General features: G+C 64.4%; 48 protein-coding genes and 1 tRNA gene (1 of these 49 cut by a window edge). 21 read left to right on the top strand and 28 right to left on the bottom strand.

The features are described 5' to 3' along the window. Nucleotides 1-390, bottom strand: the 5' portion of a protein-coding gene (locus J7E80_RS08895) for a hypothetical protein (RefSeq protein ID WP_215051116.1). The gene continues 60 nt to the left of window position 1, outside the view; only the first 390 of its 450 coding nucleotides appear in the window; its start codon is at nt 388-390; its stop codon lies off the left edge, out of view. Between the two features lie 275 nt (nt 391-665). Here J7E80_RS08895 and J7E80_RS08890 point away from each other — a divergent pair, with 275 nt between their 5' ends. Next, on the top strand, nt 666-1,364 hold the full coding sequence (locus J7E80_RS08890; protein WP_215051115.1) for a hypothetical protein: 699 nt from the start codon (nt 666-668) through the stop codon (nt 1,362-1,364). A 76-nt stretch (nt 1,365-1,440) separates the two neighbouring features. Here J7E80_RS08890 and disA read toward each other — a convergent pair whose 3' ends face one another. Continuing rightward, nucleotides 1,441-2,517 carry a DNA integrity scanning diadenylate cyclase DisA gene (disA, locus tag J7E80_RS08885; RefSeq protein WP_215051114.1) on the bottom strand — a complete coding sequence of 359 codons (1,077 nt, stop codon included), beginning with the start codon at nt 2,515-2,517 and terminating at the stop codon, nt 1,441-1,443. A 391-nt stretch (nt 2,518-2,908) separates the two neighbouring features. Between disA and J7E80_RS08880 the strand changes: the two genes are divergently transcribed. Both J7E80_RS08880 and J7E80_RS08875 read left to right on the top strand, forming a co-directional pair. Then, nucleotides 2,909-4,522 (top strand): peptide chain release factor 3, encoded by a 1,614-nt coding sequence (locus J7E80_RS08880; protein ID WP_215051113.1) that lies wholly within the window; start codon nt 2,909-2,911, stop codon nt 4,520-4,522. A 79-nt stretch (nt 4,523-4,601) separates the two neighbouring features. Then, on the top strand, nt 4,602-5,819 hold the full coding sequence (locus J7E80_RS08875; protein WP_215051112.1) for a beta-ketoacyl synthase: 1,218 nt from the start codon (nt 4,602-4,604) through the stop codon (nt 5,817-5,819). Here the strand turns inward: J7E80_RS08875 and radA are convergent. From radA to J7E80_RS08855, 4 genes are all read right to left on the bottom strand, one after another. Further along, complete coding sequence (gene radA / locus J7E80_RS08870) at nt 5,812-7,185, bottom strand: DNA repair protein RadA (RefSeq protein WP_215051111.1); 1,374 nt, start codon at nt 7,183-7,185, stop codon at nt 5,812-5,814. The two genes, J7E80_RS08875 and radA, sit on opposite strands and share 8 nt — an antisense overlap. Before the next feature lie 103 nt (nt 7,186-7,288). Beyond that, complete coding sequence (locus J7E80_RS08865; protein WP_215051110.1) at nt 7,289-8,413, bottom strand: FUSC family protein; 1,125 nt, start codon at nt 8,411-8,413, stop codon at nt 7,289-7,291. Nucleotides 8,414-8,519: 106 nt separating this feature from the next. Further along, a complete protein-coding gene (locus tag J7E80_RS08860) occupies nt 8,520-9,545 on the bottom strand; it encodes a glycoside hydrolase family 16 protein (RefSeq protein WP_251036659.1) in 1,026 nt (341 codons plus the stop codon). A 400-nt stretch (nt 9,546-9,945) separates the two neighbouring features. Further along, on the bottom strand, nt 9,946-11,355 hold the full coding sequence (locus tag J7E80_RS08855; protein WP_215051108.1) for an aldehyde dehydrogenase family protein: 1,410 nt from the start codon (nt 11,353-11,355) through the stop codon (nt 9,946-9,948). Nucleotides 11,356-11,829: 474 nt separating this feature from the next. Here J7E80_RS08855 and J7E80_RS08850 point away from each other — a divergent pair, with 474 nt between their 5' ends. Beyond that, a complete protein-coding gene (locus J7E80_RS08850; RefSeq protein ID WP_251036658.1) occupies nt 11,830-12,183 on the top strand; it encodes a cysteine hydrolase family protein in 354 nt (117 codons plus the stop codon). A gap of 83 nt (nt 12,184-12,266) precedes the next feature. Here the strand turns inward: J7E80_RS08850 and J7E80_RS08845 are convergent, their stop codons facing one another. The 7 genes from J7E80_RS08845 to J7E80_RS08815 form a co-directional block, all read right to left on the bottom strand. Next, complete coding sequence (locus J7E80_RS08845) at nt 12,267-13,787, bottom strand: NAD-dependent succinate-semialdehyde dehydrogenase (RefSeq protein WP_215051107.1); 1,521 nt, start codon at nt 13,785-13,787, stop codon at nt 12,267-12,269. Nucleotides 13,788-13,856: 69 nt separating this feature from the next. Then, nucleotides 13,857-14,666 (bottom strand): HpcH/HpaI aldolase/citrate lyase family protein, encoded by an 810-nt coding sequence (locus tag J7E80_RS08840; RefSeq protein WP_215051106.1) that lies wholly within the window; start codon nt 14,664-14,666, stop codon nt 13,857-13,859. Then, nucleotides 14,651-15,436, bottom strand: a complete 786-nt coding sequence (hpaH, locus tag J7E80_RS08835; protein ID WP_215051105.1) for a 2-oxo-hept-4-ene-1,7-dioate hydratase — start codon at nt 15,434-15,436, stop codon at nt 14,651-14,653. The genes J7E80_RS08840 and hpaH overlap by 16 nt, the downstream gene beginning before the upstream one ends. 1 nt (nt 15,437) lies before the next feature. Then, on the bottom strand, nt 15,438-16,526 hold the full coding sequence (gene hpaD, locus J7E80_RS08830; protein WP_215051104.1) for a 3,4-dihydroxyphenylacetate 2,3-dioxygenase: 1,089 nt from the start codon (nt 16,524-16,526) through the stop codon (nt 15,438-15,440). A 41-nt stretch (nt 16,527-16,567) separates the two neighbouring features. Further along, nucleotides 16,568-18,109, bottom strand: coding sequence for a 5-carboxymethyl-2-hydroxymuconate semialdehyde dehydrogenase (hpaE, locus tag J7E80_RS08825; protein ID WP_215051103.1), 1,542 nt, complete (start codon nt 18,107-18,109; stop codon nt 16,568-16,570). 59 nt (nt 18,110-18,168) lie between these two features. Next, nucleotides 18,169-18,909 (bottom strand): GntR family transcriptional regulator, encoded by a 741-nt coding sequence (locus tag J7E80_RS08820; protein WP_251036657.1) that lies wholly within the window; start codon nt 18,907-18,909, stop codon nt 18,169-18,171. Beyond that, the gene (locus tag J7E80_RS08815) at nt 18,902-20,374 is read right to left on the bottom strand and encodes a fumarylacetoacetate hydrolase family protein (RefSeq protein WP_215051154.1); all 1,473 of its coding nucleotides are present in this window, start codon (nt 20,372-20,374) and stop codon (nt 18,902-18,904) included. The genes J7E80_RS08820 and J7E80_RS08815 overlap by 8 nt, the downstream gene beginning before the upstream one ends. 222 nt (nt 20,375-20,596) lie before the next feature. Between J7E80_RS08815 and J7E80_RS08810 the strand changes: the two genes are divergently transcribed. Beyond that, nucleotides 20,597-22,597, top strand: coding sequence for an FAD-binding monooxygenase (locus J7E80_RS08810; protein ID WP_311380789.1), 2,001 nt, complete (start codon nt 20,597-20,599; stop codon nt 22,595-22,597). 15 nt (nt 22,598-22,612) lie between these two features. After that, nucleotides 22,613-23,983: an MFS transporter gene (locus J7E80_RS08805; protein WP_215051102.1), complete on the top strand. Its 1,371-nt coding sequence runs from the start codon at nt 22,613-22,615 to the stop codon at nt 23,981-23,983. Nucleotides 23,984-23,992: 9 nt separating this feature from the next. Here the strand turns inward: J7E80_RS08805 and J7E80_RS08800 are convergent, their stop codons facing one another. Together J7E80_RS08800 and J7E80_RS08795 are read right to left on the bottom strand one after the other, a co-directional pair. Then, entirely contained in the window at nt 23,993-24,850 is an 858-nt protein-coding gene (locus tag J7E80_RS08800; protein WP_215051101.1) for a prephenate dehydratase, read from the bottom strand. A 43-nt stretch (nt 24,851-24,893) separates the two neighbouring features. Beyond that, the gene (locus tag J7E80_RS08795; protein ID WP_215051100.1) at nt 24,894-25,502 is read right to left on the bottom strand and encodes a TetR/AcrR family transcriptional regulator; all 609 of its coding nucleotides are present in this window, start codon (nt 25,500-25,502) and stop codon (nt 24,894-24,896) included. A gap of 154 nt (nt 25,503-25,656) precedes the next feature. Here J7E80_RS08795 and J7E80_RS08790 point away from each other — a divergent pair, with 154 nt between their 5' ends. From J7E80_RS08790 to J7E80_RS08780, 3 genes are all read left to right on the top strand, one after another. After that, nucleotides 25,657-26,001: a cupin domain-containing protein gene (locus J7E80_RS08790; protein ID WP_215051099.1), complete on the top strand. Its 345-nt coding sequence runs from the start codon at nt 25,657-25,659 to the stop codon at nt 25,999-26,001. 9 nt (nt 26,002-26,010) lie between these two features. Further along, entirely contained in the window at nt 26,011-27,309 is a 1,299-nt protein-coding gene (locus J7E80_RS08785) for an NAD(P)/FAD-dependent oxidoreductase (protein WP_215051098.1), read from the top strand. Between the two features lie 265 nt (nt 27,310-27,574). Next, complete coding sequence (locus tag J7E80_RS08780) at nt 27,575-29,053, top strand: APC family permease (RefSeq protein ID WP_215051097.1); 1,479 nt, start codon at nt 27,575-27,577, stop codon at nt 29,051-29,053. On the opposite strand, the gene J7E80_RS08775 is transcribed toward J7E80_RS08780, so the two are convergent. The 3 genes from J7E80_RS08775 to J7E80_RS08765 all read right to left on the bottom strand — a co-directional run bounded on the left by J7E80_RS08775 (nt 29,050) and on the right by J7E80_RS08765 (nt 31,624). Beyond that, nucleotides 29,050-29,697, bottom strand: coding sequence for an AmiS/UreI family transporter (locus J7E80_RS08775; protein WP_215051096.1), 648 nt, complete (start codon nt 29,695-29,697; stop codon nt 29,050-29,052). The two genes, J7E80_RS08780 and J7E80_RS08775, sit on opposite strands and share 4 nt — an antisense overlap. A 254-nt stretch (nt 29,698-29,951) precedes the next feature. After that, nucleotides 29,952-30,911 carry a helix-turn-helix domain-containing protein gene (locus J7E80_RS08770; protein WP_215051095.1) on the bottom strand — a complete coding sequence of 320 codons (960 nt, stop codon included), beginning with the start codon at nt 30,909-30,911 and terminating at the stop codon, nt 29,952-29,954. A gap of 122 nt (nt 30,912-31,033) precedes the next feature. Continuing rightward, on the bottom strand, nt 31,034-31,624 hold the full coding sequence (locus J7E80_RS08765; RefSeq protein ID WP_215051094.1) for a TetR/AcrR family transcriptional regulator: 591 nt from the start codon (nt 31,622-31,624) through the stop codon (nt 31,034-31,036). 123 nt (nt 31,625-31,747) lie between these two features. Here J7E80_RS08765 and J7E80_RS08760 point away from each other — a divergent pair, with 123 nt between their 5' ends. Beyond that, nucleotides 31,748-33,661, top strand: coding sequence for a primary-amine oxidase (locus J7E80_RS08760; protein ID WP_215051093.1), 1,914 nt, complete (start codon nt 31,748-31,750; stop codon nt 33,659-33,661). A 27-nt stretch (nt 33,662-33,688) separates the two neighbouring features. Further along, entirely contained in the window at nt 33,689-34,180 is a 492-nt protein-coding gene (locus tag J7E80_RS08755) for a hypothetical protein (protein ID WP_215051092.1), read from the top strand. Between the two features lie 59 nt (nt 34,181-34,239). On the opposite strand, the gene J7E80_RS08750 is transcribed toward J7E80_RS08755, so the two are convergent. Both J7E80_RS08750 and J7E80_RS08745 read right to left on the bottom strand, forming a co-directional pair. Next, complete coding sequence (locus J7E80_RS08750) at nt 34,240-34,659, bottom strand: DUF1761 domain-containing protein (RefSeq protein WP_215051091.1); 420 nt, start codon at nt 34,657-34,659, stop codon at nt 34,240-34,242. A 63-nt stretch (nt 34,660-34,722) separates the two neighbouring features. Further along, nucleotides 34,723-35,274 carry a flavin reductase family protein gene (locus J7E80_RS08745; protein ID WP_215051090.1) on the bottom strand — a complete coding sequence of 184 codons (552 nt, stop codon included), beginning with the start codon at nt 35,272-35,274 and terminating at the stop codon, nt 34,723-34,725. Nucleotides 35,275-35,561: 287 nt separating this feature from the next. On the opposite strand from J7E80_RS08745, the gene pstS reads away from it, so the two are divergent. The 4 genes from pstS to pstB all read left to right on the top strand — a co-directional run bounded on the left by pstS (nt 35,562) and on the right by pstB (nt 39,716). Next, nucleotides 35,562-36,677, top strand: coding sequence for a phosphate ABC transporter substrate-binding protein PstS (gene pstS / locus J7E80_RS08740; RefSeq protein ID WP_215051089.1), 1,116 nt, complete (start codon nt 35,562-35,564; stop codon nt 36,675-36,677). A 119-nt stretch (nt 36,678-36,796) separates the two neighbouring features. After that, the gene (gene pstC, locus J7E80_RS08735) at nt 36,797-37,729 is read left to right on the top strand and encodes a phosphate ABC transporter permease subunit PstC (RefSeq protein WP_215051088.1); all 933 of its coding nucleotides are present in this window, start codon (nt 36,797-36,799) and stop codon (nt 37,727-37,729) included. After that, nucleotides 37,730-38,839, top strand: a complete 1,110-nt coding sequence (gene pstA, locus J7E80_RS08730) for a phosphate ABC transporter permease PstA (RefSeq protein ID WP_215051087.1) — start codon at nt 37,730-37,732, stop codon at nt 38,837-38,839. Between the two features lie 97 nt (nt 38,840-38,936). Next, nucleotides 38,937-39,716 carry a phosphate ABC transporter ATP-binding protein PstB gene (gene pstB, locus J7E80_RS08725; protein WP_215051086.1) on the top strand — a complete coding sequence of 260 codons (780 nt, stop codon included), beginning with the start codon at nt 38,937-38,939 and terminating at the stop codon, nt 39,714-39,716. Between the two features lie 85 nt (nt 39,717-39,801). Here the strand turns inward: pstB and J7E80_RS08720 are convergent, their stop codons facing one another. The 3 genes from J7E80_RS08720 to J7E80_RS08710 all read right to left on the bottom strand — a co-directional run bounded on the left by J7E80_RS08720 (nt 39,802) and on the right by J7E80_RS08710 (nt 42,350). Then, nucleotides 39,802-40,818 (bottom strand): inorganic phosphate transporter, encoded by a 1,017-nt coding sequence (locus tag J7E80_RS08720; RefSeq protein WP_215051085.1) that lies wholly within the window; start codon nt 40,816-40,818, stop codon nt 39,802-39,804. A gap of 1 nt (nt 40,819) precedes the next feature. After that, complete coding sequence (locus J7E80_RS08715; protein WP_215051084.1) at nt 40,820-41,437, bottom strand: DUF47 domain-containing protein; 618 nt, start codon at nt 41,435-41,437, stop codon at nt 40,820-40,822. A 253-nt stretch (nt 41,438-41,690) separates the two neighbouring features. Further along, entirely contained in the window at nt 41,691-42,350 is a 660-nt protein-coding gene (locus J7E80_RS08710; protein ID WP_215051083.1) for a hypothetical protein, read from the bottom strand. Between the two features lie 222 nt (nt 42,351-42,572). Between J7E80_RS08710 and J7E80_RS08705 the strand changes: the two genes are divergently transcribed. From J7E80_RS08705 to J7E80_RS08695, 3 genes are all read left to right on the top strand, one after another. Further along, a tRNA-Lys gene (locus J7E80_RS08705) sits at nt 42,573-42,645 on the top strand. Nucleotides 42,646-42,776: 131 nt separating this feature from the next. Next, nucleotides 42,777-43,787 carry a LacI family DNA-binding transcriptional regulator gene (locus tag J7E80_RS08700; protein WP_215051082.1) on the top strand — a complete coding sequence of 337 codons (1,011 nt, stop codon included), beginning with the start codon at nt 42,777-42,779 and terminating at the stop codon, nt 43,785-43,787. A gap of 85 nt (nt 43,788-43,872) precedes the next feature. Then, nucleotides 43,873-44,898 carry a LacI family DNA-binding transcriptional regulator gene (locus J7E80_RS08695; RefSeq protein ID WP_251036655.1) on the top strand — a complete coding sequence of 342 codons (1,026 nt, stop codon included), beginning with the start codon at nt 43,873-43,875 and terminating at the stop codon, nt 44,896-44,898. Nucleotides 44,899-45,003: 105 nt separating this feature from the next. On the opposite strand, the gene J7E80_RS08690 is transcribed toward J7E80_RS08695, so the two are convergent. The 5 genes from J7E80_RS08690 to J7E80_RS08670 form a co-directional block, all read right to left on the bottom strand. Continuing rightward, nucleotides 45,004-46,476, bottom strand: a complete 1,473-nt coding sequence (locus J7E80_RS08690) for a family 43 glycosylhydrolase (protein ID WP_215051081.1) — start codon at nt 46,474-46,476, stop codon at nt 45,004-45,006. A gap of 241 nt (nt 46,477-46,717) precedes the next feature. After that, a complete protein-coding gene (yjfF, locus tag J7E80_RS08685) occupies nt 46,718-47,734 on the bottom strand; it encodes a galactofuranose ABC transporter, permease protein YjfF (RefSeq protein ID WP_215051080.1) in 1,017 nt (338 codons plus the stop codon). Next, nucleotides 47,734-48,777 (bottom strand): ABC transporter permease, encoded by a 1,044-nt coding sequence (locus J7E80_RS08680; protein ID WP_215051079.1) that lies wholly within the window; start codon nt 48,775-48,777, stop codon nt 47,734-47,736. The genes yjfF and J7E80_RS08680 overlap by 1 nt, the downstream gene beginning before the upstream one ends. Continuing rightward, on the bottom strand, nt 48,774-50,300 hold the full coding sequence (locus tag J7E80_RS08675; protein ID WP_215051078.1) for a sugar ABC transporter ATP-binding protein: 1,527 nt from the start codon (nt 50,298-50,300) through the stop codon (nt 48,774-48,776). Before J7E80_RS08675 ends, J7E80_RS08680 begins: the two co-directional genes overlap by 4 nt. Before the next feature lie 96 nt (nt 50,301-50,396). Continuing rightward, a complete protein-coding gene (locus tag J7E80_RS08670; protein ID WP_215051077.1) occupies nt 50,397-51,371 on the bottom strand; it encodes an ABC transporter substrate-binding protein in 975 nt (324 codons plus the stop codon). A 432-nt stretch (nt 51,372-51,803) separates the two neighbouring features. Between J7E80_RS08670 and J7E80_RS08665 the strand changes: the two genes are divergently transcribed. From J7E80_RS08665 to J7E80_RS08655, 3 genes are all read left to right on the top strand, one after another. Then, nucleotides 51,804-54,344 (top strand): alpha-L-arabinofuranosidase C-terminal domain-containing protein, encoded by a 2,541-nt coding sequence (locus tag J7E80_RS08665; RefSeq protein ID WP_215051076.1) that lies wholly within the window; start codon nt 51,804-51,806, stop codon nt 54,342-54,344. 212 nt (nt 54,345-54,556) lie between these two features. Further along, the gene (locus tag J7E80_RS08660) at nt 54,557-56,797 is read left to right on the top strand and encodes an immunoglobulin-like domain-containing protein (RefSeq protein ID WP_215051075.1); all 2,241 of its coding nucleotides are present in this window, start codon (nt 54,557-54,559) and stop codon (nt 56,795-56,797) included. 368 nt (nt 56,798-57,165) lie between these two features. Next, a partial coding sequence (locus J7E80_RS08655) for a hypothetical protein (protein ID WP_215051074.1) occupies nt 57,166-57,373 on the top strand: 208 nt, incomplete at its 3' end.

The following is a 57,373-nucleotide window of genomic DNA, read 5'->3' as shown; positions in this document are numbered from 1 at the left end:
ATGGCCGTGGATGGTCTCTCCGCCCCGCATGTTCGCAGGCGGCACGGCCAGGGTAACCACGAAGCTGTCACCTTCCGGATCCACGGATCGTATGGTCAGGCTTCGGGTTCCCTCGGGAATGGAGGGCGCAAAGTACTGCAGCTGCCTGGAGCCAACCGTCGCAACCTGGTCCAGCACGTACTCGGTGCCGAAGTGATCCTGGACGATGATCTCCGGGGTATGAGTTTCGGTTCCGTTGGATGATGCCAAGTGCAGGTTGACCACGATACCGGTGTTCCAGACCTCCACGGCGAGGACTGTGAACTTCGTTCCGTGGCTCTCATGCTTTCCAAAAGTCAGCGGCAGCAGGACGCGTTCTAGGTGACCGCCAGACACATGATTTACCATCATTGGTCCTCATTCCTACTCGTCCCGGTAAGTGGTAACCGGAATTCAATTTTAGTAAGGGTGCTGACAGTTGTCACGGGAAATTGCGCAACGAATTGGGCATGGTTGTTTCCGGTTCCCGGCGTGGTGGGGCACCGGAAACCCCGGCATTCTCTAGCCTAGAAACACGGGCAGGTGGGGCAATCCGGGTGTTCAGGAACGCCCGTCCGGGCGACGGGCGGTCGCGCAGAATCAACGCCCACAGCAGCATCAGTAGAAACAATGGGGACGAAGAAGCAGTGAAGACATCGGCAGGAAAAACATCGGCAAGCAAGGCGGCGGGCAGGAGTTCAGGACGAGGCGCTGCCAATCCGGCGACGCGGGCGGCCCGCAAGCCAAGCCCGGCCGTCTACCGCCGCCGTCGGCTGTTCGCCGGGGGAGCGCTGCTGCTCGTGGTGGGCCTGACGGCCGGCGGCGTTGCCACGGTGTCCGGGACCTTGGCTGACAAGACGCAGCAGACGTCCTCCACAGGGGGCGGGACACCTCAGCCCAGCGGCGGCCAGACGGCGGCCGCGCCTTCCGTGAGCCCGTCCGCCACGCCATCGGCCTCGCCCACGTGCGACCAGAAACTCGTGACAGTCACCGCCGGCACGAACAAGACGTCCTACGCCCCGGAGGAAAAGCCGCTGCTCACCCTGAAGGTCTCCAACGGAGGGAAGCTGCCGTGCAAGGTAAATATCGGCACGTCACAGATGGAGTTCCTTGTCACCAGCGGTTCGGACCGGATTTTCTCGTCCAAGGACTGCCAGGCTTCCGGCGACGATCTGGTCAAGACGATCGCGCCGGGCAAGAGCGAAACAGCGAACTTCCCCTGGCCGCGGAACCGCTCCGTGCAGGGCTGTGAGGAGGTCAGGGACGCTGCCGGCGCCGGATACTACGTGTTCATCGCCAAGCTCGGCCCCAAGGTGAGCCCGCCGGCCGTCTTCCAGCTAAGCTGACCCCCAAGTACCATCGATTGCTCCATAACTGCCCTTATGGGCGCTCAAAACGGCATCTATGGAGCAGTCGATGGGGTTAGAGGAACCGGTCCAGCAGGCTGGCTTCGGCCATCCGGCTGAGGCCCTCGCGGACCGTGCGGGCGCGCTGGTCGCCGATGCCGTCCACGGTCATGAGGTCGTCGATGGTGGCGGCCATCAGGTGCTGCAGCCCGCCAAAGTGGTCCACGAGCCGGTCCGCCACGGCCTTGGGAACGGCCTTGAGCCCGGACAGCAGGCGGTATCCGCGGGGCTGGACCACGGCGTCGAGCGTTTCCACGCCGCCCGCAAAGCCAATGATTCCGGCGATCTTGCTGAGGTCGATCAGCTCCGTGGGGCCAAGCGTGAGGAGCGCGTTGACTGCGCCGTCGATGTCCTCCGGAGTGGCATTGGGGCCGGCGTAGTCGCGGATGATGATGTCGCTGCCGGGGCCGCGGCCCACGGTGAGCTCGTCCAGCTGGAGGGACAGCAGCCTGCCGTCTTCGCCGAGTTCCAGGACGTACTGGGAGATCTCCTCGGAGATGCGGCGCACCATCTCCTGGCGCTGCAGGGTCACCGCCACGTCCCGGACCGTGACCATGGCCTCGATCTCCAGGGCGGACAGCGAACTGGTGACCTGGTCGAGTCGGGACCGGTAGCGTTCCAGGGTTGCGAGGGCCTGGTTGGCGCGGGCCAGGACCTTCTCCGAGCCCTCCAGCACATGCCGCAGGCCGTTCACGTAGAGGGCGATGATCTGCATGGACTGGCTCACCGAAATCACCGGGACACCGGTCTGGATGGCCACCCGCTCGGCCGTCCTGTGGCGGGTGCCGGATTCCTGAGTCTCGATGCTCGAGTCCGGCACGAGTTGCACGGCAGCCCGGAGGATGTTGCCGGCGTCCTTGTCGCAGATGATGGCGCCGTCCATCTTTGCCAGTTCCCGAAGCCGGGTGGGCGAAAAGTCGATGCCGATGTCGAAGCCGCCGGAGCAGATGGATTCGATGGTCCGGTCCGAACCCAGGACGATCAGGGCGCCTGTCCGGCCACGGAGAATGCGTTCCAGGCCGTCGCGGAGGGCGGTTCCGGGGGCCACCCTGCCCAGAGTCGCCTTGAGTGAATCTTCAGGGCTCCGGGCCATAGATTTTCCCTTCAAAGGTGCAGGCCGGGCCTGCAGGTATGCCGGTTGTCAGGAGTCCGCCGGCAGGATCAAAAGTACTCGGTTTCCCGCTTGCACCATCCTAGACGTAGATTACCCCAGCAACCGCACGGATAAGCCTTAAAATGCCCCATTTGAGACCTGCCGCGACGGCTTCCGGAGTGCGTCCGACGGCGGCCGGCGAGTGGGCGTTTTGGCCCACTTTCGGCGTGACTTCCACCGCTGCGATAAACTTGAACCCTTGGCTGGCGCGCCCTGCCGCCGCCCGCCGTCCAGATTCCGCCGTCCAGCCACAACGAACGGTTCCAGGAATCCGGGTTACAAAGTCTTCCCACACCCAGGGTCCTCCGCGGATCCCAGCGAAAGTAGCACCGTGTCCCAAGAAGTCCTCAGCCCCGCCCGAGTCCACGAGATTCACAAGCAGGCCGCCCGGCGCCGGACCTTCGCTGTCATCTCCCACCCGGACGCCGGCAAATCCACGCTGACCGAGGCACTGGCGCTGCATGCCAAGGTGATCGGCACGGCCGGTGCGTCCAGCGGCAAGTCCAACCGCAAGGAGACGGTGTCCGACTGGATGCAGATGGAAAAGGACCGCGGCATCTCCATCAGTTCCGCGGCGCTCCAGTTTTCCTACCGCGACACCGTGATCAACCTGCTGGACACCCCGGGGCACGCGGACTTCTCGGAAGACACCTACCGCGTGCTGGCCGCCGTCGACTGCGCAGTGATGCTGGTGGATGCCGCCAAGGGCCTGGAAACACAGACCATGAAGCTGTTCGAAGTCTGCAAGCAGCGGAACCTGCCCATCATCACGGTCATCAACAAGTGGGACCGCCCCGGCCTGGACGCGCTGGCGCTCATGGACGAGATCACCGAGCGCACCGGTCTGCAGCCCATGCCGCTGACCTGGGCCGTGGGCATCTCCGGTGACTTCCGCGGCGTGTGGGACCTGCGCAATGACAGGTTCGCCCGGTTCCAGCGGAACAACGCGGGTGCCAACATCGCGCTCACCGAATACTTCACTCCGGAGGAAGCTGCCGAGAGCCAGGGCGGCAACTGGACGGACGCCGTCGACGAAGCCGGGCTTGTCATCGAATCGAACCTTGAGTTCAACGTGGAGAGCTTCCACGCCGGCAAGGCGACGCCCATCCTGTTCAGCTCCGCCGCCCTGAACTACGGCGTCAAGGAGATTCTGGACGCCCTGGTGGACTTCGCTCCGCCCGCTGCGCCGCGTCCGGATGTGGATGGCCAGCCCCGCCCTGTGGAGTCGCCGTTCGCCGGGTTCGTCTTCAAGGTCCAGGCCGGCATGAACAAGGCCCACCGCGACCATGTTGCCTTCATCCGCGTCTGCTCGGGCGTGTTTGAGCGCGGCATGGTGGTCACGCAGACACGCACCGGCAAGTCCTTTGCCACCAAGTACGCCCAGCAGGTGTTCGGCCGGGAACGTGAGGTCATTGACGAAGCCTTCCCCGGCGACGTCGTGGGCCTGGTCAACGCCTCATCACTGCGCGTCGGGGACAGCCTCTTCCTTGAGGAGCCGGTGGAGTTCCCCGCCATTCCGCTCTTCGCCCCCGAGCACTTCCAGGTGGCGCGCTCCAAGGACCCCAGCCGGTTCAAGCAGTTCCGCCGCGGCATCGAGCAGCTCGAGCACGAGGGCGTCATCCAGGTGCTGCGCTCCGACGTCCGCGGGGACCAGGCACCGGTGCTCGCCGCCGTCGGCCCCATGCAGTTCGAAGTCGTGGAGGACCGCATGGCGCACGACTTCAGCGCGCCCATGCGCCTTGAACGGCTTCCGTATTCCATGGCCAGGATTTCGACGGCGGATGCCATGCCGGCGCTGGCCAACGTGCCCGGGGCCGAGGTGCTGCTGCGGTCCGACGGCGAGTACCTCGCCCTGTTCAACGACGTGTGGGCCCTGCGCCGCATCGAGAAGAACCATCCTGACCTCACTCTGGTGCCGATCGGAACGCACAATCCGGCAAAGTAGCCACGGCCGCAATCCGGTGCCGTTCTGATCCGAATACTCAATGGAACTTTCGCTCCGGTTCCAGGAAGCAAGGTGTGTCATGTCTGCAGTTTTTCCCAGGACCGTGGTGACCGGCATGGGCACGCTGAATCCGCTCGGGTCCACAGTTGACGAAACCTGGACGGCAATGTTGTCCGGGAGGTCGGGCATCGCTGCGCTCGACGAGGAGTGGGCGCAGCCCCTTCCCGTGCGCATCGCGGGACGGGTCACGGCTGACCTCGCGTCACTGCTGACCACCCGCGAGTTCAAGAGGATGGACCGCTGCGGACAGCTTGCGCTGGTTGCGGCCCGGGAAGCCTGGGCGCAGGCCGGAACCCCCGACGTCGACCCCGAACGGCTAGCCGTGGTCATCGGTTCGGGCTACGGGGGACTGGACACCACGCTCGCCCAGACCCGGGAGCTGGACACCCACGGACCGCGCAAGGTCTCCCCGCACACTCTGACGCGCATCATGGTCAACGGCCCGTCCGCCTGGGTCTCCATTGACGTGGGCGCCCGCGGCGGCGCCCGCACCCCCGTCAGTGCCTGCGCGTCCGGGGCAGAAGCGATTGCCCAGGGGGTCGAGATGATCCGGTCCGGAGCGGCCGACGTCGTTATCGCCGGCGGTGTTGACGCCTGCATCAACGACCTGATGATCAGCGGCTTCGCGCAGATCCGCGCCCTTTCCACCCGCAACGACGATCCGCAGGGCGCCTCCCGTCCCTTCGACCGCGACCGTGACGGTTTCGTTCTCGCCGAGGGCGCCGGAATCGTGGTGCTTGAGAGCGAAGACTACGCCCGGGCGCGGGGTGCCGGGATCCTCGGTGCGGTTGCCGGAGGAGCGGTGACGTCAGACGCCAACGACATCGTGGCCGCAGATCCGGACATGCAGCGCCGCGTCATGGAGAAGGCACTCGCGTCCGCCGGACTCCGCGGCGCGGATATCGGCTTCGTTCATGCCCACGCGACCTCCACGCCGGTGGGCGACCGCCTCGAGGCGCAGGCCATCAAGGCCATGATCGGAGAGGGAGTGCCCGTGACCTCCACGAAGTCCCTCACCGGTCACCTGCTCGGCGGCGCCGGCGCTCTCGGCGCCATCGCCGCGCTCCAGGCCCTGCGCACCGGAAACCTCCCCGGGACGTACAACATCGGCACCCTCGACCCCGACGTGGACCTCAAGATTCCGACTGAAACCGTGCACGGCAGCACCGCGACGGCGGGACTCGTCAACGCGTTCGGCTTCGGCGGTCACAGCGTGGCCCTGGTGGTTACTAGCTGATCAGCAGGCTCAGCGCCTCGGCAAGGTGGCCGACCTCCCGCACCGAGAAGCCGGACGGGATGGGGCCCGGGCCGTTGTGGCTGGACGGAACCACGGCGTGCGTGAAGCCCAGCCGGTGCGCCTCCTGGATGCGCTGGTTGATGCCCGGAACCGGCCGCACCTCGCCGGCCAGCCCCACCTCGCCAAAGGCGATCAGCCGCTGCGGCAGCGGCTTCTTGGCCTTGGCGGACGCAACGGCGAGGGCAACGGCAAGGTCGGTGGCAGGCTCGCTGAGCTTAACGCCGCCCACCGTGGCCACATAGGAATCGTCCTTGTGCAGCAGGCAGCCCGCGCGCTGCTGAAGCACGGCCAGCAGCATGGCCACGCGGGAGCTGTCCAGACCGCTCGTCGCCCGCCGGGGCTGCGAGTTCGGACTTTCCGCGAGCAGCGACTGTACTTCGGCCAGCAGCGGGCGCCGGCCCTCCATGGTCACGGTGATGCAGGTGCCAGACACAGGATCCTTGGTGCGTGTGACGAACAGCCCGCTCGGATCAGCCAGGCCTAGGATGCCGTCCTCGTTGAGGTCAAAGCAGCCCACATCGTCAGTGGGCCCGTACCTGTTCTTCACCGCACGGAGCAGCCGGAGCCGTGAATGGCGCTCGCCCTCGAACTGGCACACCACATCCACCAGATGCTCGAGCAGCCGCGGACCGGCAATGGAGCCGTCCTTGGTCACGTGTCCCACCAGCAGGGTGGTCATGTTGCGGCGCTTGGCGGCAGCAATGATCGAGGCAGCCACTTCGCGCACCTGGGAGACGCCGCCCGAGCTGCCCTCAACGTCCGCGCTGCTCAGCGTCTGGACCGAGTCCACCACGAGCAGCTTTGGTTCCACCTTTTCCACCTGGCCCAGGGCCTGGCCAAGGTCCGTTTCCGCCGACAGATAGAGAGTGTCCGCGATGGCGTCGATGCGCTCCGCGCGCAGCTTCACCTGGGCCGCCGATTCCTCACCGGTGACGTACAGGACGCTTTGGCCTGTCCGGGCGAACTTTGCCGCCACGTCCAGCAGCAGCGTGGACTTGCCCACGCCGGGTTCCCCTGCCAGCAGGATCACGGCGCCGGGCACCACCCCGCCGCCAAGAACGCGGTCCAGCTCGTCCACGCCCGTGGGCAGGAAAGCCGCCGTGGTGGCGTCCACCTCGGCGATGGGGCGCGCCGCCTCCAAAACTGTTGTGGCCGCCGTCGTACGCGCTACCGTGGTGCCGGTTTCCTCCACGGTGCCCCATGCCTGGCACTCACCGCAGCGCCCCACCCACTTGACCGTAGTCCAGCCGCATTCAGCGCACTTATAGCCCGGAGCCTTGGCGGCCCGGGAAGTCTTTGTAGCCATTGCTCCACACTATCCGCCGGGTCTGACATTCCAGTTCCCCCGGTTTAGCTCCCAGCCCGCCCCTAACTTCATCAAGCCCAGCCGGCGGCCCGGTTATTACGGGTCACAACGGGGGCAGGATGTCCCGGGCCTCGCGGGAATCGATGCCGGTCGCTTCCAGCAAATCCACCATCAGCGGCCGGAAGAGCATGACCACGGTCTCGCCCTCCAGCCGCTCCACCTTCAGCATCCGTGGGTGCAGCCGGCCGGCGATCTCGCTCAGGTCGGCCCGGGCCGTCCGCAGGTGGGTGCGGCGGACGCCGTCGTGCACTTCCGCCAGCCCCAGCGAGAGCTCATCGATGGCCGCCGCCGTGTCCTGCAGGACCTCGGCGATGTTTTCGATGGCTTCGTCGGACAAGGCGGCATGGTTGATGGCGCTGGTCAGCCGGCGTGCGAAGACGCGGCTGTTACGTAGGGCGAGGTCGATGAAGTCCAGTGATTGTTCGAGCCGGTCCAGCTCGTCCCGGTGTCTGCGGTAGGCCGGCGCCAGGGTGGCCACCTCGCCCGATGCCCGGAGGGACTGCCGCATGCCGTCCACGAGCGGCTGGCAGTTCCGGCCGCGCACCAGGGCATGCCATGCCTGGGTGGAATCGCTTTCAATCAGTGCCGAGGAACATTCACGGAGGACTTCGGCCAGCTCGTGCAGCAGCTTCCGGACGTCCTTCCGCGGTTCACGCCGCGGATCCTTGGGCATCAGGATGGTGACCAGCAGCGCGAAAATCCCCCCGACCACCGCATCGATGCTGCGGGTGAACGGACCGCCGGGCGGTGCCGGCAGCAGCACCACGAGGAGTGACTGCAGCCCCAGCTGTGTGGTGAAGATGGTGCCGCTGTCCAGGAAGCGGGCCAGCAGGATGGAAAACAGAAGCACGACGGCGGCCTGCCAGATTCCGGCGCCCAGCCAGTGGAGCAGCAGGTCACCCACGGCAATGCCGATGGTGCAGCCCAGCCCCACTTCGATCACCCGCCGCAGCCGCGGATCACGCGAAAACCCCAGCGCAATGAGGGATGAGGTCGCGGCGAACAAGGGACCGGAGTGCCCCAGGACGTACTCCGCGAACGCGTAGGCGCCCACCGCGCAGACCGTCATCTGGATGGCAGGGATCAATGAATTTCGGCTCCGCACCATGCCTGTGCGGATCCTTCCGCGCAGGAACCGTCTGCTTGCGGAGAGTCCTGTCTGGGCCATGGCTTCAGTCTATTGCCGGAGCTGCCGCGCATTTTCCACGGACGCGAAAGGGTGCCGGCACCCTTTCGGGAGCCGGCACCCTTGGTTACCGCTGTTGAGGGGTGGCCTACTTGTAAACGCGCACCCAGTCGACGTCCATCTGAGAGGGTGTTGTGGCGGTGCCGCTGGGGAACCAGTCCAGCTGGATCGTCTGGTGCATGGAGACGTTGGAGATGTTCGCAGGGGTCGTATCCTCGTACCACTTCACGCCGTCGATGTAGCCGGTGATCTTCGTCGGGGACCACTCCACGGCGTAGTTGTGCCACTGCCGGGTGTCGATCACGTTCTTGGCGTACGTGTGGACCTTGCCGTTGCCGCGGCAGGCGATGTGGTTGAAGAAACTCATCCGTCCCGGGCCGTTGTTGCCCTCGGCGTAGTCAATTTCCCAGCATTTGCCGCTGTAGGCGTCAGCGGAGTTGTCCGGCCAGAGGATCAGCACCGGGTGGTACTGCGGGTCGTTGTGGGCGACCTTCATGCGGGTCTCCCACTTGCCGTACTTCTGCCGCGCGAACTTGGCTGACATGCCGCCGGTCTTACCCGCCGCGTCGCCCTTGATGGTCAGCGTCCCGCCGCCGACCGTGACGGCATCGCGGGAACGCAGGCCCTTGCCGGCATGGCCTTTGCCGTTGTAGACGCTCCACTTGGCGGGATCCGGCGCCCCCGCGTTCGAGAATTCGTCGCCGGCAACCGTGGGTCCCCAGCCGAGCGTGGTCGCTGCCTGCTTGCCGCTGGTGGCTGTGGCTCCTGCAGTGTTTGCCAGGGGCGCCGCCTTGGGCTGGACCACAACCGGTGCCTTGCTCGGCACCGGCTTCGGGGCCGGTGCCGGCGTGGCAGCCGGTGCCTGGACTGCAGCGGCCGGGACGATCTTGGAGGCCGGGGCCGCAGCTTTAGACGCCGCGGCTTTGGCTGCAGGGGCTGCGGCCTTGGGAGCCGCGGCCGCCGCCGAGGCTTTGCCGGTGGTGGCCGGCGTCGCGCTGGCGGAAGTCTTCGGGCCTGCGGCCTCCGGGGCCGGTGCCCCCTCGGTTGCGGCAGCGCATCCTGTTAGGGACAGGGCGCCGACGGTAATCGCTGTGGCTAGTTTCTTCTTGAACAACAGAACCCCTCCGGGGCGTAGACAGGCGCACACGACAGTCACTTCAAAGTGATGCCGCATGCCGGAAAGTTTTCGTTCAGCCCCCTCGCGGGGGACCCGAGCAGCTTGGTGCATCTGAGCCCAGCGTTCGGGCATCCAGGGCCCATTTTTCGGGCCGGATCCTCAGGTCAGTCGCCAACGTTACCGATTCGTAATATCAGCCGCAAGCCGGGGAGAGCTGAAGAAAGCCGTGCCTCCGCTGCCAAATCACCCCGCCCGCATACCGCGTGACCAGCTTAAACGCCTGGTGAGACACGCCATGCGCGCAGAATCTTCCGTGATTAAGGTCGCATTTTTTCGTACAGAAAGAGCCGCCGTCACATACAGCGACGGCGGCTCTTCACGTACGTAATGTGACGTCTTAGCCGTTGATCACCTGAGGCACGCCGAGGGCTTTGAGGCCTTCCACGCCGAATTCCAGGCCGTAGCCGGACTGCTTCGCGCCGCCGAACGGAACGCGGGGGTCCACCGCGCCGTGCTTGTTGATCCAGACTGTGCCGGCTTGGATGCGGGCGGCGACTTCGCGGGCTGCCGCAGGGTCGGAGGACCATACTGAGGCGCCGAGCCCGACTTCGAGGGCGTTGGCATGGGCGACTGCCTCGTCCACGGTGCTGTAGCGGATGATGGGCAATGCGGGGCCAAACTGTTCCTCGGCGACCAGCGGGTTGTCGTTGTCGATGTCGGCCACGAGGGTGGTGGGGTAGAAGTAGCCGGGCTGGTCCGGGTCCGGGTCCCCGCCGAGCAGGATCCGGGCGCCGGAGACCCGGGCTGCTTCAACCAGCTGGGCGACGATGTCGTACTGGGCCTTGTTCTGCAGCGGGCCCAGGACGTTGTTCTCGTCGAGTCCGTTGCCCATCGGCATGGTCTTGGCAACGTTGGTGAGTTCGTCGCAGACGGCGTCGTAGATGTCGTCGTGGACATAAAGGCGCTTCAGCGCGGCGCAGGTCTGGCCGGTGTTGATGAAGGCGCCCCAGAACAGGCCTTCGGCGATGGCTTTGGGGTCGGCGTCGGGCAGCACGATGCCGGCGTCGTTTCCGCCCAGTTCCAGGGTGAGGCGCTTGACCGTGTCCGCGGAGGATTTGATGATTGCCCGCCCGGCGGCGGTGGAGCCAGTGAACATGATTTTCCCGACGGCGGGGTGTTCGGCCAGCCGGGCGCCCACCTCCCGGTCGCCGGAGATGATGTTGAGGACGCCTCCGGGCAGTTCTTCATTGAGCACTTTAACCAAGGCGAGGACGGAGAGCGGCGTCATCTTGGAGGGTTTGACCACCACAGTATTGCCCATCCGAAGGGCGGGGGCGATCTGCCAGATGGTGATCATCATGGGCCAGTTCCAAGGGCCGATGGCGCCGACGACGCCGATGGGCTTGTAGTGCAGTTCGGCGTAGGTCTCGCCGTCGTCCACCACGGTCTCGGGCTTGAGCTCGGTGGTGGCGGTGGTGCGGAGCCATGCAGCGCAGGCGCCGACTTCGAACCGGGCATTGGGGCCGTTCAGCGGTTTGCCCTGCTCCCGGGAGAGAAGGCGGGCGAGTTCTTCGGCGGAGCGTTCGACGGCGTCGGCTGCCTTGAGGAGCGCGGCGGACCGGGCGTCGTGGCCGAGGGCTGCCCACGCCGGCTGGGCGGCCTGGGCGGCACCGACAGCCAGTTCCAGGTCTTCGAGGGTGTGAACGGGGGCTTCGCCTACCGGATCGCCTGTTGCCGGGTCGAGGACGGTCCGCGTAGGGCCGGACGTGGGGGTAATGGACGCGAGCAGCGCATCGTAGGTTTCCAAGATTCACTCCACTTCGAGTAGGCAAGGGCGCTAGCCGAATGGCATAGCGGGTTGCTTTCAAGTGTGGATAACTGTTGCCGAAATCTCTTGTCATTTCGCGCAGGACCCTTGACGCAGGGAGCACAGAGTGGACAGCTGGAGTAGTCAGCCCGAGGGCGTTCGCCGGAGTCGGACGTCGAAGTGGCGTCTGTATTCCGTTGGGGTGGTGAAAAGGGTTGTTGCGAAGTTCTGCCGGAGCGTCACAGCGCTGCCGAAGCCGCAGTCAGCTGCAACCTGATCAATGGACAAGTTGATCAAAGTACCCGCCGCACCAGGAGTCCCTGCCGATGATCACGCGAGCTGTCGACGCCGCGGGGGCCGCCGGAATCCCCATTGTGGCCATACAACACAGCGCAGGTGAAGGCGCCCCGGTCTTTGCACCGGCACACCGGAATTCGAGCTTCACCCCGACATCGAACGCCGCAGAACCGATGCATGGAAGGGCGTCGTCAAGCAGTACGGCTGCGCCAGCACGACATCGACACCGTCACCCTCGTCGGCTACATGACCAACAACTGCGTCCTCGCTTCTGCCGTTGAAGCGGAATTCCTCGGCTTCAAGACCGAAGTTCTCTCAGACGCCACGGGGGCCATCAACCTCGCCGACGACGCAGGTTTCGCCGACGCAAAGACAGTGCACACAACCCTGCTCACACTGTTGAACTCAAACTGGGCCGCCGTCAGCACCACCAATGCGTGGACCGATGCCCTTGAAACTCAGCAGGCTCTGGAAACGAGCGATCTTGGCAGTTCCGCGATAGCCGGGATGGCGCATCTGACCCGGGCATAACCGGCTGCCTCGGCTCGTCCATTGGTGGTCCGAGGTAACCGGTTATGCCCGTGCTTTCAATCGGCTGCCGCACCCGCGCTTCGTCAGGCGGTGTAGGGGTCCGCGATGCCGATGTACTGCGTGGTGGTGTATTCGGCGATGCCCTCGGAGCCGCCTTCGCGGCCGAGTCCGGACTGCTTGACCCCGCCGAAGGGGGCGGCTGCATTGGAGATGACCCCGGCGTTGAAGCCCACCATGCCGAATTCGATCTGTTCCGCGACGCGCAGGAGGCGGTTGAAGTCGCGGCTGTAGAGGTAGGAAGCGAGGCCGTATTCGCTGGCATTGGCCAGGCGGATGGCGTCCTCCTCCGTGGCGAAGGTGGTGACCGGAGCGACGGGCCCGAAGATTTCACGCCTCAGGATCTCGGCGCCGTTGGGCACGTTGCTCAGGACGGTGGGCTGGTAGAAGTAGCCGGCGCCAGGAACGGGTGCGCCGCCGGTGACGGCGGTGGCTCCGGCGTCGACGGCGGCGGTCACCAGGGCGTGGACGTCCTCGCGCGCGCCGTCGTCGATGAGCGGACCTACATGGGTGGCTGGTTCGGTGCCGCGGCCGGTGGTTAGGGCGCCCATGGCGGCGGCGAATTTGGCGGTGAACTCGGCGGCGACGGATTCGTGGACGAGGAAGCGGTTCGCGGCGGTGCAGGCCTCGCCCATGTTCCGCATCTTGGCGGCCATGGCCCCCTCGACTGCCTTGTCCAGGTCGGCGTCCTCGAACACGATGAACGGGGCGTTGCCGCCGAGTTCCATGGACGTGCGCAGTACGTTCTGCGCGGCGTCGGCCATGAGCCGCTTGCCCACAGGGGTGGAGCCGGTGAAAGAGACCTTCCGCAGCCGCGGATCGGCCAGCAGCGGCCCGGAGATGCCTGAGGCGCTGGAGGAGGACACCACGTTCAGCACGCCCGCGGGCAGCCCTGCCTCCAGCATGGTCTGAGCGAACAGTTGGGCCGTCAGCGGGGTGAGTTTCGCCGGTTTCAGGACCATGGTGCAGCCGGCTGCGACGGCGGGGGCGACCTTGCGGGTGGCCATGGCCAGCGGGAAGTTCCACGGCGTGATGAGCAGGCAGGGGCCCACCGGCTTGTGCTGGACCAGGATCTTGTTCTTGCCCTCGGGGGTGGTGAGGTAGCGGCCGTAATCGCGGACCGTCTCTTCGGAGAACCAGCGCAGGAACTCGGCGCCGTAGCTGACCTCGCCGCGGGCTTCGGCCAGGGGCTTGCCCATTTCCAGGGTCATCAGGAGCGCGAAGTCCTCGGCCCGTTCCGTCACCAGATCGAACGCGCGGCGCAGGATTTCTGCCCGTTCGCGCGGGGCGGTGCGTGCCCAGGAGGCCTGGGCTGCATCGGCTGCGTCGAGCGCGGCGAGGGCGTCCTCGCTTGTGGCCGAGGCCAGTGTGGCAAGTATCTCCCCCGTGGCGGGGTCGTGGACATCGAACGTGCCGCCGTCGGACGCGTCCCGCCAATGCCCGCCGATCAGCAGGCCGGTGGGCACGGAGGCGAGGAGGGCGGCTTCACGCTCGGGGGTGACGGCAGCCGGTGAGATGGCAGGGGAGATGACGGGAGAAGAGGTCATGCTGGGGCTCCTCAAGAAGGGGTATGGGGGTTCCACGGGGTTTCGACAGGCTCAACCAGCGGTATCAGGTCAGTAGCTGGCGGTGGCGTCGCCGTCGGACGGGTGGACGTACTTGGCGGCGAGGGCTTCGGAGCCCCTCGCCAGCAGGGCGACGTCGGCCCCCACCAGGAGGAACTTGGCGCCGCTGGCAAGGTAGTGGTGAGCCGTGTCGGGGTTGAAGGCGTTGACGCCGGCGGGTTTGCCCGCTTTGTTGGCGGCAGCGAGGCAGCGTTCGACGGCCGCGCGCACCTCGGCGTGTTCCTGCTGGCCCAGCAGTCCCATGGAGGCGGCAAGGTCGGAGGGCCCCAGGAAGACGGCGTCCACACCGTCCACCTTCAGAATGTCCTCCACCGCGTCCACGGCCGCCGTCGATTCAATCTGCACGGTGACGCTGATCGTCTCCCCGGCCCGGGCAAGGTAGTCCGGGACCCGGTTCCAGCGGGCGGCCCGGGCCAGGGCTGAGCCCACCCCGCGGACACCTTGGGGCGGGTAGCGGGTGGCGGCCACTGCAGCCTCCGCCTCAGCCACCGAATTGACCATGGGGAGCAGCAGATTCTGCACGCCCAGGTCCAGGTACTGCTTGATCACCACGGTGTCGTTCACCGGCGGCCGGACCACGGCGTGGACGGGGTAGCCGTGGACCGCCTGCAGCTGGGCGAGGATCGATTCGAGCCCGTTGGGGCTGTGCTCGGCGTCCACCAGGAGCCAGTCCAGGCCGGATCCGGCGCAGAGTTCGGCCACCAGTGGGCTGCCGGAGCACACCCACATCCCGGCCAGCGGGCGGTCCGTCGCGGCCAGGGCATCCCGGAACGTCTTGTCCGGCTCTATTCGAAGCGGCATGTCACAGCTCCCAGCGGTCCGTAGTCTGCGTGGACGGTATCGCCCTTGTACACCCAGAGGGGCCGCGTGAAGGAGCCGGCCAGGATGATGTCGCCGGCCTTCATGCTGTCCCCGTGGGCAGCAATTTTGTTGGCCAGCCAGTGCACGCCGTTCGCCGGGTGGTCAAGGACGCCCGCCGCCACCCCGGTTTCCTCCACGGTCTGGTTCTTGTAGAGGATGGCCGAGACCCAGCGGAGGTCGACGGCGTCCGGCTTCACCGGCCGGCCGCCCACCACCATGGCACCCATGGCCGCGTTGTCCGCAATGGTGTCCACGATGGTCCGGCCCTCCATCTCGATTCGGGAATCGAGGATCTCAAGGGCCGGAACCACGTAGTCCGTGGCTTTCAGGACATCGAAGATGGTGCAGCCGGGGCCTTTTAGCCCGTCCTTCAGGACAAACGCCAGCTCCACCTCCACCCGCGGGTGGGTGTACCTGTCCCATTCCACCGAGCAACCCGTTTCCAGCACCATGTCATCGAAGATGGCACCGTAATCCGGTTCCGTGATACCGGTGGCGGCCTGCATGGCCTTCGACGTCAGGCCGATTTTCCGCCCCACCAGGGTCCGGCCGGCGTCCTCATTGCGGCGACGCCACAGCTGCTGCACCGCGTAGGAGTCCTCCACGGTCATCTCCGGATAGCGTGCAGTCAGGCGGGGGACGGGCGTGCGGCTGCGGCCGGCCTCCACGAGTTCGTCGGCGATTGCCTCGATTGTCTTCGGGTCAAGCACCTTAGACCTGCGCTCCCAGCTTGAAGCCCACTGTGTCGGTGCCTGCAGCAGAGTCGTCCTTGCGCGTGTAGGAGAAGCCGTCGGCTCCCACGGTCACGGCCATCTCGCTCTTTTCCTCGCGCTCGATGACCGGCTGCGGGTTTCCGTCCAGGTCCAGGACGAGTGAGGCTTCCGTGTACCAGGAGGGGACCACGGGGTTGCCCCACCAGTCGCGGCGCTGGTTGTCGTGGACGTCCCAGGTCACTACCGGGTTGTCGGGATCGCCGGTGTAGTAGTCCTGGGTGTAGATCTCGATGCGGTGGCCGTCCGGATCCAGGATGTACAGGTAGAACGCGTTGGACACGCCGTGCCGGCCGGGGCCGCGTTCGATCCGGTCCGAGATGCGCAGGGCGCCCATCTTGTCGCAGATCTGGATGATGTTGTGCTTCTCGTGCGTGGCGAACGCGACATGGTGCATGCGCGGCCCGTTGCCGCCGGTCAGGGCGGTGTCGTGGACCGTCTGCTTGCGGTGCATCCAGACAGCGTAGGACACGCCGTCGGAGTCCTGGATGTCCTCGGAGACACGGAAACCGAGGTCCTCGAGGTACTTGCGGCCGCGCGGGACGTCCGGGGTGACCTGGTTGAAATGGTCCAGTCGTACCAGCTCGCCGGCGGAGTAGAGGTCGTAGCGCTGGGTGAGGCGCTCGACGTGCTCGGTCTCGTAGAAGAACTCGTAGGGGAAGCCCAGCGGGTCCTCGACCCGGACGGAATCGCCGATGCCCTTGGTGAAGCCTTCCTTGCGGCGCTCGGTCCGGCAGCCCAGCTCCTTGTAGTAGGCCTCGGCGGCGTCCACCTCTGCGGGGGACTTCACCCGGTAGGCGAAGGCTGCGACAGCGGCGATGGGTCCCTTGCGCAGGACCAGGTTGTGGTGGATGAACTCCTCGAGGGAGCGCAGGTAGATGGTGTTTTCGTCTTCCTCGGTGACGTGCAGGCCGAGGACGTCCACGTAGAACTCGCGTGACTTGGCGAGGTCGGTGACAACGATCTCCATGTAGGCGCAGCGGACGATGTCCGGGGCGGGAACGGTGGGGGTGGGAACGAAGTTGGTCATGGGATTCTCTCTTCTTTGAAAGTAGGTACTGGGAAAAGGGCTTAACCCTCGTTGGCAGCAGAGGCTTCGATGCTGCCGAACTTCGGGGTGTGGACAGAGCCGAGCGTGATGTGCACGGCCTGCTGGTCGGTGTAGAAATCGATGGAGCGGTAGCCGCCCTCGTGGCCCAGGCCGGAGGCCTTGACGCCGCCGAACGGGGTGCGGAGGTCGCGGACATTGTGGCTGTTCAGCCACACCATGCCGGCCTCGACGTTCTGCGAGAAGTTGTGCGCCCGGGTCAGGTTCTGGGTCCAGATGTAGGCGGCAAGGCCATACTTAGTGTTGTTCGCCAGGGTGAGGGCCTCGTCGTCGTTGTGGAACGGGGTGATGGCGACGACGGGACCGAAGATCTCCTCCTGGAAGATCCGCGCGTCCGGGGCGACGTCGGCGAAGACGGTGGGGGCGATGTAGTTGCCTTCGGGCAGGTGCTCCGGCCGTCCGCCGCCGGCCAGCAGCCGGCCTTCGGACTTGCCGATCTCCACGTAGGAGGCCACCTTCTCGTAGTGCTCCGGGTGGACGAGGGCGCCGACCTGCGTCTTCGGATCGTGCGGGTCCCCGACCACGATATTCTTGGCGCGGGCGGCGTATTTCTCGCAGAACTCGTCGTAGATGGCGCGCTCGACGAGGATGCGGGAGCCTGCGGTGCAGCGTTCGCCGTTCAGGGAGAAAACGCCGAACAGGGCCGAGTCGATCGCGGCGTCCAGGTCTGCATCGGCAAAGACGACGCAGGGGGACTTGCCGCCGAGCTCCATGGAGAGGCCCTTGAGGTTGGCGGCGGCGTTGCGGAAGATGGTCTGGCCGGTGGTGGTTTCGCCGGTGAAGGAGATCAGCGGGACGTCCGGGTGCTTGACCAGGGCGTCGCCGGCTTCCTCGCCGAGTCCGTTGACCAGGTTGAAGACGCCGTCCGGCAGGCCCGCCTCCTTGAAGATGGTCGCCCACAGCGATGCCGAGAGCGGGGTGAACTCGGCAGGCTTGAGCACCACGGTGTTGCCGGTGGCCAAGGCAGGGGCGAGCTTCCAGGATTCCAGCATGAATGGGGTGTTCCACGGGGTGATGAGTCCGGCCACGCCGATCGGCTTGCGGTTCACGTAGTTGATCTGCGAGCCAGGGACCTTCATGGCGTCGTCGAACTGGGCCACGATCAGGTCGGCGAAGAAGCGGAAGTTCTCGGCCGCACGCAGGGCCTGTCCCTTCGCCTGGGTGATGGGCAGGCCGGTGTCGAAGGTTTCCAGCTCGGCGAGGCGGGCTTCCTGTGCCTCGACGGCGTCTGCGATCCGGTTGAGGACGCGGGCGCGCTCCCGCGGCTTCATCTTCGGCCAGGGGCCGTTGACGAAGGCCTCGCGGGCGGCGGCAACGGCGAGGTCGATGTCCTCTTTCTGGCCGGCTGCAGCGGTGGCGTAGTTCTGGTTGGAGACCGGATCGAGCACGTCGAAGGTCTTGCCTCCCACCGAATCAACGAATTCGCCGTCGATGTAGTGCTGAATGTGGGTGGGCAGGTTCTCGGGAACGTAGTGCTTGGTGGTTTCCGGAGCAGTGAACGTCATTGTTGTTTTCCTTACTGTCTAGAGCAACGCGGGGTCAGTTACAGCCCAATTCCGGGCCGTTATTCGGCGCTAAGTGACCCCACGTTGGTTTGGGAGAGGTAGGCTTCCAGGGTGGCGGAGCGGTGCAGCCGTGCGGCCTTTTCGATCTCCTCGGCGTCGGCTCCGGTTTCGATGAGCTTCAGGAGGGCCTCGTGCTCGTCCACGGATTCGTGGGCGCGGCCGGGCACGAAGCGGAACGTGGAGGACCGCAGGGAGGCCAGCCGGTTCCAGCCGCGGTGGACCAAATCAAGGATGTGCGGGTTGGGGCAGTGTTCAAAGAGGACGCTGTGGAAGTCCTGGTTCAACTGGGTGAAGCGGACTGGATCGAAATGTTCCAGGCATTCCCGCATCTCCTCGTTCACCGCCCGGGCCCGGGCGATGTCCGTTTCACCGATCAGCGGTGCGGAAAGCGCGGTGGCCGCTCCTTCCACGATGCTCAGCGTCTGCATGGTGTAGAGGTATTCGGTGGGATCGATCCCGGCCACGGTGGCTCCGACATTACGCTCGAACTTCACCAGGCCCTCAGCCTCGAGGCGGCGGATGGCTTCCCGGACGGGGACCACGCTGAACCCGAGGTCCTTGGCGATGGTGCCCAGGACCAGCCGGTAGCCGGGGGTGTAGGTGCCCTCCACGATCCGAGCCTTCACCGCCTGGTAGGCCTGCTCGGACTTGCTGCCGGCCGTGGTGGACGCGGTGCCGGCACTGGTGCCGGTACCTGCGGTAATGGGGGTGGGGCCGGCGGCCGTTGCCGTTTCAGTCATTGACTTTGCCTGCTTCCCATTCGTTGTACCTGGCCCGCCATTCGGCGTTCAGGGGGTAGAGCCCGTCGACGCTGTGGCCCTGCTCCACCATTTCGGCGATGAAGGTTTCTTCGCGCTCTTGGACGATCGAATCGTCGGCCACTTCCTCGGCCAGCGCCGGCGGGATCACCAGGATGCCGTCCGCATCGGCCACAATGATGTCTCCGGGCTGCACGGTGGTGCCGCCGCAGGCAATGGTGATGTCCGTGTCCCAAGGGATGTGTCGGCGGCCCAGCACGGCAGGGTGCGGGTTGGCGTAGTAGGTGGGCAGCTCCATGGCAGCCACCGTGGAGAAGTCGCGGACCCCGCCGTCGGTAATGATGGCGGCGGCGCCGCGCACCTGGGCGCGCAGGGCCAGGATGTCACCGATAGTGCCGGTGCCCTTCTCGCCGCGGGCTTCCATGACCAGGATCTCGCCCTCGTTGACCGAATCGATGGCACGTTTCTGGGCGTTGAAGCCGCCGCCGTGGGTCTTGAAGAGATCCTCACGGTTGGGAACGTAGCGCAGCGTCCGGGCCAGCCCCACAACCCGCTTCTCGGGCCGGGTGGAGGTGAGGCCGTCGATGCTGACGTTGTTGAGGCCGCGCTTGCGCAGCTGCGAGGACAGCGTGGCAGTGCAGACGCTCTCCAGTTTGGCTTTCAGCTCTGGGCTCAGTGCGGAAGCGGCATCGGCGGCCGGCAGGCCTGCCGCCGCGCGTGAACCATAAGCCTCCTCCCGCTGCAGGTCATCAACCTTGGGCCGGGCACCAAAGTCTGCAAACGGCGTCGTACCCTCCTCCACCCGGGTCACCAAGCGCCCGGTGGTCAGGGTCCCGTCCAAGGTGCCGACCTCGACCTCCAGCACGTCACCCGGTGCGGCGACTGAGGCGCCTGCGGGGGTGCCGGTGAGGATGATGTCACCCTCCTCGAGGCTGAGCAGTTGCGACAGGTCCGCCACCAGGCGGGCGAACGGGAAGAGCAGGTCTTGAGTGGTGTCGTCCTGGACAAGTTCACGGTTGTGCCAGGTGCGGATGCGCAGTTTGGCGGGGTCGACGGCGTCTGCCGGGATCAGCGCCGGGCCCACCGGAGTGAACCCGTCGCCGCCCTTGGACCGGAGGTTGGAACCCTTGTCCGCATAGCGGAGGTCGTACACACCGAGGTCGTTGCTCGCGGTAATCGCTGCTACGTGGCTCCAGGCGTCCTCGATGCTGACGCGCCGGGCGGCCTTGCCGATGACCAGGGCGATCTCGCCCTCGTAGCCCAGAAGTTCGCACCCGGCCGGACGTTCCACGGTGTTGCCGGACACAGTCAGCGATGACGAGGGCTTGAGGAAGTAGGACGGCTGGGCGGGAGTACGTCCCCGCTGCGCTGCACGGCTGGGGTAGTTGATGTGCACTGCGATCACCTTGCGTGCCGCTGCCAGGGTGTCCCCGTTGACCTGCTCCAAAGCTGTCTCCTCATCAAGTACGAAATCGTATACGATCACTATTACCCATCCGCCGGCGTCCGTCAACCCCAAATTCCAGCCAATCTGAGCCCCTTGTCCTCCGCGACACCTGTGGCGTACAGTGTTGGACCAAAGGCCACGGATTCGAATATAGAAACTCGAATTCTTATATAGAACACGATTATCGTGATCAACAGCCACACAGCGAAGTGAGGAAAGCCCGTGCAGTTCCACCACCACGGTTACGTATCCGGAGACCCTCGGGTCCAGCCAGCAGCCGGCGTCGGCATCGATCGTCCCGCAGAGCTTCCGGACGAGGTCGATGTGCTGATTGTCGGCACCGGGCCAGCCGGCATGCTTGCCGCCGCGCAATTGTCCCAGTTCCCAGGTGTCACCACGCGCATCGTGGAGCGCCGCGCCGGGAGGCTCGCCATCGGCCAGGCCGACGGCATCCAGGCCCGGAGCGTCGAGACCTTCCAGGCCTTCGGCTTCGCCGAGCGGATCATCGCCGAGGCGTACCGGATCACCGAAATGGCGTTCTGGAAGCCGGACCCGGCGGACCCCTCGCGCATCATCCGGACCGCCCGCGCCGTCGATGACCCCGCTGGCGTCAGCGAGTTCCCCCACCTCATCGTTAACCAGGCGCGTGTGCTGGACTACTTCGCGGAGTTCATGGCCAACTCTCCCACACGCATGTCACCCGACTACGGCTTGGAGTTCCGGTCCCTGAGCGTCGCGGACGAGGGCGAGTACCCCGTCACCGTGACCCTGCTCCACACCTCCGGCCCCCACGAAGGGCACGAGCGCATCGTCCGTGCCAAGTACGTTATCGGCGCCGACGGCGCACGCAGCAAGGTGCGCGAGTCGATCGGCTGCACGCTCGCCGGAGACCAGGCCAACCACGCCTGGGGTGTCATGGATGCCCTCGCGGTCACGGACTTTCCCGACATCCGCACCAAATGCGCCATCCAGTCCGGTACAGGCGGCAGCATCCTGCTGATCCCGCGCGAAGGCGGCCATCTCTTCCGCATGTATGTTGACCTCGGTGAGGTGGACCCGCATGACAAGGGCGCCGTGCGCAGCACCACCATCGAGGAAATCATCCACAAGGCCAACGAGATCCTCCACCCCTACACCCTCGACGTCCGCAACATCGCCTGGCACAGCGTGTATGAGGTGGGCCACCGGCTCACGGACCGGTTCGACGACGTCCTGCCGGAGCAGCGCGGCACCCGCACACCGCGGGTCTTCATCACCGGCGACGCATGCCACACGCACAGCGCCAAAGCCGGCCAGGGCATGAACGTCTCCATGCAGGACGGCTTCAACCTGGCCTGGAAGCTCGGCCACGTCCTCGAGGGCCGCAGCCCGCAGTCCCTGCTGTCCACCTACTCCGCAGAGCGGCAGGTGGTCGCGAAGAACCTCATCGACTTCGACAAAGAGTGGTCCACCCTCATGGCCAAGAAGCCCGAGGAATTCGAAGACCCCTCGGAACTGGAGGACTTCTACGTCCGCACCGCCGAGTTCCCGGCCGGGTTCATGACCGAGTATTCGCCGTCCATACTGGTGGCTGCCCCTGAACACCAGCACCTGGCAACCGGCTTCACTATCGGCAAACGCTTCAAGTCCGCGCCCGTGGTACGCGTAGGCGACACCAACCCCATGCACCTCGGCCACCACGCAACGGCCGACGGCCGCTGGCGCATCTATGTCTTCGCCGACCCGGCAACACCCCAAACCCCGCAAGCCGGAACCGCTTCGCCCACCGAACAGTTCGCCGAGTGGATCGCCAACTCCCCGGAATCGCCGCTCGCCGCCACCCCCGAGGGCGCCGACCCCGACGCATGGTTCGACGTGAAGGTGATCTACCAGCAGGACCACACGAGTATCGACATAAACGCCGTTCCCGCAGTGTTCAAACCAAAGGTCGGACCGTTCCAGCTCACGGACTACGAGAAGGTCTACGCTACAGATCCCGCCTCGGACATCTTCGACCTGCGCGGCCTGGACCGCGGCGGCGTCGTGGTGGTCGTGCGGCCCGACCAATACGTGGCAAACGTCCTGCCTCTCACGGCAACCGCCGAACTCGCCGCGTTCTTTACACCCCTCCTGCCGGACCGGAAGCCGGAGAAGCTTCCATCCGCAGCGCTGCCTGCCGGACTCACCGCACACTCAGCCAAGACACACTCGGCCACGACACCGTCAGCCCTGGTCAACAACTAAAACAATGGAGTTTTGATGTCATCGTTTCAGACCACGCATGCACCCCCGGTCCGCCAGCGCATGAGCCAGGCGGACCGCAGGGTGGTTGCCGGCACCATGATCGGCACCACGATCGAATGGTACGACTTCTTCATCTTTGCCCAAGCGGCCGGCGTCGTCTTTGCCAGCCTCTACTTTCAGCCCCTGGATGCAGACAGCCCCGGACTCGCACAGCTGGTCTCATGGGCAACCATCGGTGTGAGCTTCTTCTTCCGGCCCCTGGGCGCGGTGATCGCAGGACGGCTCGGTGACCGGGTGGGGCGCAAGGCCATGCTCGTCTTCACCCTGGTCATGATGGGGGCGTCCACCGCCTTGATCGGACTCCTCCCGACGTATGCCCAGATCGGGGTCTGGGCTCCCATCCTGCTGATGGGCCTGCGGATCCTGCAGGGCTTCTCGGCCGGCGGGGAGTGGGGCGGTGCCGCGCTGATGGCAGTGGAGCATGCACCTCGCGACAAGCGTGGCTTCTGGGGAGCCTACCCGCAGATCGGCGTGCCCGTTGGCATGGTCATTGCAACCCTGGTGCTGTTCCTCCTCCGGCTCTCCATGTCGCCGGAGCAGTTCCTTGAATGGGGCTGGCGGGTTCCCTTCCTGCTGTCAGTCGCCCTCATTGTGGTCGGTTACTTCATCCGTGCCGCCGTTTCCGAGAGCCCCGTGTTCAAGCAGATGGTGGAGCGCAAGCGGGAGTCAGCCACGCCGCTGACGCAGTTGCTCCGGACGAACAAAAAGCAGGTCCTGCTGGCGGCGGTCATTTTCATCGGCAATAACGCTGCCGGATACCTCGTTATCGCGTTCCTGTCGTCATACGCGCAGAAAACCCTGAAGATGGAAGCATCCCCGGTGCTGCTGGCCACCCTCCTCGCCTCGTTCGGGTGGCTCATTTTCACCCTCCTTGGCGGCGCCCTTTCCGACAGGATCGGCCGTGTGCGGACCTTCCAGGCTGGCTACATCCTCATATTCGCCTGGATGATTCCCCTGTTTCTGCTCGTGGACACCCGCAATATCTGGGCGTACGGGTTGGGTATTTTCGTCCTGACCGTCGGTCTGGGGCTCTCCTACGGACCCATGTCCGCAATGTACGCGGAGATGTTCCCGGCCAGCGTCCGCTATTCGGGAATCGGAATCGGCTACGCCTTGGGTTCCATCCTCGGCGGGGCTTTCGCGCCGCTCATCGCCGAGGCGCTGCTCAAGGAGACCGGCTGGTCCGGCTCTATAGGGATCTACATCATGGCTCTCTGCGTCATCTCGTTCATTGGGGCCTCCCTCGTGAAGGAAACGAAGGGTGTTCCGTTGGAAGCCGGCGATTCCACGAAAACCCCCGAGGTGGAGCATTCCCCGTCTGTGTGAGCCGGACGGTCAGCTGGTGGCTGCCTGATCGGTCCTGTACTGGGCGGCGGCGTAGACACCAAGGATTCGCACCTCGGTGGTGAAGAAGTCCAGCTCCTCGAGCGCAAGCTTCAGCGGCAGGTCCTCCGGGTGTCCTTCGACGTCGGCCATGAACATGGTGGCGGCAAACTCGTTGCCCACCATGTAGCTTTCCAGCCGGGTCATGTTCACTCCGTTCGTCGCGAAGCCGCCCAGCGCCTTGTAGAGGGCGGACGGGACGTTGCGGACGCGGAAAACAAAACTGGTAACCGCCGGTCCGGGCAGATTGTCCCGGGCCGGCAGTTCCTTTTCCCTGGCCAGGACCACAAAACGGGTGGTGTTGGACGGGTCATCCTCAACCCGCGAGGCCAGCACTTCGAGGCCATAGATCTGGGCGGCCAGCGGGGGAGCGAGGGACAGCTTCCTGGGATCGTTCCACTCGCGCACTTCACGGGCGGACCCTGCCGTATCGCCGGCAATGACCGGGCGGAGGCCGGCGGCGCGGATCAGCTTCCGGCACTGCCCCAGGGCATGGATGTGGCTGTGGACCTCGGTGGCGGCCTCGATGGTGCTGCCCGGGATGCCCAGCAGGTCAAAGTGGATGGGTAGGAAGTACTCGCCCACGATCTGCAGCTTTGACTGCGGCAACAGGGCATGGATATCAGCCACGCGTCCGGCGATGGAGTTCTCGATGGGGATCATGGCCAGGTCCGCCTCGCCGCTGGAAACCAGTTCGAAAGCGTCCTCGAAGCTGGCGCAGGGCACGCTGTCCAGCTCGGGGAACATCTGTTTGCACGCGATATTGGAGTTGGCGCCCGGTTCACCCTGGTACGCAATTTTCTGGGCCATGATCCGTATGTTTTCACGCCATGTGCCCAGCCGCCCAACCAGTTCAGGATTGTTGGCCTGCTGGGTGGCCGTCCGCATCCCGGCGGAGGATAAGAACTTGGTGCACTTCCTCCAGGGCTGCCGCGATCTCCTCCCGCTCCACGCCTGCCAGAAACTGGAGCACCAGGCCGTCCAGAGCGGCAAAGAGTGACCGGGCGAGGACCCGGACGTTACCCTGGGCGCCAAAACCCTCCAGTCCCTCTGCCAGGGCACTGACGTATTTTTCATAGAGATCGGCAATGGGCGCGGCCAGTTCCGGCCGTCGCCGCGATTCCAGGATCATCTCGTACTGGAACACCTGAAGCTCAGGGTCCTCGAGGAGCAGTCCCAGCAATGCCTGAGTGAAAGTGCTTTCCCCCGTGGCGGCCTCCCGCAGCCGGGATACAGCAATTGACTGGTCGGAGGCCCATTGCAAAGCGGCGGTGATGAGCGCATCGCGTGACCCGAAGTGATGCGCCACCAGCGTGTTGTTCACCCCCGCGGAGTCCGCGACAGCCCTGTAGGTGAGTCCGCGGAGGCCTTTATGGGCCACCACATCGACGGCTGCCCGGAGCAGGGCTTCCCTTCCCGTTCCGTACTTCGAGGATCCGGCGCGGGCGGGAGCAGGGGTCATGTGTTGAGTCTAGCCAGTTCCGGCCGTTCTTTCGCCGGCCGTTGACTTAAAACTAAGCACTTGCTTAGATTGTGCTGTGGGTGATGCCCATCACATGGCGCCCCCCTTTTATCCACTGGCCGGAATCGCCGGCCGTCACCCTCTGGAGCCACACATGTCACCAACCTCTGCCTTTTCCACCTCGTCGTCGCTGGACCCCGAAAAGAATGAGCCCTTCGAACTCGGAAAGGTCCAATGGGTCCGCCGATTCGGGGAGGGCGACCGGCTGGCGCTGGCGTGCGGCTACTGGCACGTGGACCCTACCGATGCACCGGAACCCTTTGACCTGCTGATGGAGGCCGACGAGACGATCCATATCCTCGAGGGCCATCTCCGGATCGACGTCGAGGGCGGCGAATCCTACGACCTTTCCGCGGGAAGTTCGGCCTCCTTCAATAAGGGAGCCCAAACCCAATGGGCCGTGCTGGCACCCACAACCGAGTTCTTCGTCTACTCCTAGGTGGCGGAAATGGAACGCGAAACGTTTGACGTCATTGTGGTGGGTGCAGGGTTCGCCGGCCTGACAGCAGCACGGGAACTCACCCGCCAGGGGTTCTCCGTTCACATCGTGGAAGCCCGGGAGCGGATCGGCGGCCGCACCTGGCTGGACCACCGGCTGGGCCGGGACCTTGAAATCGGCGGCACCTGGGTGCACTGGACCCAGCCGTACGTCTGGGCGGAGTTGAAGCGCTACGGACTGGGCACCACGCCCAGCCCGGAGCCGGAACGGGCGTTCTGGTGGGCGGACGGCGGCCGTCATGAGGGTGGGCCAGACGAGTTGCTTGCGCTCATCGGCCAGACCAACGGTGAGTTCGTTCAGGAGTCCCGCAAGTATTTTCCGGAGCCCTTCAGGCCCCTGACCCGCGACGACTTCAAGGCCATCGACGATGTGTCGGTCCAGGACCGGATCCGCGACCAGTTTCCGTCCGGCCCGCAGCGGGACATCCTCGAGTCATTCTGGACACTGAACTTCAATGGTTCGCTGGAAAACGCGGCCCTGACCCAGGCTCTTCGCTGGGTAGCGCTGACCAACGGTGACTGGGCCGTCAACTTCGAAGCTTGCGCCACGTTCAAAATCGTCGGCGGAACAGCCGCCCTGGCTGCCGCAATCCTGGCGGACTCCAAGGCCAGCATCGAGCATGGCTTTACCGTGGAAACCATCTCGGACGACTCAGGCTTCGTTGATATCCGCAGTTCGGACGGCCGGACTGTCCGGGCCAGGACCGCGATTGTCACGGTTCCGCTGCATGCCCTGAAAGCGGTGGCCTTCGAGCCGCCCCTGCCGACTGCAAAGGCCGAAGGCTCACGCCTGGGCCAGGTCGCCAAGGGTGCCAAGGTCTGGTTCAGGCTCCGCGGCGAACATGCGCCTTTTGTGGCGCTCGGTGGCGCTGACTGGCCCCTTAATTTCTTCCAGGTCGAGTACACGCTCGACGGCGACACGATCGCCGTCGGGTTTGGTCCTGACGCGTCAAGGATCGGCGTTGAGGATCCGGCCGCCGTCCAGGCGCAGCTCGAACGCCTGGTGCCCGGAGCGGAGGTGGTGGCGGTGGCCAGCCACAACTGGGTGGACGACCCGCTGTCTGGGGAAACCTGGCCCATGCACCGCACCGGATTTCTTTCGACCTACCTCTCTGCGATGCAGGCGGCCCACGGGCGGGTCCTGTTTGCCGGCTCGGATATCGCCAACGGCTGGGGAGGATTTATTGACGGGGCAATTGAGAGCGGCATGGAAGCCGCCCTTGATGCCGCGTCGCTGCTGGCGGGCTGAGCCCTCGGTCCTGTAAAACCCTGTCCTGCCCTGCCCCTGTCCCATAGGGCCCTTGTCCCATAGAGCCCTTGCTCCTGTACCGTGCCGCAGCCGTTGGACGATTGCGCTGAGGTACAACAACTGATCGCTGCTGGACAAAGTGATTCAGAGCCTTCCTGCCATGCTGGATTTCACGATGCGCTGCGCCAGTAAGCCGGCCCTGCGCCTGCTTGCTCCAAGACAGCATCACTTCCTCCCAAAGCTCATGACCGTTAAGAAGGATCCAATGAGTATTTCGAATTCCGAATCCCGGACCACTGAGGCTACGCCCGCCAAGGAGCATTCAACCGCGCTCCGCGCCGGCAGCATCGGCGTGCTGGGAATCCTGTTCTTTGTTCTTTCCGCCCAGGCGCCGCTGACGGGAATCGCCGGCGCTTCCCCCTTGGCGGCAGCACTCGGCAACGGCGCCGGCGCTCCGGGCGCCTACCTGATCGTAGGCATCGTCATCGTGATCTTCGCGGTGGGCTTTGTAGCCATGAGCCGGAAGATCCAGGCCAATGGCGCCTTCTACGCCTACGTGACGGCCGCCTTCGGCAGGAGGACTGGGGCAGGCGCCGCCTGGCTGGCCCTGCTGGCCTACAACACTGTTCAGGCCGCCATGTACGGACTGTACGGAGCAGCCTTCTCCGGCCTGCTGGCCTCCGTTGGCCTGGACGTGCCCTGGTGGCTGCTGGCCCTGGTCACCATGGCCGGGGTGCAGGTGCTCGGGTCCCTGAACATCGAACTCGGGGCCCGCGTGCTGGCTTTCCTGGTGGGGCTGGAAGTCGCTGTACTGCTGCTGTTCGGCTTCACAGTGCTGTTCCGCGGCGGTGGGCCGGAGGGCCTCAGCATCGCGGCGTCCTTCTCACCGGAAGCCATCGCCAGCGGCGCTCCGGGAGTGGCCATCATGTTCGCGGTGGCCTCCATGTTCGGCTTCGAATCCACCGCCATCTATTCGGCTGAGGCCAAGGACGCCCATCGCACCGTGGCGCGGGCAACCTACCTGTCCGTCGGCGTGATTGCGGTGTTCTTCTCTTTCATTTCCTGGATGCTTGTCAGCTACTACGGCCCGTCCCACGTCATTGATGCGGCCGGCGCCGCCCTTGAATCAGGGGACTCCACCACCTTTGTCCTGGGACCCATGGTGAAGCTCTTCGGCCCCTGGGCAGGCACCGTCACCGGCATCCTGCTGGTCACCTCACTTCTGGCCGGCATCATCGCCTTCCACAACGGCATTAACCGCTACCTGCATTCGCTGGCGCTGCGCGGTTCCATGCCCGCCATCGTGGCCCGGACCAACCGGCATCGCGCGCCGGCCGTGGCGGCCTGGATCCAGACGGCCGCCGCCGTCGTACTGGTTGCCCCTTTCGCCGTCCTGGGCATGGATCCCGTCTTGAGCCTCTTCTCCTGGTTCAGTAGCCTGGCTGTGGCGGCACTCCTGGTGCTGTACATTCTCTGCTCAGTCGCCGTCGTCGGCTTCTTCCGCCGTGAGCGACCAGACGGTCAGCTCTGGCAGACACTCATTGCGCCAGTGCTCGCTGCCCTGCTGCTGGCGTGGGTTCTGTTCCTGGTGGTCAGCAACTTCACCTCGCTCATTGGCGGCAGCGCCGAGACGGCCGTTGCCCTGCTGGTGGCGGTCCCGGTGGTCTCTGTCATCGGGGTGGCTGTCGAAGCGTTGACTGAGCGCCGGCAGAGGGTTGCCGCGCTGGAGCGCATCGTCACCTAGCGTGCAGCCTCCCTGGCTGGACCGGGGAGCGAACCGGTGTTGGCCCGGCGGGGATCAGGAAATCCGCGGCGGGCCAACATGCCGGCCAGCACCAAAAGGGCAGCCACGAGGGCCGCTTCCAGCGCCGCCGCATCCGTCCTGTAGGGCCAGAGCCCGGTGATTCCAAGGAACGCCGGAACAGTGGCAGTTACCTGGCTCGTGAGTACAAGGGCCCACCCGGTGAAGGGGTTGACGCGCTCCAGCCCCAAGGCCATGGATGCGAAGAAAAGCATCCACAGCACGGACCAGCACAACCACAGGACTGCCAGCAGCGGATCGTCGAGGAACCACGCCGCTGCGAGCAGCAGTCCGATGACTCCCACCATGCCGCAGAACCACCCCAGCCCCTTGGAACCCAGGGTCAGCAGGACGTCCAGTCCCACGTAAACGTACGTCAGGCCGAACAGGAACATTCCGGTGCTGGCCAACAGCAATTGCGCTCCGCCGTCCGCCGTTCCGCCCAGGTAGGCGATGCCCAGTGCCAGCTGGATGCTGCCGATGACGAGGCTGATAGCGGCCGAGTCCCGGCGAGGAACGCACCCCAGCAGTGCCAGGCCGTTGATCAGCAGCGCTGCCCCCGAGAGCAGCAGACAGATGTAAGCCATCAGTTGACTGCCTGAGCTGGGCGTTGCGAAATCCCTGGGCGTCGTGCAATCCCTGGGGGTTGCGAAACCGGGGGACCAAAGCTATTTGTCGCGGCCGATTCTCGGCCGCTTTTCGCGATATGAAATATTTCTCCCACGACATGGAATGTTAGTGGACGGGGATTGCGACGTCGGGAGTCCGCCAGTCACAATCCGCTGGTAGGAGATTAAGGCCCTGCGAAGATTAAGCCCCATGGAGACTAAGGCCGCGGAGATCAGGCGCCGCGGCGCCAGTCCCGGGGCGAAACCCCGAAGGCGTCACGGAACGTGCGGCTGAAGTGTGCAGCGTCAAGGAAGCCCCAGCCCGCAGCTACCGCACCCACGGACTTGCCGGCATGCAGGGGATCCCGCAGTTCGCGCCGGGCGCCCTCCAGACGCTGGCTCCTGATCCAGCTGGCCACCGTTGTTCCGGACTCGTGGAAGACGTTGTGCAGGTGACGTGTCGAAATGAAGTGCGCCGCGGCAATGCTGGCCGGCGACAGCATGGGGTCGGACAGGTTGGCCTCGATGTATTCGCGCACGGAAACCGCCAGCAGCGCCTGCGGCTTCATCCGGTCCGGGACGATGTCCATCTCTGCGTGCAGCATGGTGGACACCAGGTCCAGGGCGTTGGTGGCCAGCCTCGAGCCGCTGGGGCCGCTGAGTACCTCCAGGTTTTCGGACAGTTGCCGGATGAACTGCCCCACGATCCCGCTGAGTCCGGCGCTGCCTGCCATCCTGACTGCCGCAAGCTGGCCGACGTAGTCACTGGGCAGGGATAGGGCATCGCACGGGAACATCACCACCATCATCCGAGCCTCCTCCTCGAAGGCAAGGGTGTAGGGGCGGTTGGTGTCGTAAATGGCCAGGTCGCCGGGCCGGAGCAGGGCCTCCCGGTTGTCCTGGATCAGGAGGCCGGTCCCTTCCAGCTGGAGGTTGAGCTTGAAGTATCGTTCCCCGGCTTGGGCAATCAGTGCCGGGGTCCGGTGGACCTCGTGGGAGGTGGCGGTAACCTCGACGACGGACATGCGGTCAAGCACCCGCGACCGCATCTGCCCGCGGAAGCCGTCCACGTCTGCTGTCCGGGCCGCGAGCGGCACAAAGGATTCCGCGACGAGGTGCTTCCAGTGGTCGAACGAAACGGCAACGCTGGAGGTGAGCTCCTGGCTGGCGGGCCGGACTGTAGCTGCTGGCATGGATGTTCCTGACGACGGTGGCCATCTGACGGCGGTTCCCCGGTGACTGTGTCCTGAAACACAGTGATCTCAGGTTAACGCCGGATGACGCCTTTTTTCAACAGGCGTCGAAAAAAGTTCGGCTACCGGGTCAGCAGCGCCAGGAAGGCCTCTAACTGCTCGGCCAACCCGAGATCAGCCTGTCCGTGCGGCGCCAGTGCTGCCGCAATCTGGGCGCCCAACAGCATGTTCAGCAAGTGTCCGGCAACGGTGCTGTCGTCGACGGCGGAACTCACGTCCCCGCTCTTCCTCGCCTGCGCAAGGTACTCCAGGATTGCGGCGTGCCATTGCTCCATGGAGTCCCGGTGGATGGCCGCTTTGCCGGGGTCATTGATGGCCTTCTGCCAAAACGGAATAACGATGCGCGCCTCGTTGATCCGCTCCTCGTCCAGGGGCAGCACCTCGACGCAAAATGCCCTCAGGGCAGCGATCCCCGCCTTGCCCGCGGTGACCTCCGCGATGCGCTCGTTGGTCCTGTTGAAGACGTGGCTGAACGCGAAAGTCAACAGTGTGTCCTTGGTGGGGAAGTAGGGCTTGAGGGCGCCGTTAGCGAACCCTGCTTCCGTGGCGATCTCGCGCATGGTGGCACCCTCGATGCCGAGCCGCGCGATAATTCGCCAGGTCGCGTCAACCAGCTCCAGCCGGCGCTCGTCGTGATCAACAATCTTTGGCACGCAACTGCTCCCCAATACATATTTCCGGCGCAAGCCTCTTGTGACACATCTTACAAACGCTTATTCTCTACAAGTATAGAAAATAAAACCCGACCCGCCAAGGGTCCCGGACAGAAGGCAACCATGACGCCCTTACTCGCAGATGTAGCCACCCCATACCGCTTGGCAACGAGCACGGAAATCTCGGACGTGCAGAGCATCCTTCGCTCCGCTGGCCTCCTTGGCCAGGAGAAGCGCATCGCGTATCTCGGCCTGCTGGATCCCGACCGGAATGCGGGGACGGAAGCAAACCGCAGGTTCAGGATCTTCATCCACGACGTTTTTGGAGCAGCACCCTTGGACGTCACCGTCTCGACATCCACGCGGGAGGTGATTGCCGCCGTCGAACTGGACACCGCGGTCACCGGGGAGCTTCCCGTCCTGGGGGAGGAGTTCGCAGTGGTGGAGGAACTTCTTGCGAGCGACGAGCGGTGGCTCAAGGCGCTCGCCGCCCGGAATCTCGACGTCGCCAAAGTCCGTGTTGCCCCACTGTCCGCCGGCGTCTTCGAGTACGCGGAGGAGAAAGGCCGCCGGATCCTCCGCGGCCTGGCATTCGTGCAGGAGTTCCCCGAGGACAGCGCCTGGGCGCATCCCGTGGACGGGCTCGTGGCCTACGTGGACGTGGTCAAGAAAGAAGTCACGCAGGTGCTCGACACCGGCCTCGTCCCGGTCCCGGCCGAACACGGCAACTACACAGACCCCGAGCTGACTGGTCCGCTCCGCACAACGCAAAAGCCCATCAGCATCACCCAGCCCGAAGGTCCCAGCTTCACCGTCACCGGCGGAAACCGGGTGGAATGGGAAAACTGGAGCCTCGACGTCGGATTCGACGTCCGCGAGGGAGTGATACTGCACAACATCGGCTTCCGGGACGGGGACCGGCTGCGCCCCATCATCAACCGGGCATCGATCGCCGAAATGGTCGTCCCATACGGCGATCCGTCGCCCATCCGGTCCTGGCAGAACTACTTCGACACCGGCGAATACCTTGTGGGCCAGTACGCCAACTCCCTCGAACTGGGCTGCGACTGCCTGGGCGACATCACGTACCTCAGCCCGGTCATCAGCGATGCCTTCGGCAACCCCCGCGAAATCCGCAACGGCATCTGCATGCACGAGGAGGACTGGGGCATCCTCGCCAAGCACAGCGACCTCTGGTCGGGAATCAACTACACCCGCCGGAACCGCCGCCTGGTCATCTCCTTCTTCACCACCATCGGCAACTACGATTACGGCTTCTACTGGTACCTCTACCTCGACGGCACCATCGAATTCGAGGCGAAGGCCACCGGCGTCGTGTTCACCAGCGCCTTCCCCGAAGGCGGTTCGGACAACATTTCCCAGCTGGCACCCGGCCTCGGAGCGCCCTACCACCAGCATCTGTTCAGCGCCCGCCTGGACATGGCCATCGACGGCTTCACCAACAGGGTTGAGGAAGAGGACGTCGTCCGGCAGCCAATGGGTGAGGGCAACGAGCGGGGCAATGCCTTTTCCCGGAAGAGGACACTGCTGGCCCGCGAGTCGGAGGCGGTCCGTGAGGCTGACGCCCGCAACGGCCGGACCTGGATCATCTCCAACCCGGAGTCGAAGAACCGCCTGGGCGAACCTGTCGGTTACAAGCTCCACTCCGAAGGCCAGCCGACTCTCCTCGCGGACCCCGATTCGTCCATCGCCAGGCGTGCGGCGTTTGCTACCAAGGACCTGTGGGTCACCCGGTTCGCGGAAGACGAGCGGTACCCCACCGGGGACTTCGTCAACCAGCACTCCGGCGGCGCAGGCCTGCCTGCCTACATCGCCCAGGACCGCGACATCGACGGCCAGGACATCGTGGTGTGGCATACCTTCGGGCTGACCCACTTCCCTCGGCCGGAAGACTGGCCGATCATGCCCGTGGACACCGTGGGGTTCAAGCTGCGGCCCGAGGGGTTCTTCGACCGCAGCCCGGTGCTGGATGTCCCCGCTTCTGCCCAGGCCGCAGGAGGCCACTGCCATGGCTGACCGGACTGCCCTGTCGCCCCTTCACCCATGAGTTCCCCGGCAAGGCTCCACTCCCGGGCCTGCGCCGCGGTAACGGCGGCTTCCTGCTTCGCCCACCTGTGGTTGGCGGTCGGAAACCACCACGCCGCCTGGCTCAACGCACTGATGGTCGCCATGGTTGCCGTGTGCCTGCCGTGCGCCGTGCACATCTGGCGCCACAGCCGCGTCGCCGCGCTTCAGCGGGTCATGGCCTCAGCCGTGACGATGACGGCGGTCCATGCATTCGTGCTGTTGGCGGCCGGCCGCTCCACACACAGCCATGGAGCGCCGGCCGCGGGCGGCCTGGCAGAGTCTGCGGGCGCCCTGGCAGAGTCTGCGGGCGGCACGGGGGAGTCCGACGCCGTCGTCCTGCTGTTGGTCATTGCGTTGGAAATGACGACGGCGTTCCTCGCCGCAACGCTGGTGGCCCGGCTGCGGACCCGCGGCCAGCGCGAACGTACACTTCCAGCCCTGCGGCACGAGGCGCGAACTGGCACATAATGCCCGCAAAATGGAGATTTGCGGGCATTAGCTGCACGTTGGCGCTTCGAACTTCGCGATTAGATGCCGAACAGGCCGATAACGAGGGCCATGACCAGATAGGTCACGAGTTCATGGGAACAGTTCAGCAGGGTGAGTCCGGCTGGCCGGCCCTCAAATGCATCGTGCGTGATGAAGCGGGCCGCAGTGAATCCGGCCCAGAGGATGACGGCGGTAATCATTGAGTTCGCCAGGAAGCCGCCCCCATAAAACTCCTGGGCGATGGCTACTGAACCGGCAAGAACCAGAGCGCTGACGAAGCTGACGACGAGTGTGATCAGAATCGGCCGCACGGCATCCTTTCCTTCACCGCTCGGCGTGACTTTGGCGGTGCGCATCCAGTAGTTGCCAAAGACCTTGGGCGTGTACCAGAGTGAGCCGACGACCATGGTGGACAGCGTGGCCACCAAGACAGCCCAGATGTTGATTTCAGGAACCATTTCCTACTCCTCAATCAGTGTTTGTTGACCCACTTCGAAGTCTAGGGCGCAGTCGCCCGGCAGCTACGGCGCCAAGCGGTGGTAGCCGGAGCCAAAATGGATCAGCGGGTCCGCGGCTTCTCCGGGCGCAGCATCGCTGCCCATGGCCAGGACCTCACCCACGACGATCAGGTGCGTGGCGGCCGGATGGATGGCAACGGTCCGCAGTTCGAAGTAGGCGAGCGCGCCGTCGAGGATCGCCGATCCTGTGGCCGGACCGCGGCGGTAGGGGACCTGAGTAAGCAATCCATGCAGCGGCGTCGCCGGGCTGGCCAGCCAGTTCGCTGCCCCCTGATGCTTGCCGGACAGCAGGCTCAAGGCCCAGGTGCCCGCTTCCTCCACTGCCTGGCCGATGCGTGATTCCGCATAGAGGCTGACCAGCATCGTCGGCGGATCATAGGAGACGGAGAGGAAACCGCTCACGGTCGCTGCATAGTCGCGGTTGCGCAGGGACGTGGAGACAACGGCGACGCCGGCGGCGATGTCACCGCTCAGCCGGCGGTACAGCTCGATGTCGGCGTCCGACGGCGGCCCACCGTCCAGGCGGTGGGCGTCCAGGTTTCCGGGGGTCTCCATAGGGCACATCGTGCCATACTGAGCCTTCGCTGAAGCCTGGACACTGAACGCCTGCCAATGCGAACCCCGATGACTGTGCCGCCTACGACTGCGGGGCCGTCAATGCAATGGGGACCCTGCATCTGTAAACCAATATGCCGCCGTCGTTAATCTTCCGTTCATCTTGGACCCCAACACTCTTTACCTGGGGCCCATAAATTGAGTCAAGGTACAAAACGTACGCATTCCACTGTCCGGACGCCTCCGGTCCGGGTCGCATCAAAAACCCTGGAAGGGGTACAAACCTAGTGAAGGCACTCCGCTTCGGCCGCCACGCGGCTATCGCTGTCATCGCCGCTGGCGCACTCACGCTTACCGCCTGTGGGTCAGATAACGTCACGAATTCCCCGACCGGCGCCCAGGCCACCGGCACCAAGGTCACCGGAACCCTCACCGGAATCGGATCCACAGCTCAGGCTGCCGCCATGGACGTGTGGAAGACCAACTTCGCCACCGCGAACCAGGGTGCCACCATCCAGTACTCACCGGATGGTTCCGGTGCAGGCCGCAAGGCTATCCTGGACGGCTCCGCCCAGTTCGCCGGATCCGATGCTTTCCTGAAGGATGAGGAAGTCGCCAAGTCCAAGGAACTGTGCGGCACTGAGGGGGCCATTGACATCCCCGTCTACATCTCGCCGATCGCCATCGCGTTCAACGTGCCGGACGTCACTGAGCTCAACCTTGATGCGCCCACGGCTGCCAAGATTTTCCGCGGCGAGATCGCCAAGTGGAACGACCCCGCAATTGCTGCCCTGAACCCGGACGCCAAGCTTCCGGACCTGAAGGTCACCCCTGTGAGCCGCTCTGACGATTCCGGCACCACCAAGAACTTCACCGAGTACCTGGCCGATGCCGCTCCCGAGATCTGGAAGGACAAGGCCGACGGCATCTGGCCGGCCTCGCTCAAGGGCGAGAACGCCAAGGGCACGTCCGGCGTCGTCAAGACCGTCAGCGACACCCCGGGTGCCGTGACTTACGCCGATGACTCCGCTGTTGGCGGCAAGCTGGGCATCGCCCAGATCAAGGTCGGTTCCGAGTTCGTCAAGATCTCCCCGGAAGCCGCTGCCAAGGCTGTGGACGCCGGCAAGCCGGTCGAAGGCCGCGCCGAGAATGACAGCGCCATCAAGCTCGACCGCACCACCACCGAGTCTGGCGCGTACCCGATCGTCCTGGTTTCGTACCACATCGTCTGCTCCACCTATGACAAGCAGGAAACCGTAGACCTGGTCAAGGCCTTCGAGAAGTACGTCGTTTCCGAAGAGGGCCAGAAGGCTGCCGCAGAGTCAGCCAAATCGGCTCCGCTGTCCGCTGCCCTGACGGAGAAGGCCACCAAGGCCATCGAGTCCATCAAGGTCAAGTCGTAAAGTTGTACTGATCGCTGAGGTTCCCCGTTCTGCCTTCGGGCGGAGCGGGGAACTAGGCGTGTAAAGAGCATTCTCGTCATGTTCCGCAATTCCGCACCATCAACACCGAAGGGCCAGGTATGACCACCACCTCCCTGACCAAGTCCCGAGGCGCAGGACGTGCCGGGGACAAAGTCTTCTCTGGAGCCGCCCTGGCAGCAGGGTGCCTGATCCTTGCCGTGCTGTTCGGCGTTGCGCTGTTCCTCGTCATCCAGGCAATTCCGGCGTTCACCGCCCCGGCAGAGGACATCCAGGGCGGGAAGGGCTTTTTCGCGTACATCTGGCCGATCGTGGTGGGTACCCTCATCGCCGCCATCATCGCGCTGGTCATCGCCACGCCCGTGTCGATCGGTGTTGCGCTCTTCATCTCGCACTACGCCCCGCGCAGCCTGGCGTCCGGCCTTGGCTACGTGATCGACCTCCTCGCTGCCATCCCCTCAGTCATCTACGGCGCCTGGGGTGCTGCGTTCCTGGCCAGGGAAATTTCGCCGGCGTACGACTGGCTCGCCGACAATATGGGCTGGCTCCCCATCTTCCAGGGCCCGGCCTCCGCCACCGGCAAGACCATCCTGACGGCAGGCATAGTCCTTTCCGTCATGGTGCTGCCCATCATCACGTCCCTGTCCCGCGAGATCTTCCTGCAGACCCCCAAACTGCACGAGGAAGCCGCCCTCGCCCTAGGTGCAACGCGCTGGGAAATGATCAAGATGTCCGTTCTGCCCTTCGCCCGCCCCGGCATCATCAGCGCCGTCATGCTGGGCCTCGGCCGCGCGCTTGGCGAGACGATGGCAGTGGCGCTCGTGCTGTCCTCCGGCGCCCTCACCGCCAGCTTGATCCAGTCCGGCAACCAGACCATCGCCGCCGAAATCGCGCTGAACTTCCCTGAGGCGGGCGGCCTCAAGGTGAACACCCTGATCGCCGCCGGCCTGATCCTGTTCGTGATCACGCTGGGCGTCAACATGGTCGCCCGGTGGATCATCAGCCGGCACAAAGAATTCTCGGGAGCAAACTAAATGACCCCCACCCTGACCCCGGTCCGCAAGCGGTCCGCACTCACCAAGGGCCAGCTGCCCAAATTTGCCCCATATGTCGTGCTGGCCATTGCACTGGTCCTCGGCGCGGCCATCCTTGCGCTGATCGGCTTCAACGCCTTCGGGTGGGGGATCGTCTCCGCCATCCTCTTCGCCGCCGGCCTGGTGGGCTGGAGCGCCGCGGTTGAAGGATCGCGCAAGGCCAAGGACAAGCTGGCCACCTGCCTCGTGGTGGGGTCCTTCCTGGTTGCGCTCCTCCCGCTCATCTCCGTCATCTGGACCGTCATGGTCAACGGCATTCCTGGCATCATCACTCCCAGATTCCTGACCACGTCCATGAACGGCGTCACTGGCGTCTTCGACAACAGGGCTGCGGAAGAAGGCTCACCCGTTCTCGGCGGCATCTACCACGCGCTCCTCGGCACGCTTGAGATCACCCTCCTGGCCACCGTCATTTCTGTGCCCGTGGGCCTGCTGACAGCCGTGTACCTCGTGGAGTACGGCCACGACCGCCCGATCGCCCGTGCCATCACCTTTTTTGTGGACGTCATGACCGGTATCCCGTCCATCGTGGCGGGCCTCTTCGCCGCAGCGTTCTTCTTCGCCGTTGTGGGTCCGGGCACCAAAACCGGTGCCGTTGCCGCCGTCGCGCTGTCCGTGCTGATGATCCCGGTGGTGGTCCGCTCCAGCGAGGAGATGCTCAAGATCGTGCCCAACGAGCTCCGCGAAGCATCCTACGCCCTGGGCGTACGCAAATGGCGGACCATCCTCAAGGTGGTCATTCCGACGGCGATCTCCGGCATCGCGTCGGGCGTCACCCTGGCGATTGCCCGCGTGATCGGCGAAACCGCGCCGATCCTGGTAACCGCCGGCTTCGCCACGAGCATCAACAACAACGTGTTCAGCGGCTGGATGGCCTCCCTGCCCACGTTCATCTACACGCAGATTCTGAACCCCACCTCGCCGTCCAACCCTGACCCCTCTAACCAGCGGGCCTGGGGCGCCGCCCTCGTGCTCATCGTCCTCGTGATGCTGCTCAACCTCGGAGCCCGCCTGATTGCCAGGGTCTTCGCGCCAAAGACCGGCCGCTAAAGGCCGTCAGGTGCCAGGGCGTCCGGTTCCCGGCCCGTTTCCCCAGCGGCCGCGGGGACTTAGACTTCAATCCATACAAGCAAGTTAAAGGAACATCATGTCCAAGCGCATCGACGTCAAAGACCTGAACGTCTACTACGGCAACTTCCTGGCCGTCGAAGACGTCAGCATCAACATCGAGGCCAAGTCCGTCACAGCGTTCATCGGCCCCTCCGGCTGCGGCAAGTCCACCTTCCTGCGGACCATCAACCGCATGCACGAGGTCCTGCCCGGTGCCCGTGTCGAGGGCGAAGTGCTGCTCGACGGCGACAACCTGTACGGACCCGGCGTGGACCCCGTCACCGTTCGCTCCCAGATCGGCATGGTCTTCCAGCGGCCCAACCCGTTCCCCACGATGTCCATCCGGGACAATGTGCTGGCTGGCGTGAAGCTGAACAACCAGAAGATCTCCAAGGGCGAGGCTGATGCCCTGGTGGAACGCTCCCTGCAGGGCGCCAACCTTTGGAACGAAGTCAAGGACCGGCTGGATAAGCCCGGCTCGGGCCTGTCCGGCGGCCAGCAGCAGCGCCTGTGCATCGCCCGCGCGATTGCGGTGGAGCCGCAGGTGATCCTCATGGATGAGCCGTGCTCCGCGCTGGACCCGATCTCCACCCTGGCCATCGAGGATCTGATCAACGACCTCAAGGATCAGTACACAGTGGTGATCGTGACGCACAACATGCAGCAGGCAGCGCGTGTTTCGGACAGGACGGCGTTCTTCAACATCGCCGGCACCGGCAAGCCCGGCAAACTGATCGAAGTCGGCGACACCCACACCATCTTCAGCAATCCCACACAGAAGGCCACGGAAGACTACGTCTCCGGCCGCTTCGGATAGGACACCCTCAAAACACCCATCGGTTGCTCCGTAACTGCCCTAATGAGCGCTCAAAAGGGCAGCTACGGAGCAATCGATGCTGGTTTTATGCCCCGTTCAGCGGGGAAAGCGCGAGGGCCAGCACAAAGGCTGCGGCGGCCGTGGCAATGGGCGTCAGGACCCACAGCGACAGGACGTTCCGCACGAGTACCCGGTGGGTACCGGAGTCATGCTGGTTCTCCCCAGCACCCAGCACGCCCGAGGTCACGGTGTGGGTGGTGGACATAGGCCAGTGCAGACCGATGGCCCCGATGAAGAGCAGAAACGCGCTGAAGGTCTGGGCCACCACACCCCGGAGCGGATCAATCCGGATCAGGCGGTACCCCAGAGTATGGGAGATGCGCCAGCCGCCGAAGAGAGTCCCCACGGTGATCATCACGGCCGAAAGCATCGCCACCCACCACGGGACGGAGCCGCCGTCGCCGTAGCCTGCCGCGAGGAGAGCAAGCAGGAGCACCGCGCCGACGCGCTGGCCGTCCTGCAGGCCGTGGCCGAAAGCGACAGCCCCGGCAGCGACCGACTGGGCCGCCCGGAAGCGCTTATTGACGACGTTCGGCTGCGTGTAGCGGGCAGCCCAGGTCATGGGAAATACCAGCAGGTAGGCGCCGACGAACGCGATGACGGGGGAGAGGGCCAGGGGCAGGACAACCTGGAACAGGAGCGACTGGTCCACGCCGCCCACCGCATTCCCGCCCACCAGGACGCTGGCGGTTCCCGCCCCGGCCAGTCCGCCCACGAGTGCATGGGTGGAGGAAGAGGGGATGCCCCGCCACCAGAGAAGCAGGCCCCAAAGGCAGGCGCTCGCCAGCCCGGCTACGAGGATAGTGAGCCCGCTGTCACCCTGCGGCAGGGTGACCCAGCTCTGGCTGACAGCCACGGCAAAGCCGGAACTGAGGAGGGCGCCGATGAAGTTGAAGATCGCGGCCAGCAGTACGGCGACAGTTGGCGTGAGGGCTCGGTTCCGGACAGCCAGCGCCACGGAGTTGGACACATCCCTGAAGCCATTAATGAACGCAAACGCGGCGGCAAGGAGCACCACCAAGGCGAAGATGAACGGCGTCACGTCATGATTCCTTGACGATGATGCTGCCTACCTGGGTCGCGATGCGTCGCATGTTCTTGGTGACGTCCACGAGTTGGTTCGCGATGTCCCTGTTCCGGGCGTACTGCGTGGACTTCATGTCCTTGAGCATGTCCGCGACCCACACCCTGTGCGTCCGTTCCGCGCGCTTGGCCAGGCGCACGATCTCGATCCAGTAGTCCTCCAGTTCGTCCAAGTCGTTCAGCCTGCGCATGGCATCCTCGGTGAGCTCGGCCTGGCGGCTGATGATCTCCAGCTGGTCCGCGGCCCGCTTGGGAAGCCGGTCCAGCTTGTAGAGAGCCACCAGTTCAGCGGCGGCGTCCAGCTTCTCGATTGCCTCGTTGAGCTGGAGGGACAGCCCGTACATGTCCTCGCGCGGAAGGGGATTAATGAAGCTCGTCCGCATGTGGGTCAGCAGGGCAAAATGCAGCTCAGCGGACTTGGCCTCGTGGTCATGCATGACCTCCACCAGCCGGTCATGTTCGGCGGCCGGCGCGCCCAGGATCTCCGCCATGGTGGCGCTGGCCAGGACGATCTGCCGGGCCAACTGGGAGAGGAGGGCCAGCCCCGCGGACTCCTGGGGAAAAAGGCGCAGCTTCATCAGTACCGGTCTCCGGAGGATCGTCAGGGCGGGCACCGCGGTCCCGGGGACATGACGCCCGGCCCGCAGCTAGTAGTACTTTACCGGGAGGTGCATCCGGGCATGAAAATGGTGCCGAACCGGATACGCCTCTCGGCGGTAGGCCGCTCTAGGCGGCTAAATGTTGAAGCCCGGGGGTTTCGCGGTTCGGCACCAGTTTCAGTGTTCTACTTTGGCGGGACCAAGTCAACATTGACAGATCCGGCCTGATAGGTCAGTCGAGCTCGCCCAGCCGCCAGGCGTTAGCGGCATGTTCGAGGTCTTCGGCGGTCTTGACCAACAGGTGCGAGTTCCTCGTCAGCTTGCGGGCATGGACCTCATTGCTCAGGTCGGCGCCGTCGGCGAGCGTGGCCTGTCCGAGGGCGACGACGCGGCAGAAGGCGGCCGAGCGCTCCAGCGCGACATCGAAGTCGCCGTCGAAGGCGCCGGACAAAATGGCGTCCGCCATGGTCCTCATTTCGTCGGCGCCCGGCGGTTCGGCCGCTCCGGCGACGACGTTGGAGACCTGTGCCGTGTCCCTGCCGGCCTTGAAGTAGACCGAGATGCGTTCCGGGTCTTGGACCGTCGCCGCGCGCAGGGCGTACAACCGCCACAGGGCGCCGGGGAGTGAACGTGCAGGGCTTTCGGCCCACATCTCGGCGATGGCGTCGAGGCCCTGCTCGTCGGCGAGCTTGACGAGGCGTCTGGTGATGACGGGATCGTCGCTGTCGCGGCCGTGTCGCACGAGTGCCTGGGCGGCCAGATGGGCCGCTTCGGAGATCCGTGCCGGATCCGCGCCGCCCGCGAAGGGCTCAAAATCAATGGGCGCAAAAGGCTTCGGTTTGTGGTGCCGCCCAGCCCCGCCCGAACCGCTGGTTCCTGCTTTCTCGCTCATGCTCCCCACGCTACTCCTGTGCCGCAAGGGAATCGAGCATGCAGTTTGGGGCACTGGGGCGGGTAAGCACCCTGCCGGCGCATCGAATGAGGCGAACGACGCCGTCAGCCGGTTCCGGTCGGTAAGGCACCGCTGACTGCGGTACAGTATTAAACGTCCAGAAATGGACTGGAACTGATATGCGTCGCGCATGTATCGCGTGCGGGGTTGCAGAGTCGGTTTGGGCCTTTAGCTCAGTTGGTAGAGCATCGGACTTTTAATCCGTGGGTCGTGGGTTCGAGCCCCACAGGGCCCACTCTTTTAGCGAAGAGTGGAAAGTCCCCGGTTTCCTGGCAACAGGGAACCGGGGACTTTTTGTTAGCCGACTCCTGGGACCTCGGCAAACGCCTATTCGTGGTTATGCGCCGAGTCGCGCAGAATAACACCATGACTAAAAGCAACGCGCGGCTGCCGCGGCTTGAGGACGTGGCCGAGCGCGCCGGGGTCTCACACCAGACCGTGTCCCGCGTGATCAACAATCATCCGAACGTCAGCAAGGCCACGCGCGAGCGGGTCGAAGCGGCCATCGCCGAGCTGGGATACCGGCGCAACACGGCGGCGCGGAGTCTGGTCACCCGGCGTTCCCAGACGATCGGCGTCCTCGGCAGCGAACTTTCCCAGTACGGCCCGGCCAACACGCTGCTGGGTGTCGAACAGGCCGCCCGGGATGCGGGCTATTTCGTCAGCATCGCGGCCCTGAGATCAGTCAGCCGCGAGGCGATCTTTGATGCTGTCCGGCACTTCATGGACCAGTCGGTGGACGGCATCGTGGTGATCGTCCCGCATTCCGAGACGCTGCTTGCCCTCGCCGAACTGAACCCCGGTGCTCCGGTGGTGGTGGTGGGCTCGCTGGGAAATGAGTCGGTGAGCAGCGCTATGGTGGACCAGAAACGGGGGGCGGAGCTCGCCGTCGGGCATTTGGTTGAACAGGGGCACCGGAGGATCGGGCACATAGCGGGGCCGCAGGACTGGATCGATGCGGTGGCGAGGGCCGAGGGCTGGAGCGACACCCTGCGTGCCGCCGGCCTGGACGACGATCTCCTGATGGAGGGCGACTGGAGCGCCGGCAGCGGTTATGAGATCGGCCGGAAGCTCGCCGCGGAGCGGGCCGCCACGGCGATTTTCGTGGGCAACGACCAGATGGCGCTCGGCCTGCTGCGCGCTTTCAACGAGGCCGGTGTCCGGGTGCCCGACGACGTTTCCGTGGTGGGTTTCGACGACCAGCCTGAATCGGGCTACTTCATCCCGCCGCTGACCACGGTCCGCCAGGATTTCGAGGAGCTCGGCCGGCGGTGCATGGATCTCATGCTGACCGCCATGAGGGATGGCGAAGGCGGCAGCGTCACGGTGGTGGAGCCCGAGCTGGTGGTACGGGGCAGCACCTCCGCTCCCGCCTAATCAGGGCCGGAGTCGTCCCGCGTTCCCCCTGCCTTATGGGGCAACAGCTGGTACGCTGAATGTTAGCGCTAACGTCGGGAGAGGGATGTCTGTAGGATCTGAAATCAGCCGTCCTCCCGTCATGGAGGACGTGGCCAAACTGGCCGGCGTTTCACACCAGACTGTCTCGCGGGTCCTCAACGCCCACCCGAACGTGAGCCCACAAACGCGGGAGCGCGTCGAGAAAGCCATCGCGGAACTGGGCTACCGGCGGAATACCGCAGCTCGCAGTCTGGTCACCCGGCGGTCCCAGACAATTGGCGTCCTGGGAAGCGACATGTCCCATTACGGTCCGGCCAATACGCTCCTTGGAGTGGAGCAGGCAGCCCGCGACAAAGGCTATTTCGTCAGCATGGCCAGCCTCAGTGAAGTCACACCGGCGGCGATCAAGGATGCCCTCGAATACTTCATGATGCAGTCGGTGGACGGCATCGTCGTTATCGTGCCGCACGAGACCATGTTCGAGTCGCTGAGCACCATCAGCATGGCTGTCCCGTTGGTTGCGGTGGGCTTCGGCGTGGACGAGCGGCTAAGTGTCGCCGCGGTGAACCAGCGGATGGGCGCCAGCCTCGCCGTGCAGCACCTGGTGGACCTTGGGCATGCAGCCATCGCCCACGTTTCCGGCCCGCCCGACTGGATTGACGCCGCGGCCCGCATTGACGGCTGGCAGCGTACCCTCGCGCAGGCAGGACTGGCCGACTCCGTGCTGATCCGGGGTGACTGGAGTGCCGAAAGCGGATACCGCGCCGGGCTTGAACTCGCGGACGCCGGCAGTGTCACGGCCTTGTTCGCGGCGAATGACCAGATGGCGCTTGGAGCCCTGCGTGCCTTTAGCGAAGCCGGCCTGCGCGTCCCGCAGGACATCAGCGTGGTGGGCTACGACGACCAGCCCGAGGCAGCCTATTTCGTCCCGCCCCTGACCACGGTTAACCAAGGTTTTAAGGAACTCGGAGCCCGCTGCATGCAGATGCTGCTCTTCGATATGGCCAATGGCCACTCCGGTGCATCGTCAGTCGTTAATCCGAAGCTCGTGGTCCGCTCCACAACCGCTCCGCCTTCCGTTGGCCAATGAATACTTGCCCAGTGAATGGGGCACGCTGAACTCGGGGAGGGACACGCAGGGCCCGGCAGCGGAAGCGTGCCGGGCCCTGCGGGGAAGTTACTGACAGCCCTGCGGCTATGAGCTCAGAAGGAAAGTGGCTGCGGCTCTGTCGCTCTTGCCGGCTTTGGCCAGAGTCAGGATGCCTTGCCGGAGCACCAGGTAGGAGCCGGGAAGGTCGACCGACTCGAAGGAGGCTCCGGCCGGATCAGACAGGCCAGCCCGCCGGATGAACGCCGACGACGATCCCTCCGTGGAAGCGATCGCGACGGTTGAGCCCTGGATCCGGAGGTAACGACCCTTCGTCAAGATTGGTTCGATGACGACGGAGTTTTTCTTGGCGTAGCCGGGGGCGAGGCGGAACTGGGATGCTGCCAGCGTTGGTGCGGACGAGGCCGTGACGGTGGTGCCGTCATGGACCAGGTAGCTGCCCGGGGCGGCTGCAGATTGCATGCGCACCGGCAGCTCGCCGTCCCCGACGGGTACACCGAAATCGGGGATTCCATCTGCCTTCCAGTACAGCCGCTGAACGCGTGCATGCCTGTTGGGATCAAAGAGGGGGTTGCCGATCGGGTTGCGATAAGACCTGGCATGGTACACGAGCACGTCATTGCCCGCTTCATCGACCGTGAATGAGTTATGCCCCGGCCCGTACTGCTTTGACCCCTCCGATGTAACGAATACCGGCGTCGGGGTTTTGGTCCAGGAGGCCGCGTTGAGCAGATCCGCGTTTTCATCTGCGGTGAGGAGGCCCATGCAGTAGTTGGCGTCCGTAGCGCTGGCGGAGAAGGTCACGAAGATCCGGCCGTTCCGTCTAATGACCGCCGCCCCTTCGTTGACCTTGTACCCCCGGGTCTCCCACTCCAGCGTGGGCACCGCGATGCGGACCGGAGCGCTGGCCAGAGTGGAGGGGGACGACATCGAGGCGATGAACAGGCTTGAATTCACGCCTGTGTCGCTCTGGGCCCAGATCAGGTACCGCGTACCGGCGTGCTCAAATGTGGTGGCATCCAGGGAGAAGGTGTCGGCATGCGTGTAGACCCGGACCGGGGGTTCCCACACGGCGGTGGTCGGATCTGCAGCGGCCGTGGAGATCACGTAGATCCGCACCCGGAAGACGTCGTCGCTGTCGCCGGCGGCGAAGTAGATGTGCCATTTCCCATCAAAGTGATGCAGCTCGGGTGCCCAGATGTATCCTCCCATCGTCCCGGTGGCAGGCCGGGTCCACACCACAGCCTCCGCGGAGCTGCCCAGCCCTGCGATGGTGGAGGAGGAACGGAGGATGATCCGGTCGTATTCGGGCACGGAACCGGTGAAGTAGTACTTTCCGTCGGTGTGCTTCATGAGCCACGGGTCCGCTCGCTGCGGCACGATGGGGTTGATGACCGGCGCTGAGTCGCTGCGGGCGGCGGCCGCAGCGGCCGCCACCAGGGTCCCGGCGCCGGTCCCGGTCACTATCGCGATGGCGGCTGCTGCAGTTCCGGAGCCGAGGAACAGGCGGCGCGAAAACTGCCGGTCGCCCGAAAACTGCCGGTTGAGGGGAACATTCATGCTGAAAGCGTCCTTCCTGGATTCCCTTCGACGCCTGGGCGCGCGGCCGTAACACCGAAGACATCGCGGCATCGCGCGGCAGCGGAGAAGGGGCTCATTGATGAAGCACCGGGCTGGCGGGGCTTGCGGCATTGCGTGTGCAAGCTCCCGGGCCGGGGCTTCGGGATCTGTGAAACGGTGTCGGAGCGGATGAAGCGGTTGGGAACGGGTGGGCAGGGTGTGAAGGCTTGTGCAGGGCCGCTTAGGCGGTCTTCCTGGCGAAGAGCCGCTGCAGCAGGATGAAGACCAGGAGCAGGGCGCCGATAACGATCTTTGTCCACCAGGAACTGAGGGTTCCGTCGTAGGCGATGAAGGTCTGGACAATCCCGAGCACGAGCACTCCCACGACGGACCCAAGGACGTAGCCCGTTCCGCCCGTCAGCAGGGTGCCGCCGATGACGACTGCGGCGATGGCATCGAGTTCCATGCCTTGGGCTGCCAGGCTGTAGCCGGAGAGGCTGTAGAAGGAGAACAGGATTCCGGCGATGGCTGAGCAGAAGCCGCTCAGGGCGTAGACCAGGACCTTGGTCTTCGTCACGGGCAGGCCCATGAGCATTGCTGAGTGCTCATTGCCGCCAATGGCGTAGACGGTCCGGCCAAAGCGCGTGTGGTGGAGGATGTAGAAGGCTGCGGCAACGATCCCGAGCGCCAGGAGCACGCCCGGGGAGACGAAGAGGTCCCCCGGAAGCGGGATCTGGGCCTGCGCCATGGCCGTGAAGAACCCCTCAGTGACAGGGATCGAGTCGAGGCTGATGACGTAGCAGAGGCCGCGGGCGAGGAACATGCCGGCGAGGGTGACAATGAAGGGCTGGATGTCAAAGTACTGGATGATCAGCCCCATAAGGAGGCCCAGCCCGCCGCCAATGAGCAGGACCAGGAAGACGACGGCGGCCGGATTCCAGCCCTGCTGGAGGAGCGTTGCACTGACCATCATCGACAGTGCGACGACGGCTCCGACGGAAAGGTCGATGCCTCCTGTCAGGATCACGAACGTCATGCCGACGGCGAGCACGATCAGGAACGTGTTGTCGATGAAGAGGTTCAGGAACACCTGGCCGGAGAGGAAGCTCGGGTACATTCCCGCACCCACAGCGAACATGGCGATGAAGAGACCCAGGGTCGCAAGGGTAGGTGCGTAGCGGGCACCGCCGCGGATCCGGTTGCGGACAGGTGACTTTTCCTTGACGGCAAGGGGCGTCAGAGTGCTCAGGGGGGACATTAGATGGCGACCTTTTCCTTTGCGGCTTCTTTGGCGGCCGGCTTGGGTGCAGCTTTGAGGCTCCTCAGGAGGTTCCGTGCCTTGGGTGCCTGCAGGAGGCAGACGGTGAGGACCACCAGGGCCTTGAAGACCAGCGTCACTTCCGGCGGGATTCCGAGGGTGTAGACGGTGGTGGTGAGGGTCTGGATGATGAAGGCCCCGACGACGGTCCCCACCAGGGTGTACCGCCCGCCGGCGAGTGACGTACCGCCGATGACCACGGCAAGGATGGCGTCCATTTCAATGTAAAGACCGGCATTGTTCGCGTCGGCTGCGGTGACATTGGAACTGATCATGAGGCCTGCGATCGCGGCGCAGAACGCGCTGAAGATGTAGACGATCCAGATGATGTTCCGCGAGCGGAGCCCGGCCAGGCGGCTGGCCACCGGGTTGATGCCCACGGCTTCAATGAGGGTTCCCAGAGCCGTGCGCCGGGTGAGGACGGTCGCCAGAGTGAAGACCGCCGCGGTGATCAGGATGGAGACCGGAAGGGTGAACAGGTATCCGGCCCCGATTGCCTTGTAATGGTCATTCGATACCGAGATGATCTGGCCGTCGGTGATGAGCTGGGCGATCCCCCTTCCGGCGGTCATCAGCACGAGGGTGGCGATGATCGGCTGCACACCGATCGTCGAGACCAGGAACCCGTTCCACACGCCCAGGAGAAGACCGGCCAGCACGGCGATGAGAACGGCCATGGCTGCCGTTACCGGAGAGGCAGGCTCCGGGGAAGCTGCGATGTACGCGCACGATCCTGCGCCGGCGATTGCCACAATCGCGCCGACCGAAAGGTCAATGCCCCGCGCGGCGATGACCAGCGTCATACCCAGGGCAATGAGGATGGTGGGGGCGCCATTGCGCATGATGTCGATGAGGCTGCCGTAGAGATGGCCGTCCTGCATTCTCAGCGCCAGGAAGTCGGGCCGGAAGATCTGGTTCAGCAGCAGCAAAGCAGCCAGTGCTATCACCGGCCACGCCAGCCGGTTTTTCAGAAGGGATTTCATTGCGTACCTCCGGCGATGACCGTCATGACGTCTTCCACTGAAACGTCGTCATTCTTGATTTCGGCGACCATTTTCCTGTCCTTGATGACGGCGACTCGGTCGCTCAGGCGTAGGACCTCTTCGAGCTCCGAGGAGATGAAGAGGATGGACATCCCTTCGGTCGCCAAGCTGTTGACAAGCTTTTGGATCTGGGTCTTCGCCCCGATGTCGATTCCCCTGGTTGGCTCATCAAGGATCAGCAGTTCGGGGGAGGTGACCAGCCAGCGGGCGAGAAGAACCTTCTGCTGGTTCCCGCCGCTGAGGTTGCGGATGAGCGCATCGGGGTTTGCCGGCCGGATATCGAGCGTGGCGATGTATTCGGCCACCAGCTCGTCCTGGATGCGGCGGGGGACGCGGCGCGCCCAGCCTTTGCTGGCCTGCATGGCCAGCACGAGATTGTCGCGGACCGAGAGGTCGCCGATAAGGCCTTCCTCTTTGCGGTCTTCGGAGCAGAACCCGATCCGCTTATCGATGGCTGCCCGCGGGGAGCGGACCTTTTGGCCGACGCCCTTGATCTTTATGGAGCCCTCATCTGCTTTGTCGGCGCCGAAGATGAGCCTGGCAATCTCTGTCCGGCCCGCTCCCAGCAGACCGGCGAGGCCAACGACCTCGCCGGGGTAGATGGAGAGGTTCACATCTGAAACTGATCCTTTCCTGCCGATTCCGCTCGCCTCAAGGAAGGGCGTCACGCCGGAGCCTGTTCTGGCGCGGGTCCGGGCAGGGGCATGGTCCAGCTCCGCAAGTGCTTCCAGCTCCTTGCCGATCATCTTGGAAATGAGGTTCATGCGGGAGAGGTCCCGGGTCATGTATTCGCCCACGAGCTTGCCGTTGCGCAGGACGGTCATGCGGTCCGAGATCTCGTAGACCTGCTCGAGGAAATGGGAGACGAACAAGATCGCGACGCCGCGCTCACGGAGGTCCCTGATCACGCGGAAGAGCTGGTTGACTTCATCGGCGTCCAGGCTCGACGTTGGCTCATCCAGGATGAGGACCTTGGCGTTGATCTCCACTGACCTGGCAATGGCGATGAGTTGCTGGACCGCGATGGAATGCGAGGACAGCAGGGAACCGGGATCCACATGGTCCAGGTGCAGCTCTGCGAGGACCTCCCGGGTCCGGGACCGCACGCCCTTCCAGTCAATGGAGCCCCGGCGGCGCGGCTCGCGGCCCAGCAGCACGTTTTCTTCAACCGTCAGGTTGGGGCAGAGGTTGACCTCTTGATAGACAGTGCTGATGCCGGCCGCCTGCGATGCGGCCGGCGTCGGGAACTGCTTGCGCTCGCCGAGCACGGTCATGGTGCCGGAATCGATGGTGTAGACGCCGGTCAGGGCCTTGATGAGGGTGGACTTGCCCGCACCGTTCTCTCCCATGAGTGCATGCACTTCACCCTGGAACAGGCGGAAGTTGACTCCGTCGAGCGCCTTAACTCCTGGGAAGCCAATTGCTATGTCGGTCATCTCGACGACCGGAACGCTTTCGTTCATCCTCATATCTTTTCTGTGCTAGGTCTGCCATGCGGCGGGCGCCGTGCGGCGGCGGGGTGGTCCGTCGCCGCACGGGCGTTCAGGGACGCCGTGAACTCAGTAGGGGCGGCTGGCAAGAACCTGCTTGGCCTGCTCCTGGGTGAAGGTGGTTTCCTCCGTGACGACCCGTTCCGGGACGCTCTCACCGGCGAGAACCTTCTTGGCGAGATCCATGAGCTGGTCGCCGAGCATCGGGCTGCATTCAACGATGAAGTTGATCTTGCCGTTGCTCAGGGCGGTCATTCCGTCCTTCACAGCGTCAATGGTGACGATTTTGATGTCCTTGCCGGGGACCTTGCCGGCAGCTTCGATGGCCTCGATGGCGCCCAGGCCTTCGTCGTCATTGTGGGCGAAGACAACATCGATGTCCGGGTTGTTCTTGAGGAAGGCCTCCATGACCTGCTTGCCGCCGCTGCGGGTGAAGTCCCCGCTCTGGGAGGCGATGATCTTCAGCTTCGGATTGGCCTTGATTGCCTCCTCGAACCCTTCCTTCCTGTCGTTCGCAGGTGCGGATCCGGTGGTTCCCTGAATCTCGACGATGTTCACGGTGTCCGATGCGGACTTGGAGTCCTCGACCACCCAGTCGCCGGCCTTTTTGCCTTCTTCAACGAAGTCGGAACCGAGGAACGTCTTGTACAGGGTCTTGTCAGAGGAATCCACCGCCCGGTCCGTCAGGATGACGGGAATATTGGCCGTCTTGGCCTCCTTCAGCACTGTGTCCCAGCCGGACTCCACGACGGGGGAGAAGGCAATGACGTCGACTTTCTGCTGAATGTAGGAGCGGATCGCCTTGATCTGGTTCTCTTGCTTCTGCTGGGCGTCCGAGAACTTCAGATCGACCCCGGCCTTCTTGGCGGATTCCTGTACGGACTTGGTGTTCGCGGTGCGCCATCCGCTCTCGGCGCCGACCTGGGCAAAACCCATGGTGATCTTGTCAGTGCCCGCGGTGCCGGCAGCACTGCCGGTCCCGCCGCAGGCTGTCAACGTGAGCATCGATGCGGCGGCGACCGCAATCAGGGATTTCTTAAACACAACATCCTCCCGGAGGCGTAGTTACATGCAGGCGGGAGACTACGAACACCGCCATCGCTGCAAGTGAGCTGATGCGCTCTGCGACTCATTGTGAACGCTAACAAATAAAGCCGTCAAGTAGTTCAGGTCACAATTCCACGGGTTGTCCGGAATTGGCGACACCCTCCCTTGGGGCACGTCCGAAGCCGGGAAGAATATTTCGATTCAGGCTCCGGAATAAGATGGCATCCCCGACAGGCGCCCTTTACAAGACTGCAAAGTTGCCGAATACTTTTCCCGACGCAGCCTTTGTTAGCGTTAACAGCTTTTGTCACCCATTCATCGGCGGCTCCGCCCGAGGACAGTCTGCATCCTGCAACTGTCGGCGGCCGCCCTGCCTGAGCTGCGCCGGCGAGCCGGCGGACCGTTCAATGGAGAAAGGCCATCTCTTCCATGCCATCAAAACCATCAGGTCCCGCACAGCGGGCCTGCACCATGGCGCTTGCCGGATCACTGGCAGCAGCGATGCTGTCACTGGGCCCGGCTCTGGGCGCCAATGCAGAGTCCGCAACGAACCGCACCATCAACGTCAACGCCGCTGAGACCGGGCCTTCGATCGATTCGACAATGTACGGGGCTTTTTATGAGGACATCAACCAAGGCGCCGACGGCGGCATTTACGCGGAACTCGTCCAGAACCGGTCGTTCGAATTCAGTTCGGGGGACAGCCGCAGCTACTCTCCGATGACCGCCTGGGAGGTCCTGAAGCGGGGCAGTGACGGAACTGCCGCCGTCGTCAACGATGACAACCGACTGAACCAAAACAACCGGAACTACCTCAAAATCGACGCCGTCAGTGCCGGCGCCGGCGGCGGCGCCGGAATCGGCGTCCGTAACAGCGGCTGGAACGCCGGCCAGAAGCTTGAGGCCCACAAGAAGTACAACTACTCAGTCTGGGCGCGCACGTCCAACCCGGCCGGAACGAGTCTTGCCGTAACGCTGGAGACCGCCGAAGGTGCGCGCCTGGACATGGCCACCATCAAGATCAAGGGTGACAGGTGGGCCAAATACGAGGTGACATTGTCGCCCAAGTCCTCCACCGGAGCCGGCAGGCTGGCCACTGTGGTCCAGGGAACCGGCACCGTCCGGCTGGACATGATTTCCCTGTTCCCCCAGGACACGTGGAACGGCCGGGCGAATGGCCTGAGGAAGGACCTCGCCGAAAAGATCGCAGATCTCAACCCCGGATTCCTGCGCTTCCCGGGCGGCTGCATCGTCAATACCGGCAGCTACGACACCTATTCAGCGCCCAACTACACCCGCGCCCGTACCTACCAGTGGAAGGAAACCATCGGACCGGTGGAGCGGCGGCCGGCGAACCGGAACTTCTGGGGCTACAACCAGACGTACGGACTCGGATACATGGAGTACTTCCAGTGGGCCGAGGATATGGGCGCAATCCCCGTCCCCGTTGTTCCCGTGGGTGTCACGGGGTGCGGCGACACCAAAATAGCTCCTGACCAGGCGACCCTTGACCGGTACATCCAGGACACCCTGGATCTCATCGAATTCGCCAACGGCGATGCCAGCACCTACTGGGGCGCCAAGCGCATTGCCTACGGCCATCCTGAGCCCTATAACCTCGACCGCATCGGTCTGGGCAACGAGGAGTACAAGCCCGAATTCAAGGCCTACTTCACCCAGTTCTACAACGCAGTCAGGGCAGCCCACCCCGAGATCAAGATCATCGGAAACACCGGGCCGTTCAGCCAGGGCCCCGAATTCGACGACCTTTCGAAATTCAATGCCGCGACGGGCGTCGACTTCGTCGATGAGCACTACTACAACGATCCCTCCTGGTTCCTGAACAACAACCACCGCTACGACTCGTACGACCGCAACCGCTACAAGGTCTTCCTCGGCGAATATGCCTCCCGCGGCAACAAGCCTGCCAACGCTCTCGCGGAAGCCTCCTACATGACCGGACTCGAGCGCAATGCAGACGTGGTCAAGATGGCGTCCTACGCACCCCTCATCGCCAACGAGGCGAACACGCAGTGGAGCCCGGACATGATGTTCTTCAACGGAACGTCGATACGGACCACCCCGAACTACGAGGTCCAGAAGCTGTTCATGAACAACGTCGGAACCCAGGTGGTGCCGAGCAAGCAGGAAAACCCTGCCAATGCTGTGGCCCCGATTGCAGGCAAGATCGGGCTGTCCACGTGGGCCACCTCCGCCAAATACGACAACGTCAAGGTGACCGGAAACGACGGTTCGACGTTGTTCAGCGACGATTTCTCCGGCACCGATGCAGCCTGGACGGGCAACGGAACCGGATCCTGGTCTATCCAGGACGGCGCCTACGTTCAGTCCAGCACCACAGCCCAGAACACCATGGTCACCGCCGGAAATCCCGAATGGAGCAATTACACGCTCAGCACCAAGGCAACCAAACTCGCAGGTTCAGAAGGCTTCCTCGTCTCCTTCGGAGTCAAGGACACAGGAAACTACTTCTGGTGGAACCTCGGCGGCTGGAACAACTCCCGCTCCGTGGTTGAAAAAGCAGTCAACGGCGCGAAGACGAACGTTATTGAGCGCAACACCGTAATCCAGACAGGCCACGAATACGACATCCGCATCGAAGTGACCGGGCGCATCGCGAAACTCTACCTGGACAACGTCCTGTGGGGAACGGTTGACGATACAACCGCGGATCCCGTCTACTCCGTGGTCACGAAGGATGAAACGTCAGGCGACACCATTGTCAAGGTCGTCAACACCTCAACCGAAAAGGCTCCCGTTGACATCAATGTTTCCGGGGCGGCCGGGATCGCAGCCACTGCCGCCGTAACAACGCTCACCGAGACTTCCGACGGCCAGAACCTCGCCTCCGCTGCCAGCACTTTCAGCGGTGCAGGGCCTAAGTTCACCTACACCTTCGAGCCCAAGTCCGTGACCTTCATCCGCTTGGCTGACGGCACACGCAAGTAGCAAACGTAACCCAGTGCATCACCGGGATGGGCCCGGCTGACAAACCGGCCGGCCCCTCCTGTGAGTTCGGAACTGTTCCGCACCACCCCCGCATTACTTCCGCGCCAGTCCGCGCCTGATGAACCGGTACGTGCAGCTGCGGCCTCCCTAACGCCCTCCCCAACACCACCCGTTAACCGCGGCCCGGCGCCGCCGTAATGAAAGTGTCCTCGATGCCCTTCACCCCCTTTAGAGCCCGCACAGGACCGGCGGCCCTTACCGCGGCCGTCCTTGGGCTTGGCGGCCTTGCGGCAAGCACCCCCGCTCAAGCCGCCATTGACGACGGCCTCGTCCTCAAATACAACCTGACCGAACCGACCGGAGCCGTTGCCGAAGACACCTCCGGAAACGGCCACAACGGCGTCATCAGTGGCGACGCCAGCCGCCTGGGCGGTGAAGGCCTGCAGCTCGGCGGCACCAACGGCCATGTCAGGCTTCCCAACGACATCATGCGGGGGCTTAACTCCATCACCGTTTCGACCGACGTGAAACTGGCTTCGGACCAGCCCGCCCCCTATTTCATTTGGGGACTCGGCAACACGACAAACGGCGTCGGGAATGGCTATTTGTTCACCACCGGCAACTCGTACCGGACGTCCATTGCCAGCGGCAACTGGTCGACGGAGCAGACTGCCAGTGCCGGCAGGGACCTCGCCCGAGGGGCCTGGAAGACCATCACCTACACCCTCGCCGGCGGCACCGCGGTACTGTACGAGGACGGCGTCGAAGTCGCCCGGAAGAGCGGCGTGACCATCACGCCTGGCAGCATCGGCGGCGGCACCACGACGGCCAATTACCTGGGACGATCGGTCTACAGCGGCGACAAGTACCTGAAGGGGCAGGTCCGCGACTTCCGCGTGTACAACCGTGCCCTCTCGGCAGCCGAAGTGCGCGAGCTCGGCTACGTCTCGCCGGAAGAGCGGGTGGCCCTCGATCTGCAGGACCTGGCGCTCGGGGACACAAGCGCCATCACCGGCGGCCTGAAACTGCCACTCACAGGACCCAACGGGTCTGCGTACACGTGGTCGTCGTCGAACGAGGCCGTGGTCTCGTCCACAGGGGCCGTGACCCGCCCCGCCTACGGAACGGGAAACGCGGAAGTGACGCTGACGGCCACCGCAACGTTAGGTGAGGCATCAGCTTCCAAGACGTTCACCGTCACGGTGATCGAGGACATCAGCGACGAACAGAAAGTCAGCGAGGCCTCAGCCGCCCTCACTATATGGCATGCCGAGGGAATCCGTGGCAACATCACCCTTCCTACCAGGGGACTGCACGGAACCACTGTTGAATGGAAGTCGGGCGACGAGTCCGTCATCACTGCGGGCGGCGAGGTTACGCGGCCGGCCTACGGAAACGAGCCCGTCAAGCTGAACCTTCACGCATTCGTCAGCTACGGCAAGACCAAGGTTAAGAGGTCATTCCGGGCCACCGTCCTTCCGTTGCCCAAAGCAGAAGCCAAGGAAGGCTACGCCTTCGCATATTTCACCGGCAACGACATCGCCGGAGAGAACATCTTCATGGCAGCCAGCCGGGGCAACGACGCGCTCAAGTGGGACGAACTCAACGGCGGACAGCCGGTTCTGAAATCGGGCCTTGGAACCAAGGGCCTGCGCGACCCCTTCATCATCCGCTCCCCGGAGGGTGACAAGTTCTACATGATCGCTACCGACCTCTCCATCGGCAGCGGGACTTCGTGGGATGCTTCCCAGCGCATGGGCAGCCAGCACCTGGAGGTCTGGGAGTCAACGGACCTCGTGAACTGGTCCGAGCAGCGGCACGTGAAAGTCTCGCCGGACACGGCAGGAAACACCTGGGCGCCGGAAGCCCACTACGACGAGAAAATAGGCGCCTATGTCGTCTACTGGGCCTCCAAGATCTACGCCGACAATGACCCGAACCATGCCGGCGGCACCCACAACAAGATGATGTATTCCACCACACGGGATTTCCGGACGTTCAGCGAGGCCAAAGTCTGGAATGACCCGGGAAACTCCGTCATCGACTCCACCGTCATCAAGGAGGGAGGCACCTATTACCGCTTCAGCAAGGACGAGGCCCGTGTCTCCGGTTGCCTGGACATCATGCAGGAGAAGTCCACGGACCTGCTGGCCGTCGATCTGCCGACCACGAACCCGCGTAACTGGTCCCTGATGGCCAACTGCATCGGCAAGAACGCCGGGACCGGCGGCGTTGAAGGGCCGACCATCTTCAAATCAAACACCGAAGAGAAGTACTACCTCTTCGTGGATGAATTTGGCGGCCGCGGCTACATCCCGCTGGAAAGCACCAGTCTCGAAAACCCCAACTGGAAGCTCTCAAGCAACTACGAACTGCCGCGCGCCCCGCGCCACGGCACTGTCCTGCCCGTTACCAAAACTGAGCTGGAACGCCTTCATAGCCAACTCGGCTAAGGGCGCTATGGGTCCCGCTCTCAAAAAAGGGCCTTGCCACTCCCAAGAGGGGCTTCCCCTCGTACCTCGGGTTAGAACGCCCCAGAAGGGCTTGAGGCCCGAAGGACTCTGACCTCCACAGGGACAGCGGGCTCCGCCGTCGTAGCGGAGCCCCCTGTCCCATGGTGCATGTCCCAGTGGTGCCAATCCCAGTGGTGCCTGTCCCGATAATGCACTGCACTGAGGGTTCTGCAGAAGCCGGATCCGGCCTGAAGTTGGTCACCGCCAATGCTTGACGTGCAGCTATGTTAGCGTTCACAATCTAAGAGAATCTTTTACGTTTTCGACACCGGGCACAGGGGCCAGTACCTCCCGGATGGAGGTTTAGCATGCAATCGAGTGACGACACCGGTTTCAACCCCGGCAGCGAAAATTACGTGATTGGGGTGGATTACGGCACTCTGTCGGGGCGGGCTGTGGTGGTCCGGGTCCGGGATGGGAAGGAACTTGGCAGTGGGGTGTTCGATTACCCGCATGCTGTGGTCACCGAAGCGCTTCCGGCGGATGTGGCGGGGGCGGCTGATGGAACGGTCATCG

Origin of the sequence: Arthrobacter sp. ISL-28, assembly GCF_018613875.1 — a bacterium.
Lineage (GTDB): Bacteria > Actinomycetota > Actinomycetes > Actinomycetales > Micrococcaceae > Arthrobacter.
This window is presented reverse-complemented; position numbering and strand designations above follow the sequence as displayed.

What these genes read in the sequence shown, in the direction of transcription:
- pstB (WP_215051086.1), top strand. Translation starts at nt 38,937, where the DNA reads ATGTCCAAGCGCATCGACGTCAAAGACCTGAACGTCTACTACGGCAAC.
- disA (WP_215051114.1), bottom strand. Translation starts at nt 2,517, where the DNA reads ATGGCCCGGAGCCCTGAAGATTCACTCAAGGCGACTCTGGGCAGGGTG.
- J7E80_RS08800 (WP_215051101.1), bottom strand. Translation starts at nt 24,850, where the DNA reads ATGGCCCAGAAAATTGCGTACCAGGGTGAACCGGGCGCCAACTCCAAT.
- J7E80_RS08700 (WP_215051082.1), top strand. Translation starts at nt 42,777, where the DNA reads ATGACTAAAAGCAACGCGCGGCTGCCGCGGCTTGAGGACGTGGCCGAG.
- J7E80_RS08805 (WP_215051102.1), top strand. Translation starts at nt 22,613, where the DNA reads ATGTCATCGTTTCAGACCACGCATGCACCCCCGGTCCGCCAGCGCATG.
- J7E80_RS08680 (WP_215051079.1), bottom strand. Translation starts at nt 48,777, where the DNA reads ATGAAATCCCTTCTGAAAAACCGGCTGGCGTGGCCGGTGATAGCACTG.
- J7E80_RS08820 (WP_251036657.1), bottom strand. Translation starts at nt 18,909, where the DNA reads ATGACTGAAACGGCAACGGCCGCCGGCCCCACCCCCATTACCGCAGGT.
- hpaE (WP_215051103.1), bottom strand. Translation starts at nt 18,109, where the DNA reads ATGACGTTCACTGCTCCGGAAACCACCAAGCACTACGTTCCCGAGAAC.
- pstA (WP_215051087.1), top strand. Translation starts at nt 37,730, where the DNA reads ATGACCCCCACCCTGACCCCGGTCCGCAAGCGGTCCGCACTCACCAAG.
- J7E80_RS08750 (WP_215051091.1), bottom strand. Translation starts at nt 34,659, where the DNA reads ATGGTTCCTGAAATCAACATCTGGGCTGTCTTGGTGGCCACGCTGTCC.
- J7E80_RS08775 (WP_215051096.1), bottom strand. Translation starts at nt 29,697, where the DNA reads ATGGCTTACATCTGTCTGCTGCTCTCGGGGGCAGCGCTGCTGATCAAC.
- J7E80_RS08745 (WP_215051090.1), bottom strand. Translation starts at nt 35,274, where the DNA reads ATGGAGACCCCCGGAAACCTGGACGCCCACCGCCTGGACGGTGGGCCG.
- J7E80_RS08845 (WP_215051107.1), bottom strand. Translation starts at nt 13,787, where the DNA reads ATGACCTCTTCTCCCGTCATCTCCCCTGCCATCTCACCGGCTGCCGTC.
- J7E80_RS08710 (WP_215051083.1), bottom strand. Translation starts at nt 42,350, where the DNA reads ATGAGCGAGAAAGCAGGAACCAGCGGTTCGGGCGGGGCTGGGCGGCAC.
- J7E80_RS08695 (WP_251036655.1), top strand. Translation starts at nt 43,873, where the DNA reads ATGTCTGTAGGATCTGAAATCAGCCGTCCTCCCGTCATGGAGGACGTG.
- yjfF (WP_215051080.1), bottom strand. Translation starts at nt 47,734, where the DNA reads ATGTCCCCCCTGAGCACTCTGACGCCCCTTGCCGTCAAGGAAAAGTCA.
- J7E80_RS08665 (WP_215051076.1), top strand. Translation starts at nt 51,804, where the DNA reads ATGCCATCAAAACCATCAGGTCCCGCACAGCGGGCCTGCACCATGGCG.
- J7E80_RS08660 (WP_215051075.1), top strand. Translation starts at nt 54,557, where the DNA reads ATGCCCTTCACCCCCTTTAGAGCCCGCACAGGACCGGCGGCCCTTACC.
- J7E80_RS08795 (WP_215051100.1), bottom strand. Translation starts at nt 25,502, where the DNA reads ATGACCCCTGCTCCCGCCCGCGCCGGATCCTCGAAGTACGGAACGGGA.
- J7E80_RS08875 (WP_215051112.1), top strand. Translation starts at nt 4,602, where the DNA reads ATGTCTGCAGTTTTTCCCAGGACCGTGGTGACCGGCATGGGCACGCTG.
- radA (WP_215051111.1), bottom strand. Translation starts at nt 7,185, where the DNA reads ATGGCTACAAAGACTTCCCGGGCCGCCAAGGCTCCGGGCTATAAGTGC.
- J7E80_RS08865 (WP_215051110.1), bottom strand. Translation starts at nt 8,413, where the DNA reads ATGGCCCAGACAGGACTCTCCGCAAGCAGACGGTTCCTGCGCGGAAGG.
- J7E80_RS08850 (WP_251036658.1), top strand. Translation starts at nt 11,830, where the DNA reads ATGGAAGGGCGTCGTCAAGCAGTACGGCTGCGCCAGCACGACATCGAC.
- J7E80_RS08770 (WP_215051095.1), bottom strand. Translation starts at nt 30,911, where the DNA reads ATGCCAGCAGCTACAGTCCGGCCCGCCAGCCAGGAGCTCACCTCCAGC.
- J7E80_RS08785 (WP_215051098.1), top strand. Translation starts at nt 26,011, where the DNA reads ATGGAACGCGAAACGTTTGACGTCATTGTGGTGGGTGCAGGGTTCGCC.
- J7E80_RS08780 (WP_215051097.1), top strand. Translation starts at nt 27,575, where the DNA reads ATGAGTATTTCGAATTCCGAATCCCGGACCACTGAGGCTACGCCCGCC.
- pstC (WP_215051088.1), top strand. Translation starts at nt 36,797, where the DNA reads ATGACCACCACCTCCCTGACCAAGTCCCGAGGCGCAGGACGTGCCGGG.
- J7E80_RS08715 (WP_215051084.1), bottom strand. Translation starts at nt 41,437, where the DNA reads ATGAAGCTGCGCCTTTTTCCCCAGGAGTCCGCGGGGCTGGCCCTCCTC.
- hpaD (WP_215051104.1), bottom strand. Translation starts at nt 16,526, where the DNA reads ATGACCAACTTCGTTCCCACCCCCACCGTTCCCGCCCCGGACATCGTC.
- J7E80_RS08760 (WP_215051093.1), top strand. Translation starts at nt 31,748, where the DNA reads ATGACGCCCTTACTCGCAGATGTAGCCACCCCATACCGCTTGGCAACG.
- J7E80_RS08690 (WP_215051081.1), bottom strand. Translation starts at nt 46,476, where the DNA reads ATGAATGTTCCCCTCAACCGGCAGTTTTCGGGCGACCGGCAGTTTTCG.
- J7E80_RS08790 (WP_215051099.1), top strand. Translation starts at nt 25,657, where the DNA reads ATGTCACCAACCTCTGCCTTTTCCACCTCGTCGTCGCTGGACCCCGAA.
- J7E80_RS08840 (WP_215051106.1), bottom strand. Translation starts at nt 14,666, where the DNA reads ATGCCGCTTCGAATAGAGCCGGACAAGACGTTCCGGGATGCCCTGGCC.
- J7E80_RS08675 (WP_215051078.1), bottom strand. Translation starts at nt 50,300, where the DNA reads ATGAACGAAAGCGTTCCGGTCGTCGAGATGACCGACATAGCAATTGGC.
- J7E80_RS08755 (WP_215051092.1), top strand. Translation starts at nt 33,689, where the DNA reads ATGAGTTCCCCGGCAAGGCTCCACTCCCGGGCCTGCGCCGCGGTAACG.